Raw genomic sequence first — 43,192 nt, forward strand, 5'->3', positions numbered from 1 at the left:
AATGGTGGAAGAAGCCAATGCGGCGGGCGCCACCCTCGCCAACGAGGCAAGCCGCCTGCGCGGGCTGATCGGCCAGTTCCAGCTTGGGGCGTCGGCATCCTACCAGCCGGCACCGCAGCGAAGCTCCGCACCGGTCACCAAGGCGGTCGCCAAGGCGGGCGCCAGGTCCGCTCCGGTCGCCTCGCCGGCCCGCAGCATGATGGGCAAGATCGCCAACGCCTTCTCCGCCAAGGGATCGGCAGCGGTCGCACTCAGCAACGACAGCTGGGAAGAGTTCTGAGCCAAGCCTCCCGAAGCTAAACGAGAACAAGGGCGGGTGGCGCGAGCCATCCGCCCTCTTCGTTCGAGGTTACGGCTGCGGCGTATTCGCCTCGATCATCGCCGTCAGCGTCGCCAGCCGGTCCGCGTCGCGGGGCAGCTTGTCCCGGCGAAGGCGCGAAATGCGGGGAAAGCGCATGGCGACGCCGGACTTGTGGCGCGTCGAACGCTGGATGCCTTCGAAGGCGACTTCGAGCACGAAGCCAAAATCCGGTTCGGCACGCACCGCGCGCACCGGACCGAAGCGGTCGACCGTGTTGTCGCGCACGAACTTGTCCAGCACTTCCAGCTCCGCGTCGGTGAAGCCGAAATAGGCCTTGCCCACCGGAACCAACTGCTCGCCGTCCGGGGTTTCCGCCCAGACGCCGAAGGTGAAGTCGGAATAATAGCTCGACCGCTTGCCGTGGCCGCGCTGGGCGTAGAGCATCACCGCATCGATATTGTAGGGATCACGCTTCCATTTGAACCATGGGCCCTTGAGGCGGCCGGCCTGGTAGGCGCTGTCCTTGCGCTTGATCATCACTCCCTCGATGACGGGATCGGGCGGCGAGAGGCGCAGGCGGTCGAGCTCCTGCCAGTCCGAGAAGGCGACAAGATCCGAAAGGTCGAAGCGGTCGTGCGGGGCCTTGTCGATCACCTCGCCCAGACGCTCGCGGCGCTCCAGGAAGGTGCGAGCGCGGATGTCCCTGTCGCCCTGAAACAGCAGGTCGTAGGCGCGCACGAAGGCGGGATAATCGTCCAGCATGCGCGGGGTCACCGTCTTGCGGTTCAGCCGCTGCTGTAGGTCGGAGAAGGTGCGGGTCGGGCTGTTGGAGCGAATGGTGCCGCCGACCAGCAGTTCGCCATCCACGACCCCCTCGAAATCGATGGATTCCACGACATCCGGGAAGGCCCCAGTGATGTCGTCGCCGGAGCGGGAATAGAGCTTCTTCGTACCGCCATAGCTCGACATCTGCACCCGAATGCCGTCCCATTTCCATTCGGCGGCATAATCCTCCGGGTCGAGCTTTTCGAGATCGCCCTCCTCCACCGGGTTAGCCAGCATGACCGAGTGGAAGATCGCCGGCGTCGCCAGCACCGGCTTCTCCGCCCTGCCTTCCAACCAGGCGAAGAGCGGCTCGTAGGGCGGGCCGAGACCGTGCCACAGGGTTTCGATCTCCGTCACGTCCTTCTGGTTCTCTCCGGGACCGCTCATGTCCGACAGCGCCTGCTTGGCGAGCCTGGCGGAAACGCCGATGCGGAGCGCGCCGGTGGCGAGCTTCAGGAAGGCGAAGCGGCTGGAGGGATCGAGATGGTCAAGGAGGTCGCGGACAGCGGCGCGGACCTCGGTGCGGCCGAGCGAATTCATCATCGTCACCACCTGGCCCAGCCGCGGCTGCTCCTCGTCCGTGGTGTCGTCCTTCTCGCCGCCGTCCCAGACGAGCGCGATGGTTTCCGCCAGATCTCCGACATAGTCGTAGGAATACTGGAAGAGCACCGGGTCCAGCCGTTCCAGCACGAGATCGCGGAGCAAGGCGGGTTTGATGTTCCTGAGGTCAAGCGTGCCGGCGAGTGCGGCGAGACCATAGCCGCGATCCGGATCGGGCGTATCGCGGAAGTAATCGGCGAGCAGCTTCAGCTTGCCGTTGCGCGACGGCGTCAGGACGAGGCGGTCGAGGAGGGTCGCGAAGGCTTTCATCAGTCCCCCTCGTCCTCATAGCCGACGAGATGCAGCGGGCGAGCCGGGATGCCCTGCAGCTCGCACCAGCGGACCAGGGCTTCCTCGCGGCCGTGCGTCACCCAGACTTCCGAAGGCTCGATCTCCCTGATGGTCGAGAGAAGTTCCGGCCAGTCGCAATGGTCGGAGATCACCAGCGGCAGTTCCACCCCGCCCTGCTTGGCGCGCTGGCGCACCATCATCCAGCCGGAGGCGAAGGCGATCAGCGGCTCGTTGAAGCGGCGCGCCCAGCGGTCCTGGAAGGCAGACGGCGGACTGACCACGACGGCGCCCTTAAAGGCATCGGGATCCTTCTTCTCCAGCGTCGCGGGACGAATCTCGCCGAGGTCTATGCCCTGTTCGCGATAGTAGTCGCAGAGCCTCGCCAGCGCCCCGTGGATGAAGATGGGCTCATGATAGCCGCAGTCGCGGATGAGCCGGATGACGCGCTGCGCCTTGCCCAGCGCATAGGCACCGATCAGGTGGCTGCGCTCGGGAAACTGCTTGAGCGAAGTGAGCAGCTTGCCGATCTCCTCCTTCGGGTCGGGATGGTGGAAGACCGGCAGGCCGAAGGTCGCCTCGGTGATGAAGACGTCGCAGGCAACGGGTTCGAAGGAGGCACAGGTCGGATCGGTGCCGCGCTTGTAGTCGCCGGAGACGTTGATCCTGAGCCCGTCCTTCTGGATGAGGATCTGCGCCGAGCCCAGGACGTGCCCGGCCGGATGGAAGCAGACGGTGACGCCGTTTACGTCGACGCGCTCTCCGAACTCCACAGCCTGTTCGGAACCGCAGAAATCGTCGCCGTAGCGGATGCGCATGATGTCGAGCGTCTGGCGCGTCGCGAGCACCTTGCCGTGGCCGGAGCGGGCGTGGTCGGAATGGCCATGGGTGATGAGCGCCCGCTCGACGGGCCGCACCGGATCGACATGGAAGCGGCCGACGGGGCAGAAGAGACCGGCGGGGGTGGGATGAAGCAGCGCCTCTGGTTTCATGCCCTCAAGATAGGGCGCGCCGCGGGAGATGAAAGACAGCGGTACCGGGCATCATTCCGGCTGGGGAGGAGAGCCATGCCAGACCTGCAGGCGGTCCCGGCCGTCGTGCTTGGCGCCATACATGGCTCGGTCCGCCCGGGCCAGCAGCTCCTCGGGCGTATGTCCGTCCTCGGGATAGAAGGCGACGCCCATGCTGCAGGTCACCTGGACGGGTTCCCCCTCGAAGACGATGGGCGTGGAGATGACCGTGCGCAATTCCTCCATGCGCCGAACGACGCCGCCCTCATCCTGCTTCAGGCTGGCGAAGACGATCGCGAATTCGTCGCCGCCGAGGCGGACAAGCAGGTCGTTCGCGCGGATGCAGCGCGGCAGCCGCGCCGCAATCGTCTTCAGAACCTCGTCGCCGGCAGCATGGCCCAGCCGGTCGTTGATCTCCTTGAAATTGTCCAGGTCGATGTAGGCGACGGCGACGCTGCGCCCTTCCCGCCGCGCCTCGGCAAGCGTACGGTTCAACTGGCTCCAGAACAGGGTGCGGTTCGGCAGGCCGGTCAGCGCGTCATGATGCGCCATGTAGCGGATACGCTCTTCGGCCCGCGCCCGCTCGATGGCGATCCCGGCGATATCGGTCGCCATGGCTGACAGCTCGCGTTCCAGCGGCGTCGGCTCCCGTACCGTTCCCGAATAGAGCGCAAAAGTGCCGAGGACCCTCTCCTCCGCGCCCATGATCGGCGTGGACCAGCAGGAGCGGAAGCCGAAATGAACGGCCAATTCCCGGTAATCCTCCCAGAGCGGATCCTGCAGCACATCGCTGACGACGACGGGTTCTCGACGCCAGGCGGCGGTTCCGCAGGATCCCGCCCGCGGACCAATCCGGATGCCGTCGATCATCCTGACATAGGATTCCGGAAGACCTGGCGCTGCGCCATGCCGCAGGCGGTCGCTCCCCTCCTCCAGAAGCAGGAGGGAGGCGACCACATCGTCCAGTTCCTCCTCCACGAGATCGACGAGGGCGAACAGCACGCGGTCGAGCGGCTGCCCGCGGGCCACCATGTCCAGGAGACGGGCGTGGCCCCGCCGCAGATCCTCCTGCCGCTTGCGTTCGGTGATGTCGCGGGAGATGCCGATCAGGCCGACGATCCGCCCCTCCGCATCCCTCAGCGGTGTCTTGGTGGACTGGAGCCAGCGGGGCCTGCCACCAAAGACGAGGCGATGCTCCATGCCGGCGATCGGCTCGCCGGTCGACATCATCCGCTGCTCCGCCAGGAAGAGCTCTTCGGCCGGGCTGCTCTCGAAGAGATCGAAATCGGTCTTTCCAAGAAGGTCCAGGGGATGAACGCATCCGTTCGCGCTGGCGGTCGCAGCATTGGCGAGGACGAAGCGGCTGCGGCGGTCCTTCACGTAAATGAGTTCCGGGAACTGATCCACAAGCGAACAGGCATCCAGCCGGTCGAGGATCGCGAACGCGCCGGACAGCTCGGCATCAGTCGCGGCGGCGACCAGCCGAAGGCGAAGATCCTCGAGCGTCAGCGAGGAATTCTGTGCATGCACGTCATCCGACACGGGATTGTTCATCCTATGTCTCTCCCCAACCGCTTCTCGCTAAAGAAGATGCCCTTCCGTCGAAGGATATTGCGCGGCAAATCCTTAATCTTCTTTAATATAAACGTAAAAATTGTGTCGTTGCATGATGCATCCAACCTACATTGCGTATCATCGTCAGCTTCTTGGGAGAGAAACGGAATGATCTCCAGACGAAGGGTCCTGCTCGGGCTCTCATCGGCGGCCGGCGGCGGCTTCCTCGCCAGGGGCTCGGCACAGGCTCAGCCCGTCCTGTCGCCGACCAATCTCCGCGGAGCGATCGATGCCCGGACCGCCGGCGTGAGCGGCGTCGGCGGTCTGGACCAGACACGGAGGCTGCAGGACCTGATCCATCAGGCGGCCGCGGGAAATCAGTGGGTTTTCCTGCCGCCGGGGCGCTACGAGGTGACGGGGCTCAGGCTGCCGGACCGGACGCGGCTGACCGGGATCGCCGGCGCCACCACACTTGCTCTCGCCGGCAGCGGCCCCTTCATCGCCAGCGCGACCGGCGCCCGCCGGATTGAACTTGCCGGCATCGATTTCGACGGGGCCGGCCTGACCCTGCCCGACGACGTGCCGGCCCTGCTCCATCTGCGCGACGTCCCGGAGCTCACGATCGAGAACTGCGCATTCACCGGCTGCGGGAAAACGGCGCTGCAACTGGAACGCTGCAGCGGCGCCGTGGGGGGGAACCGGATGTCGGGGATCGGCGAATACGGCCTCTATGCGATCGACAGCACCGGCCTCTCCGTAACCGGCAACAGCCTTGCCGACTGCGGTAACGGCGGCATCCTGATCCATCGACGGGAAAAAGGAGAGGACGGCTCCATCATCTCCGGCAACCGCATCGCCCGCACGGGGGCAAGCTATGGCGGCACCGGCCAGTTCGGCAACGCCATCAATCTCTACCGGGCAGACGAGGTGAGTGTCTCGGGGAACCACATCACCGACAGCGCCTTCACCGCCATCCGCGCCAACGGCTCTTCCAACGTCAGGATTGCCGACAATCACTGCCTGCGCTCCGGCGAGACCGCGATCTATTCCGAATTCGGTTTCGAGGGTGCGGTGGTCACCGGTAATCTCGTGGATGGCGCGGCCAACGGCATCAGCATCGCCAACTTCAACGAGGGTGGCCGGCTTGCGGTCGTCGCCAACAACATCGTCCGGAACATCTCGCCTGCCGGCCCCTATGAGCACGACAGCGTCGGCTTCGGGATCGGCATCGGCGTCGAGGCGGATACGGTGGTGTCGGGCAATGTCATCGAGAACGTGCCGCGCTTCGCGATGCTGCTCGGCTGGGGACCTTATCTGCGCAACGTCGCAGCGACCGGCAACATCGTCCGCGAGGCCAGGATCGGCTGCGCGGTGTCGGTCGTGGAGGAGGCCGGCAGCGCGCTCATCAGCGGCAACATCTTCGAGGCGATGCAGGATGGCGCCATCCTGGGCTTCCGCTGGCACGACCGGGCGACGAGGGACCTTGTCGACGGAGAAGGCGGAGGCTTCCCCCACCTGACCATCCAGGGCAACCGGCACGCCTGAACCATCGAAACAATTGATGGCCTCACAACGCGGAATGCCCTTCCACCGGAACCCTCGACCCCGTAGCGTGGGCGGGCTTTTCAGGAGGACATGAATGCTGACGATCTACGGTGTCTACCGCTCCCGCGCCACCCGGCCGCTCTGGCTGATCGAGGAACTGGGCCTGCCCCACAGGCACGAGCCGGTGATCCAGGCCTACCGGCTGCCCGAGCCTTCCGCGGCCGACGCCCCCTTCAACACCCGCTCGCCGGAATTCCTCGCGATCAATCCGATGGGGTCCATCCCATCGATGGACGACGACGGCTTCGTGCTGCACGAGTCGCTCGCCATCACGCTCTACCTCGCGAAGAAGTACGGCGGCGATCTCGGCCCGAAGGACCTCGCGGAAGATGCCCAGATGGTGCAATGGGCGCTGTTTTCCGCCACCAGCATCGAGACGCCGGCGCTCGACATCCAGAAGGCGATCGGCGACGGCCTGTCGGAAACGACGGAGGGCAAGGCGAAGATCACCGCATCGGCAGGCGATCTGGAGCGCCCCTTCGATGTGCTGGAGGCCCACCTGACGGCGCACTCGCACATCCTCGGCGACCGTTTCACGGCTGCAGACATCATCGTGGCGGAGATCGTCCGCTACGCGCAGGGCCATGCGCCGCTGTTCGCAAGCCGGCCGGCGCTGAAGGCCTGGCTCGAAGCCTGCCAGGCAAGGCCGGCCTTCAAGGTGATGTGGGAGAAACGCCTTCGGGAACCGGCCTGACGACGGCGCGGTCGAGCGTCTGCATCTCCGACCGCAGCCAGTCGCGGAACATGCGCACCTTGACCGGTGCGGGGCGCCCGGCGCGGGTCACGAGGTAGTGGCCCATGCCCGTCCTCGCCTCGATGGCGAAGGGTTTCACCAGCCGTCCCTGCTCCAGCGCGAACCCGGCCAGGGTCTGCCAGGCGAGCATCACTCCCTGTCCGGCCATCGTCGCGTCCAGGCACAGCGATGCGTCGTTAAAGACGTGCCGGGCGGTCATCTTCCCACCCGCCAATCCCGCTTCTCCCAGCCACACATCCCAGGAGAACATCGAAGGGCCGTCGATGATCGCCGGAAGCTTCAGGATGTCGGCGGGGTCCTTCAGCTCCGCCGCAAGGGCCGGCGCGCAGACGGGAAAGACCCGCTGCTCCATCAGCAGTTCCGCATCGACCCCCGGCCATGTGCCGCGCCCGACGCGAATGCCGAGGTCGATGTCGCTGCCGTCGAAATCCGCAAGCGCGGTCGTGGCTTCGATCCGCAGCCGTATCTGCGGATGCAGGCGCGAGAAGGCTTCGAGCCGATGGACGAGGAAACGGGCCGCAAACACCGGAGCAACCGAGATCGTCAGCAGGTTCTCGTCATGCGGGCGACCGAGCGCCACCGCCTGCGACAGGGCCCGGAAACCCTCCGTCAGCCGCGCCAGCATCGGGCGCGCGGCGTCGAGGGGGATCATGCCCTTGGGGAGGCGCTGGAAGACCGGCCGCCCCAGTTGCGCCTCGGCCTTGATGACCTGCTGACTGACGGCACCGACGGTGACGCCCATCTCGTCCGCCGCCGCCTGCAGCGAGCCGAGACGCGCCACCGCCTCCAACGCCCGCAGGCCGTTCAGATGCAGCACGTTCAGGTTTTTCATATAGATTTTCTACAGCATCGCGCTGAAGAACTCCATTGAGTTGTCCGAGCTGGAAGCGGCATTCTTGCCAAAGATGGTACGACAACTGGCGAGGTTCGCCCATGGCGCTGCTTCAGACAATCTTGAATGGCCTGGCCTGGCTGGGCTCGCCCGACGGCTGCTCCTGGCAGGAGGATATGCTTCGCCATCCCGATCTCGCGAGGATGGCGGAAAGGGAACTGGCCGATCTGCCATTCCCGCGCCCGCCGCGCGCACTGCCGGAGAGCGGCGGGAGGGAGATCTTCCTGAAACGCTGCGCCTGAGGTCAGGCCGCAGGCCTCTCCGTCGCGAGGGCGCGCCGTACCGCCGGCCGCTCCATCATCCTGCGGTAGTGGGCGGCCACCGTCGGAAACTCGTTCAGGTCGATTGCGAGGCCCTCCAGCCAGTCCGCCATCGTGAACAGGTAGGGATCCGCAACCGAATAGCTGTCGCCCAGCACCCACGGGCCGGTCAGGAAGTCGTTTTCCACCATGCCGAAATACATCCGCATGTTCGGCACGACCTTCCGCTTCATGGCGTCGAGGGCCTCCGGCTCGTCGGCCCAGCGATAGCCGCGCTTGTTGTGGGCATAGGCGACATGCAGGGAGGAGGCGATGAAGCTGTTGAAGCCCTGCATGCGGGCGAATTCGAAGGGATCCTCGAGCGGCGCCAGCTTCGCCTCCGGCGCCACCTGCGCGATGAAGGCGAGGATCGCCGGGCTTTCGATCAGCGTGCCCCGGTCGGTCACCAGCGCCGGCACGCGGCCGTTCGGATTGTGCTTCAGATATTCCGGCGAGCGCTGCTCGTTCCCCGCGAAATTCACCCGCCGCACCTCATAGGGAAGCCCGGATTCCGCCAGCGCGATATGGCTGGCGAGCGAGCAGGCATTGGGCGAGTAGAACAGCGTGTACATCGGGCTCCTCCGTTATTTGTTACCGATGATTTGGCGCCGTGCGCAGCAGCATCAAGCCCCGTTGGCGCCTTCTGACGAAGGCAGGCCGCGATCAGGCAAACAGCGCGTCGGTGACGCGGATGTCGCCGACATGGATGCCGTTCCAGTTCTTCATGGACTTGTTGGCCATGGCCATCAGGGACTGGTGGACCTCTCCATCCCTTTCAAACCAGCGGGCGATCAGGGCGAAGATCATTGCCTCCGCTGCGCGGGTCGTGCCGTCCTCGCATTTCACCGCCATGGCCAGGCCCTGGTCCGGGAGCGCCGCCACGAACACGCCTTCGGCACCGGTCTTGGCGAAGATCTTGCCGGGTGCGACCTGCATCAGCTTCGTGCAGGCGCGCCTGGTGCCGGCGACATAGAAGGGCTCGGCCATGCAGGCTTCCATGAGCCGGCGCGATGCCTTGGCACGCAGGGGCTCCAGTCCCGCCCCGGTGAGCATTCTGGCGAAACCGTGCGCCAGCCCCTTGAGAGGCGCGGCATAGGTGGGGATGGAGCAGCCGTCGATGCCGCAGGTCTCGTAGCCGAGCGCGGCACCCGTCAGGGCCTCCATGGTGCCGCGGATTTCCGCCTGCAGCGGATGGTCGTAGTTGACGTAGCCCTCCACCTCATAGCCGGCATGGCAGCAGGTGCAGACGAAGCCGGAATGCTTGCCGGAGCAGTTGTTGTGAAGGGCGGTCGGCTTTTCGAGCGTGCGGGCCTGGTGGATCAGCGTGTTCTGGTCCGACGACCAGTGCGCTCCACATTCCAGCGCCGACACATCACGGCCGGCGCGCGCCAGCATGGAGGCGGCGAGCGCGGCATGCCCGTCCTCGCCGGAATGGGAGGCGCAGGCCAGCGCCAGTTCCCTGTTGCCGAAGCCGTAGGCATCCGCCGCGCCGCTCTCGACCAGCGGCAGAGCCTGCATCGCCTTGCAGGCGGAGCGGGGGAAGACGCCGCTCTCCACGTCGCCGAAGGAGAACACGGTCCTGCCATCGCCATCGACCACGATCCCCATGCCGCGGTGGCGGCTTTCGACGATACGGCCGCGGGTCACTTCGACGGTAACGGGGTTTTGCATTGGTCGGCCCTTCGATTGCTGGTTTCAATCGCTCTTAGCCGACCGGTACACGAGTTGCACGAGGTCTTGAATGAAATACTTGAAGCGGCTGCTTCTCATCATCTTCATCGTCTATCTGCTGCCGACCTTCGCGTCCGCGGGCTGGTGGGCGATCCAGGAGCGGCCGGGCCGCTGGAGCGAGGCGCGCTGGTCGTCCGCCCGGATCCTGCCCGAGGCGAGCGAGAGCGAGGAGGCGGCGGTCTACATCTTTTCGGCGACCACCGGTGGGCTGAAGGGAGCCGTCGCCAGCCATGCCTGGATCGTCACCAAGGAGAAGGGCGCCGACAGCTACACGCGCTACGACAAGGTGGGCTGGGGATCGCCGATCCGGCGCAACCACCGGCCGCCAGACGCCTACTGGTATTCCAACCCGCCACAGCTCGTGAAGGCGGTGACCGGCGTGGAGGCGGAACTGCTGATCCCGAAAGTGGAGGGCGCAATCGCGGCCTATCCCTACGCGGAACCCGGCGGCTACAGGATCTTCCCCGGCCCAAATTCCAACACCTTCGTTGCCTTCGTGCTCAGAAGCGTGCCGGAGCTCGGCGCGGTGCTGCCACCCCATGCGGTGGGGCGCGACTACCTGCCGGATGGCGACTTCGTGCATGTGGATGCGGACTGGCGCGACGTGCACGTGACACTCGGTGGGCTTCTCGGCTTTTCCGCCGGCGTCCGCAGCGGCATCGAACTGCATTTCCTGGGGCTCGTGGCGGGACTGGATCTCGCCACTCCCGGCATCAAGGTGCCCGCTGTCGGAAGGATCGGCTTCTAGCGACAGGCCGGGAAATGCAAAACGCCCGCGGCATGCGGGCGTTCACAGGTACCAGGCGATGATCGGTTAATCAGAAGCCGGAAGCCTGACGGGCAACGCGGTGGATATCGCACTGGGAAATGCCGAGATCGTTGAGGTCACGCGAGCTCATGCGGCTCAGTTCGGCAACGGTGCGGCGGTATTGGCGCCAGTTGTTGAAGGTACGGACGACGTTCATGACAAACCCCCTTTCGTGGGCGTTCCGAAGCATGGCGGCCAGGCATTGGCGCTCTCTTCTGCTTCGATAGCCTCCATATAGTCCCTGCCCGCGCACACCAAAAGCGCACAAATATCAGCTCACCCATGCATTGCTTGCATGGATCCTACGGCCTATCCAAAGGGTGGGCCGGAAACGGAAAAGGGCCGCGTCGGCGGCCCTTCCATGAGTTTGGTCCGGTTGACGAACCCGGACGCCGAAATGGCGCCCGCAGGAAGATGCGTTCAGGCCGAGGGCTGCCCCGTCAAGACCATCACCTTTCCAAAGTCCGAAACGCAGACCGAAATCTCACTCGACATTGGATCACCTTCCTTTCATTACGTTGACGATGAACAGAAGGTAGGCATGGCGTCGCATGTATGCAAGGCACGTTATGTGACAATGTTCGGATATAATTGAGTTGAAGTCTCCCTGGCTTCGCCTAGCATTCGCGAGCCTGCTGATTCACCCTACCGCAGATCGAGGATGATCTTACCGATATGGCTGCTCGTCTCCATCAGCCGGTGCGCCTCGACGACCTTGTCGAAGGGCATGACGGCGTGGATCACCGGCGCCACCTTGCCCGTATCGAGGAACGGCCAGACCTCGGATCTCAACTCGTCGCGGATCGCCCGCTTCTCCTCCGCCGTGCGGGGCCGCATCGTTGAGCCGGTGACCGTAAGGCGCTTCACCATGATCGGGGAGAGGTTCGCATTCTCGGCGACGGCGCCACCGAGAAAGGCGATGATCGACAGGCAGCCGTCCCTGGCCAGCGCGCTCAGGTTGCGGTTGAAATAGTCGGCGCCGATCATGTCGAGGACGACGTCGACGCCCCTGCCTGCGGTCTCGGCCTTGACCACCTCGACGAAATCCTCATCGCGGTAGTTGATGCCTCGGCGGGCGCCGAGCTTTTCGCAGGCGCGGCACTTTTCGGCAGAGCCCGCCGTCGCATAGGCCTCCGCTCCGAAGGCTCTGGCGAGCTGGATCGCCGTCGTGCCGATACCGCTGGTGCCGCCGTGGATCAGCACCGTCTCGCCTTCCGTCAGGCCCGCCATCTGGAAGAGGTTCGCCCAGACGGTGAAGAAGGTCTCGGGCAGCGCGGCGGCCTTCACCGCATCATAGCCCCGCGGGAACGGCAGCGTCTGGCCCGCGGGCAGCGCGCAGTATTCGGCATAGCCGCCGCCGTTCGCCAGTCCGCAGACCCGCTCGCCGATGGTGATGTCCGTGACGCCCTCGCCCAGCGCGACGACCGTGCCGGCCACTTCGAGGCCGAGGATCGGGCTCGCGTCCTTCGGCGGCGGATAGCTGCCGCTGCGCTGCGCCACGTCCGGCCGGTTGACGCCGGCGGCCTCGACCCGGACGATCACCTCGCCGGCCCGCGGTTGCGGCACGGGACCGGTCGCAAGCTTCATCACCTCCGGCCCTCCGAAGGCGGGTAGATCGACATAGCGCATCTGGCTGGGGAGCGGCATGGCAGGTCTCCTGGTTTGGAAAAGGAGACTTAGGACGCGCCGGCGGCATCGGAAAGACGGTTGCCCGTCACGGTGTCAATTTGTCTCGCCGAAGGCGACGAAGACGAGGCCGGCGGGCGCCTCCTTCGACTGCGCCTTCACCGCCGCGATGCTGCTCGCGATCTGGCCGACATCGTCGAGCAGCAGCCCCTTCGGCAATTCCAGAACGCCGATCGAACAGCGAAGCAGTGGGAAGAAGCGCTCGTCGCCGTTGCGGTCGTGACCCTTGATGCATCCCACCGCCTGCTCTTCCGCCGAATAGAGCCCGACCACGTCGTCGTGAAAATCGCTGAGGAGCCGTTCGAGTATCTCGGCCAGTTCCTCGCGCGTCCAGTCGCGCACGCCGATGAAGAAGTCGTCGCCGCCGACATGACCGAGGAAAAGATCGTCGGAGAAGAAGTACCGGCGCAACAGGGCGGAGAAGAGCGAGATGGCATGGTCGCCCATGTGGAAGCCGTAGAGATCGTTGAACGGCTTGAAGTGGTCGAAGTCGCAGTAGCAGAAGAAGCGGCTGTCCTCGTCGTCGCGGCCGGCCTCCTGCATGAAGTCGCCGATCGCCCGGTTGCCCGGCAGCCCCGTCAGCGGGTTCTGATCCTGGGCGATCTTCAACTGCTTCTCGCTGATCACCTTGACGAGGGAGGCCGCCGAAACCACGCCCGCATAGCGCATGTTCTCCGTCAGGATGACACAGGCGGAATTGTCCATGCTGGCGAAGAGGCTCATCAGTTCTTCCGCATCGGCATCCAGCCCGATGATCGGCGCCATGTCGACGAAATGGGAGATCGTCCGCTCATAGACCTTGTTCTTGAGAAGGTCGCGGCCGAAGGGCTGATAGATGAATTCCTTCAGATGGTATTCGTTGATGACGCCGCGCGGCTCGCCATTGGCGTTGAGGACCGGAAAGAACGCCTGCCGCGGGTTGCGGCGGAAGAGCTCGAATACGCTGTCGATGCTCTCATGCTCGTAGACCGCCGGAAGGCGCTCGATCTGCTTGCGGATGAGGATTTCGTCCAGGGATTGGCTGGAGCGGCGGCTCCTGCCGATTTCCGCCAGATGCGGGAAGGACGACTGCAGCTCGTTCTGGAAGGTCGTCGGGCGAGCGATGAAATAGCCCTGCACGAGATCCACGCCATACTCGCGGCACGTCAGCAATTCCGCTTCGGTCTCGATGCCTTCGGCGATCACCCGCACCCCGAGGACATGGGCGATGTGGACGATGTTCTTGAAGAGATGGCGCTTGCGCGCGCTCTGGTCGATCCCGTCGATGAAGTGGCGGTCGATCTTGAGATAGTCCACCTGGTAGTCGCACAGGAGCTTAATTTCCCCATGGCCGACGCCGAAATCGTCGATGGCGAGCTTGAACCCGGCCTTGCGGAGCTTGTCCACCAGCGCTGCGAATTCCGGCACGCTCGTGTTGTCGAAACGCTCGGACAGCTCGAAGCAGACGGAGGACGGCGGGATGCTCGCCTTCCTCAGGTGCTGGACAAGCCTTTCGATGATGTAGTCGCCGTCTTTGATGAGGCGGACGTCCAGATTGAGGAAGAGCGTCGCCGAGGCAAAATCCGGCAGCGTCGCGAACTTGGCGAGCGACCGGCCCGCCATCATCTGCTCCAGCGCCAGCAACTGGCCTGCTTCCGCGGCCTGATCGAGGAGTTCCAGCGGCGAGGAGAAGCCGATGCGGTCAAAACCGCGCATCAAGGTCTCATAACCGAACACCGTTCCGGTCGCGACCTCGACGATCGGCTGGAAAGCGCTTTCCAGAACCAGCTTTGAGAGCGTGAGAAGCTGGTCTCCAGCATATCGCCTGAAAAGGCCGGGTTCGATAGCGGCCGCCGAGTTCATGACTTACTCCATGCGCGCAATAGTCTTGAGCACGCGGAGCATCCTTCCCCACTCGTCAACAAAGCCTTTCGCGTATGTGAATGTTACATGAAGGTTAAGGTGCTTTTGATTCAATAGGTCGCGATCCGGGATTCCCCTGCCGGCCGTGACGGGACCGAAGGCTTTCAGCGGCGGGCGGCAAGCGCCACCGCAATCAGCGCCCAGCCCTGCATCGTCAGGTCGATCGCAAGGAAGAGGCCGAGAACCCAGAGGCTGTTCACCGGCCAGCCGGTCGCTATGGCGATGCCTGCGAGCGCAGTTACGAGGCCGCCGACAATGATCCAGCCCGACCCCTTCATCGGCCGCATCTTGTAGCCGACCCATATCCGGGCTGCCCCGGCCACCAGGAGAGCTCCCGACATGAAGAGCGTGAAGAGAGCCGCGGTCAACGCCGGGTTCCAGAAGGCCAGGAAGCCGGCGAGCATGTAGAGCAGGCCACTCGCACCCCAGTAGATCGCCTGGCTCCAGCCTTTGGCCTGAAAGGCATGCGCGAACTGGACGGCGCCGCCGACGAGCATCATCGCGCCGATGTAGAGGACGGAGGCCACGGTGGCCAGGAAGACGTTGAGAAAGGCGAGGAGCCCCAAGACCAGAAGCAGGACGCCGAGGGCAAGAAACCAGCCCCACTTGTCCCTCACCTGCGCCGCATGGGGCCTTTCCATTCCGAAAGCCATGGCAATTTCTCCGATCGAGCAAGGACACATGCGCACCTGCTGGGAATGTGGATGAGCATCGCGCTTCGTCAATATGAGGCTGATGAATTGGTGGCTATTATTGATTGATCAGTCAATCAATAATACACTGCCGGAAATCGGAGATCAGCCATGCCCCGTATCGGAATGGAGCCGTTGCGCCGCAAGGCGCTGATGGATGCCACGCTACGAGCAATCGGACAGCACGGATCGCTGGACGTGACGATGTCCGACATCGCGCGGGAGGCTGGAGTCTCGCCGGCGCTTGCGCACCACTATTTCGGCAGCAAGCAGCAGTTGCTGGTGGCGACGATCCGCAGCCTCCTGGGCCGCCTGCGGGCGGATGCCGTCGCGGCGATGGAGCATCTAGACACGCCGCGCGAACGGCTTTCCGCCATCATCCGCGTGTCCTTCCAGGCCGATCAGTTCGCCCCGGAGACGGTTGCGGCCTGGCTCGCCTTCTATGTGGAGGCGCAGCGTTCGGAGGAGGTTCGCCGGCTGCTGGTGATCTATGCCAGGCGCCTGCGCTCCAACCTCCTCCACGGCCTCGAGCGGCTTTGCCCGCCGGACGACGCGGCGCGGATCGCCGAAGGCGTCGCGGCCATGATCGACGGCCTCTACATCCGCCAGAGCCTGCGCTCGGCCCCGATCGGCAGCACCGCCTCCGTCGCGCTGACGGAGGACTACCTCGACCTGCAGCTTCGCCCCTTCCTCAAGGATGCGGCGGCATCCGTCCACCCTTCGAGCCGGCCAGGAGAATGATCATGCGCGCACAACCGAAGGCCAGCCATTTCATCGACGGCGCGTATGTGGAAGACACGGCCGGTGCGGTGATCGAGAGCATCTATCCGGCCACCGGCGAGGTGATTGCCCGGCTGCATGCGGCGACGCCGGCCATCGTCGAGCGCGCGGTCGCCTCCGCTAAGCGGGCCCAGGCGGAATGGGCGGCGATGAGCCCCACGGCGCGCGGCCGTATCCTGAAGCGGGCGGCGGAGATCATGCGGGAGCGCAACCGCGAGCTTTCGGAACTGGAGACGCTGGATACGGGCAAACCGATCCAGGAGACGACCGTCGCCGACCCGACCTCCGGCGCCGACAGCCTCGAATTCTTCGGCGGCATCGCGGCGACGGCACTCAACGGCGCGCACATCCCGCTCGGCGGCGACTGGGCCTATACGAAGCGGGTGCCGCTCGGGGTCTGCGTCGGCATCGGCGCCTGGAACTATCCGCAGCAGATCTGCTGCTGGAAGGCAGCACCCGCACTCGCCGCCGGCAATGCGATGGTGTTCAAGCCCTCGGAGACGACGCCGCTCGGCGCGCTGAAGATCGCCGAAATCCTGCTCGAGGCGGGGCTGCCGAGGGGCGTGTTCAATGTCGTCCAAGGCGACCGGGAGACGGGGCCGCTCCTCGTCAACCACCCGGACGTGGCGAAGATCTCACTCACCGGCTCCGTACCGACCGGCCGGAAGGTAGCGGCGGCAGCAGCGGGGCAGTTGAAGCACGTGACCATGGAACTGGGTGGCAAGTCGCCGTTGATCGTCTTCGACGATGCCGATCTCGACAGTGCCATTGGCGGCGCCATGCTCGGCAATTTCTACTCCACGGGGCAGGTCTGCTCCAACGGCACGCGCGTCTTCGTGCAGAAGCGGATCAAGGAGAAGTTCCTGTCACGCCTGAAGGAGCGCACGGAGAAGATCGCCATCGGCGACCCGATGAACGAGACAACCCAGATGGGGCCGCTCGTTTCGCGGGCACAGCGCGAGAAAGTGCTCGGCTACATCGAGAAGGGCAAGGCGGAAGGCGCGCGGCTGGTCACGGGCGGGGGCATTCCCAACGACGTACCGGGCGAAGGTTTCTACGTGCAGCCGGCCGTGTTCGCCGACGTGACGGACGACATGACGATCGCACGCGAGGAGATTTTCGGCCCGGTGATGTGCGTGCTCGATTTCGAGGACGAGGCGGAGGTGGTCACCCGCGCCAACGCCACCGAATTCGGCCTTTCCGGCGGCGTCTTCACCGCCGACCTGAAACGAGCGCACGGGGTGGTGGACCGGCTGCAGGCCGGAACGCTGTGGATCAACACCTACAATCTCTGCCCGGTGGAAATCCCCTTCGGCGGCTCGAAACAGTCCGGCTTCGGGCGGGAGAACTCCGCCGCCGCGCTGGAGCACTACACGGAACTGAAGACGGTCTACGTGGCCATGGGTCCGGTCGAGGCGCCGTATTGAGGAGATCGGCATGACCAGCGCGGACTTCGTTATCGTGGGTTCAGGGTCGGCAGGTTCGGCCATGGCCTACCGGCTGTCGGAGGATGGCAAGCACTCAGTCATCGTGATCGAGGCGGGCGGGTCCGACATCGGGCCGTTCATCCAGATGCCGGCGGCGCTCGCCTGGCCGATGAGCATGAAGCGCTACAACTGGGGCTATCTTTCGGAGCCCGAGCCCAACCTCAACAACCGCCGCATCACCGCGCCGCGCGGCAAGGTGATCGGCGGGTCCTCCTCCATAAACGGGCTCGTCTACGTGCGCGGGCATTCGGAAGACTTCAACCGCTGGGAGGAACTCGGCGCGCGCGGCTGGGCCTATGCGGACGTGCTGCCCTATTTCAAGCGGATGGAAACGAGCCATGGCGGCGAAGAGGGCTGGCGGGGCACGGACGGGCCGCTGCATGTGCGGCGCGGCCCCTTCGTCAACCCGCTGTTCCACGCCTTTATCGAGGCGGGCAAGGAGGCGGGGTTCGAACTGACGGACGATTACAACGGCTCGAAGCAGGAAGGCTTCGGGCTGATGGAGCAGACCATCCACATGGGCCGGCGCTGGTCAGCGGCCAATGCCTATCTCAAGCCGGCCTTGCGGCGGCAGAACGTGCGCCTGGTGTACGGATTCGCGCAGCGGGTTGTCATCGAGAACGGCCGGGCGGTCGGCGTGGAGATCGAGCGGCGGGGCGCGACGGAAGTGATCCGCGCCAATCGCGAGGTGATCGTCGCCGCCTCCTCCTTCAATTCGCCGAAGCTCCTGATGCTCTCCGGCATCGGGCCTGCCGCGCACCTGAAGGAACTGGGAGTCGAGGTCAAGGCGGACCGGCCGGGGGTCGGCGCCAACCTGCAGGACCACATGGAATTCTACTTCCAGCAGGTCTCGAAGAAGCCGGTCTCGCTCTATTCCTGGCTGCCGTGGTTCTGGCAGGGCGTCGCCGGCGCGCAGTGGCTGCTGTCAAAGGGCGGCCTCGGCGCCTCCAACCAGTTCGAGGCCTGCGCCTTCGTGCGTTCGGCCGCCGGCCTGAAGCAGCCGGACATCCAGTATCATTTCCTGCCCGTGGCGATCTCCTACGACGGAAGGGCCGCCGCCAGGAGCCACGGCTTCCAAGTGCATGTCGGCTACAACCTATCCAAGTCGCGCGGCAGCGTGACCTTGCGCTCGCCGGACCCGCAGGCCGATCCGGTGATCCGCTTCAACTACATGAGCCATCCGGAGGACTGGGAGAAGTTCCGCCACTGCGTTCGGCTGACCCGCGAGATCTTCGGCCAGCAGGCCTTCGATCCCTATCGCGGCCCCGAAATCCAGCCGGGGGAGCGGGTGCAGACGGACGAGCAGATCGACGCCTTCCTGCGGGACCATCTGGAAAGCGCCTATCACCCCTGCGGCACCTGCCGGATGGGCGACCCGGACGATCCCATGGCCGTCGTCGATCCGGAATGCCGGGTGATCGGCGTCGAGGGGCTGCGGGTGGCGGACAGCTCGATCTTCCCGCATATCACCTACGGCAACCTCAACGGCCCGTCGATCATGACCGGCGAGAAGGCCGCCGACCATATCCTCGGCAGGCAGCCGCTGCCCCGCTCGAACCAGGAGCCGTGGGTAAACCCGCGGGCGGAAGCGAGCGACCGGTAAGATCAGTGGTAGTCGTCTTCCCGCTGGTGGCGGACGGCAAGAATGGTGACCGTCTTGGCATCTTCGATCGCGAAGAGGGCGACATAGCCGCCGGAACCAAAAGGAATGACCAGTTCGCGGAGAAAGCTGTCGTCCCCCGGTGCCCTGCGTGCTGTGAAGGGGAATTCTCGCAGGTTGTTTATCGCTCGGATTATGATCTCCACCGCCTTGTCTGCAGCCGCTACGTCCCGCTGCAACAGGAAATCGTAGAGTCGCGTGAGGTCTTCGCGAGCTTCGGCGCTATACCGGAGCCTATAGCTCATCGTCCAAGTTCGACTTTCTTTGCCTGAAGCATCGCCCGAAGCTCGGCATGAACATCATCGGCGTCGTAGTATATACCTGTTTGCTTGGCTTTCTCTCTCGACGCCAGCCCTCGGGCAATGAACTCGGCCTGCGTCTTGCGGTAGTGGATCTGTGCCTTCACCGAATTTTCGACGAAGGCCGACAGCGTCTCGCCCTCTTTCAGTACGCTTTCGGCAGCGGCGCGCAGTTCGGGTTCGACGCGGAGCGACGGAAGGGTGGCGGATTTCATGGCAGACCTCGCGCATTGCATTTGCGATGCAGACTATAGCACATGCCAGTTCTGTGCAATGTCGGGCGCCGCGTCTCAGAGGAAGCCGATCCAGCGGCCGGCGATGATCGCGCCGGTCCAGATCAGGATGGAGATCGTCGCACCAATCCGCGTCGCCGCTTGCGGTGTGCCACCGGCGAGCAACTGCCGCCACCCGGCCGAAAGATGCACCGCCAGGATGTTGAGGAGGCCCAATGCCACCAGTGCGAGCTTCGCGAGAAAGGCGGGGTTGCCTGCATATTCGAGCGGGCGGACGCAGAAGAGGCAGAAGCCGGTCAGGACCGCCAGCAGCAGCCCGATGCCGGCGATGCGGGAGAGATAGCGTGCAGCGGCCGGAAGCGGCACGGCGGACCCCAGGCCGAGCATCCTCATGTCGAGGGCTATGATCCCGCCGAACAGAAGGCCGATCGCCATGATATGCGCGGCGCTTACCAGCGGGTAGAGCACCGGCGACGTAACGAGGGCGCGGGCAAACCATGTCTGCGCAAGCGGTGCCAGCCACTCCAAGGCCCAAGCCTCAGTTGGACTGGATGCGGTCGGGATAGATGTCGTAGGTCTTGTCGCCGACGGTGATGCGGACTGCCTTCATGCGCTTCTCGTCCGGCTCCATGGAGCGGTTCCCGAGAGCCCTGATCGTATCACCGACCTCCGCTTCGCCTTCCACGAATCCGGAACGCTGGGTCTGGTTGGGGTTGCCGAGCTCGACCCGCCAGAGGCCGTCCTCCGCCTCCACCTCGAGCGTCGGATGCGGGGGCGCAAACGAGATCGACCTGATGGTGCCGGTAAGTTCGATCTGATCGGCCTCCGCCCAGGACCAGCCGTGATGCGCCGTCGCGGTGGTTGCCGCGGCAGCGAAGAGAGCGGCGGCGGCGAGCAGTTTCGGGAAGATCATATGTGGCATGGGGGCCTCCTCTGCCTGAACTCCGTCAGAAGATGTGAGGCATCATCCCCGGCGCCAGAGGCATCACCGCGAAGTGATGGCAATGCGGCCCACTCGTCGAGAAGCGACGGCCGAACCGCTGCCGCATCACCGTACAGGCATGGGAAATCCACGTACCGTACTTGCCGGATAGCTTAAACACCATATTGTTCCGATGGAATCGGCACCGGCCAAAGAAGACAGGCCGGTCAAAGCCGCAGGGGGAAAACCATGCCGCACCGTCGCGCCCGGACGGAGAGAGTGACGCTGCAGGACGTCGCGGATGCGCTGGGCGTCAGCGCGATTACCGTTTCACGGGCGCTGCGGGAGCCCGAGAAGGTATCCGAGGACCTGCGGCAGCGGATCCTGAACAAGATCGACGAGATGGGCTATGTGCCCGACCTGGCGGCACGCGCGCTCGCCAGCCGGCACAGCGGCGTGATCGGCGTACTGGCGCCGGCGCTGACCAGCCATGCGCATCTCGGCATCATGCGCGGGATCGAGGAGCGGGTACGAACCTCCGACCTGCGCATCCAGTATGCCAGTTCCCGCCATGATCCGGAGGAGGAAATCCGGCAGATCCGCCTCTTCCTGTCGCAGCACCCGGCCGGCATCCTCCTGTCGGGCCTGCAGGAGCGCGACGGGACGCTGGACCTGCTTCGTACGGCGCCCTGTCCCGTCGTGCAGATCGTCGATCTGCACCTGACGCCGGTCGGCATGGCCATCGGCACCAACCACTGCCATGCCGCCGCTTCGGCCGTCCGTCATCTCATCGCCTGCGGCTATCGCCGGATCGGCCTGCTCGGGGGAACACGCGACGTCCGGTCGGAGCGGCGCCAGGAGGGCTATTGCCTTGCCATGCAGGAGGCGGGGCTGACCGATTCAGCACTCGTGGTTTCGGAAGATGCGCCGACCAGCGTCCAGCTCGGCTGCCAGTTGCTGCAGCGGCTTCGCCGGCAGGCACCGGATGTCGATTGCGTTTTCTGCCAGAACGACGACCTTGCGCTCGGCGTCCTGTTCGAAGCGCAGCGCCTTGGCCTGGCGGTGCCGGAACTCGGCATCTGCGGCTATAACGACCTCGGCTTTGCGGCCTACAGCCAGCCGCCCCTGACGACCGTCAGGGTGCCGCGCTTCGAGATGGGGTATCGCGCGATCGATCTGCTGATCCGCGTGGTCAACGGCGAAACGCCGCCGTCCATGCCGGTCGATCTCGGCTACGAAGTCATTCAACGAGGCACGACGCGCCCGCCCGCAGGAACCGGCGCGCCGTAAAGCTCAAATATCGCTGCCCGCGTTCGCGAACAGATCCGCCGCCTGCGTGGCGCTCATGCGGCGCACCTCTGTCTCGTCGCGCCGGCTGGCGAAGAGTTCGCTCGCCATGATCTGGTCCGCCAGATCGGCCGGCAGGGACAGCAGGACCCGCTCGCCTTCGTAGCGGATACCGATCTCGCCGTGGCGCTTGGCGGTGATCATGCCGCCGGCGATCGTGTTGTGCGTGTCGGGATCGATCAGGATGAAGGCACCGGTAGAGCGGTTCTGCTCGTAGGCGTCGAAGATCGCCTGCTCGTCGAAGGAAAGGCGAACCTTGCCGATGGCGTTCATCGGCAGGCGCTCGCCGTGCGCTCGCCAGGACGCCGTGGAGACATCGAGCTGCGACGTCGGGGCGACGGAAACGCGCTGCCGGCGCGCGCCGCTCTTCAGCCAGTAGCGCTTGCCGGGCTCGATGCCGTCGGGCTGAAGCGCCACGATCTGCGCCTCGAACTCCAGCCCCGTCATCGGCTGGGCGTCCAGCGAAACGATCATGTCGCCGCGCGAGACGTCGACCTGGCGGTCGAGCACAAGGGTGATCGCATCGCCGGCGACGGCGGCATTGCGCACGAGGTCGAAGGTGACGATCTGCTTGACGTTGGCGACCATTCCGGAGGGCAGGATGACAACGGAATCGCCGGGTTTGACCGAGCCGCCGGCGACGGTGCCCTGATAGCCGCGGAAACTTTCGCCGGGACGGGAGACGCGCTGCACCGGCAGCCGGAAGCCGCCCGCCTGGGCGGAACGGACCGTCGCCAGTTCCAGCGTCTCGACCAGCGTTGGCCCGTCATACCAGGGCATGACGGTTCCCGCCGGATAGACGACGTTCTCGCCCTTGAGCGCCGACATCGGGATCGCGGTGATCTGCCGGACGCCGAGCGACAGCGCCAGTTCCTTGAAGTCGTGCGAGATCTTGTCGAACACGGCCCTGTCATAGCCGACGAGGTCGAACTTGTTGACGGCCAGCACGAACTGCCGGATGCCCATCAGCGAGGCGATGGTCGCATGGCGGCGGGTCTGCTCCAGCAGGCCGGCACGCGCATCCACCAGGAGCACGGCGAGATCGGCCGTCGAGGCGCCGGTCGCCATGTTGCGGGTGTACTGCTCGTGGCCGGGCGTATCGGCGACGATGAAGGAGCGACGGTCGGTCGCGAAATAGCGGTAGGCGACGTCGATGGTGATGCCCTGCTCGCGCTCGGCCTGCAGGCCGTCCAGCAGCAGCGCGAAGTCGGGCAGGCCGAGATCGTTCTGCTGGCCGGAATCGCGCTGGAGCGTCGCGGCCTGGTCTTCCTTGACCGCCTTGGTGTCCCAGAGCAGCCGGCCGATCAACGTGGACTTGCCGTCGTCGACCGAGCCGCAGGTGATGAGCCGAAGGGGACGCGCATCGCGCGACAGCGGCAGCGCCTCCGCTGCAGGATGAGCGACGGCCGAAGTGGCAGTGGCGGATGCGGTCATCTCAGAAATATCCTTCGCGTTTCTTCTTTTCCATCGAGCCGGACTGGTCGCGGTCGATGGCGCGTCCCTGGCGTTCGGAGACGGTGGCGATCTCGAGCTCGGCGATCACCTCGTCGAGGGTCGTGGCGCGCGAGCGGATCGCGCCGGTGAGCGGGAAGCAGCCGAGCGTGCGGAAGCGGATGAAACCGCGCTGGACGGTCTCGCCGGGCAGGAGTTCAAGCCTCGGATCCTCGCCGAGGATCATCATGCCGTCGCGCTCGACATAGGGGCGCTCGGCGGCGAAATAGAGCGGCACGAGCGGGATGTCCTCGGCCTGGATGTAGCGCCAGATGTCGACCTCGGTCCAGTTGGACAGCGGGAAGGCCCGCACGCTCTCGCCCTTGCGGATCATGCCGTTGTAGACGTTCCACAATTCGGGCCGCTGATTGCGCGGATCCCATCGATGGTCGGGCGTGCGAAAGGAGTAGATCCGCTCCTTGGCGCGGCTCGCCTCCTCGTCGCGGCGCGCGCCGCCGAAGGCCGCGTCATAGCCGCCGGCGTCGAGCGCCTGGCGCAGCGCCTCGGTCTTCATGATGTCGGTATAGCGGGCCGAACCGTGCGAGAAGGGCGTGATGTTCTCCGCCTTGCCGCGCGGGTTTGTGTGAATGACGAGGTCCAGGTCGTATTCCCGTGCGATCCGGTCGCGGAACTCGATCATTTCCCTGAACTTCCAGGTGGTATCCACGTGCAGCAGCGGGAACGGCACCCGGCCGGGATAGAAAGCCTTGCGCGCCAGGTGCAGCAGCACGGAAGAATCCTTGCCGATCGAATAGAGCATCACCGGACGCTCGAACTCGGCCGCAACCTCGCGGAAGATGTGGATAGCCTCATTCTCCAGCGCCTTCAGGTGCGGGTCGAGCGGCGGCTTGGTGGAGGAAGCAGGCTTCGGCTCTGCTGCATGAAGGATTTCGGACATCAACAACTCCAGACGGCCTTGGGAACCGCCGATCAAAGGGAACTCGAACTGAGGGAAGGAACGGCAGCATCGGGGACGTGGAGGCCGCATTCACGCTTCTCGTCATTCTCCCACCACCAGCGGCCGGCCCGCTCGGGCTCGCCGGGCTTGATGGCACGCGTGCAGGGCTCGCAGCCGATGGATGGATAGCCGCGCCGGTGGAGCGGATTTGTCGGCACCGCCTGCTCCTCGACATAGGCCTCGATCCGCTCCAGCGACCAGTCGGCCAGCGGATTGACCTTGAGGAGAGCGCGCTCGGCGTCGTACTCGACGAAGGGAGTGGCCGCGCGGTTGCCCGACTGGCTGCGGCGCAGGCCCGTGACCCAGACGGCCGCACCGTCGAGCGCCCGAGCCAACGGCTTCAGTTTGCGCACATGACAGCAGGCGTGGCGCGCTTCGACGCTCTCGTAGAAGCCGTTGAGCCCGTACTGCACCGCATAGGCATCCACATCCGCCCGATCGGGATGAAAACGGCGGATGGCGATGCCGAAGCGGGCCTCCGTCCCGTCGATCAGCGCCAGCGTTTCGGCAAAGAGCCGCCCCGTGTCCAGCGTCACGACCTCAATGTCCAGCCGCCCCAGGCCGATGGCAGCGGCGATGACCTGATCCTCCATCCCGAGACTGGTTGTGAAGACGGCGCGGCCGAGGCCGGACGCAAGCGACAGGCGGCCGGCGAGATCGAGCTTTTCAAACTGCGCATCGAGAGTGGCGGCGAGTTCGGCCAGGCGGGGACCGGAGGCGTCGTGGATCGTCATAAGGGTCTTCCATGCTCTTTGGCCGATTATGAGGCTTCGGCCCGACGCAGGACAGAAACAGCGATTTCATGACATGGCGATGATGAGCAAATCTCTCTCCAAAGCCGATATCCCGCAGAAAACCTGAGGCGGGGAAGATACGGTCGCATCGACAACCGCCGTGCTTTGCCGAACGTAAGCGGCAGGAGGAAACGCCTTCCGTTCCCCGCCGGACGGCACGGGGATCAAGCGCGTCATCACACTCTTCGTCCGATGTGACATTCCCGTGAATAGGGCCGGAACAAAACCGGCGCCCAGGGATTCGGAGGCTATTCCCTCGCAATGGAGAGCAACATGGCAATGTCGGCGCATATCCACGTCAAACCCGAGGATCATATTCTGACAATCCAGGAGGCCATCGAGCCGGTCTACAACCGGCTGGCGCTCGAATGCGAGGCAAGGATCATCGATGCGGCGGTGCGTGCCGGATGGTCGGCCGACGAGGCCGTGGCCGCCATTGAGGACCTGCGCAAACGGGACGTGCTTGAAAGCACCCATTGACGCTTGCACGGCCACCAGGCCATCGGCGCCCGCCTTACCGGCTGGCGTCCGGTCTCAGTTCGACGTGACCCCGCTCGCCGAAGTCTGCGGCATGCCTGAAGGCGGCCGATGCCGAAGCAAGCTCAGATCGTCTTCGCCGAGCGTTCCGCATCGAACAGGCGCATGGCGCCGGTTCGGCATGTCGCACCCGCCAGGGGCGCCATGCCGGCAGGAGTCAGGCGAAGTTGACGGTCTTCACCTCGACATAGTTGTCCAGTCCCTTGATGCCGCCTTCCCGCCCGAGGCCGGATTGCTTGTAGCCGCCGAAGGGCATGGTGATGTCGACGACGTTGCCGTTGACCGTCAGGTGGCCCGAGCGGATCTGCCGCGCCACCTGGTAGGCCCGCTCCGGAGCGGCGGAATAGATCGCGCGTTGAGGCCGTAGATCGTGTCGTTGGCCTTGGCGATCGCGTCGGCCTCGTCGCCGTAGGCGATCACGGAGACAACGGGACCGAAGCGACCGCCCGCCGGTCTCGGTGTATACATTATGGACGATGGAGAAGGGAGGCAATTCACGGCTCCGCGACCCTGCGAGGGAGCGTGCAGAGCATCAAGCCGATAGCCAGAGCGGGATACCGCAGCGTTTGCGGGATCCGGCATACGATCAACAGCCATGTCGGGGATCAGCTGGTCGGAGTGGCAAGATTCGAACTTGCGACCCCCACGTCCCGAACGTGGTGCGCTACCAGACTGCGCTACACTCCGTGACCAGCGGCGCCTCTATAGACCACGCTTCCGGCTTCGACAAGCGGTTCCTTGGGAAAAATTGCGGCCCCGCCGCACGTGATCCGTCCCGTGCGGCGGCGTGGCAAAAAGGCGGCGGTGACGGAATTTTTGGATCACGCCGGAAGCAGCGCTGCGACGGCGGACGGAAATCTGCTAGGGCGACGCCGAACGCCCGTCGGACGGGTACAGAAGAGGTTTCCAGGACATGAGCCGCCGCATCATCGCATCCGCCGCCCTATTCGCCATCGCGCTATCCGCCTGCACGACCACCGGCGCACCCGCCAATCCGATCGAGGCGCGCTGGGTGGGACAATCGGCCGGCAAGTTCTTCGCGAAGTACAGCCCGCCTCTCAGCGACACGCCATCCGGCTCCACGACGCTCTACAACTGGCGGGGCGGCTACAAGCGGATCAAGCAGCAGAACGGCCGGACCGCAAACGTGAGCTGCGCGGCGCAGTTGACGGTCGATGCCAATTACAACATCCGCGACATCCGCATCACCGCCGACCGCGCCGGCGCCAACGGCCCGAGCTATTGCGAGGAACTGCTGACCGAGGAATAGATCTCGGGAACGCGCGAGGGATATCGGCGCCTTGAGGACAGGCCTCTACGCCTTCCGGCCAATGGCGGGACCTCCGCCGCCCGGCTAGAGTGCAGGCGGGAGGTGGACATGCGTATCGCATTCCTGTCGGACATCCACGCCAACCGGGAAGCGTTCGAAGCGGTGCTTGCGGATTGCGAGGGGCGCCGCGTCGACCGCTTCGTGATCCTCGGCGACATCGTTGGCTACGGGCCCGATCCCGGCTGGTGCGTGGAGCGGAGCATGGCTCTCGCCCGTGCCGGCGCGATGGTCGTGCGCGGCAACCACGAGCAGGCACTGGGGACCCCCGCATCTTCCATGAACTCCGCCGCCCGCGCCGCGATCGACTGGACGGCACAGGTGCTCGACCAGCGGCAGAAGGCGTTTCTGGCGGAGCTTCCGCTCGCGGAGCGGGAAGACGACCGGCTCTACGTGCATTCGGAGGCCTCGGCGCCCGCCCGCTTCCGTTACGTCCGCGACGCCGACGCCGCCGCCCGGCATTTTGCCGGCTGTGAAACACGCCTCGGCTTCTGCGGCCATGTCCACCGGCCCGCCCTCTATGCGCTGGGCAGCGGCGGCAAGGTGACGCCGTTCACGCCGATAGCGGGCGTCGCCGTTCCCCTGCTCGCGCAGCGGCGCTGGCTGGCAGTCATCGGCTCCGTCGGCCAGCCGCGCGACCGCAATGCAGCCGCCAGCTACGCGGTCTTCGACACCGAAACCTGCGAACTGACGTTTCTGAAGGTGCCCTACGACCTCGATGCGACCGCCGCGAAGATCCGGGCGGCGGGCCTGCCCGAAAGCCTGGCGGCCCGGCTCCACGGAGGGGTTTGAGCGTGCCGAGGGAGAGGCTCCAGCCCGGATCGGTGGTCGACGGCTTCACCGTTCTCGAGCTCGCGCATCGCGGGGGGATGGCCCGCCTTTTCGCCGTCAGCCATCCGGATCACGACGAGCCGCTGCTGATGAAGGTCCCGGAGATCGGCGGAGGCGCCGATCCGGCCCTCATCGTCGGCTTCGAGATGGAGCAGATGATCCTGCCGCGGCTTTCCGGCCCGCATGTGCCGCGCTTCGTCGCCAACGGCGACTTTTCCCGCCAGCCCTACATCGTCTTCGAACGGCTGCCGGGCAAGTCGCTCTACCACCGGCTCGACGACCTGCCGCTCGATCCTGCGGAGGTGGCGCAGCTCGGGGCACGGATTTCCACCGGGCTTGCCGACCTCCACCGCCAGCACATCGTGCATCTCGACCTCAAGCCGTCGAACATCATGTTCCGCGAGAGCGGTCAGGCGGTGCTCATCGACTACGGGCTGGCGCGCCACCTGCAACTGCCGGACCTGATGGACGAGGAGTTCCGCCTTCCCTACGGCACCGCACCCTACATGGCGCCCGAACAGGTGCTCGGCGTGCGCAGCGATTGCCGCAGCGATCTTTTCGCGCTCGGCGTGCTGATGTACTTCTTCGCCACGGGCAAGCGCCCATTCGGGGATCCGCGGCGGCTGAACGGGCTGAAGAGACGGCTCTGGCGCGACCCACCGCCGCCGCGGGCGCTGCGGCCGGAGATTTCGCCCGCCTTCCAGGAGGTGATCCTGCGCTGCCTGGAGGTCAATCCCGCACGACGCTATCCGACCGCCGCCCAACTCGCGATGGACCTGCAGGACCTTGCCCGCGTGCCGCTGACCGCGCGGGCGGAGAAGCAGCGACGCGACGGCTGGGCCGAGGTGCTCAAACGCCGATTCAATCCGGACCCGATCGAACTCCTGAAGCCGCAGGCGGCACAGGGCGCGCAGGACGCCGCCCCCATCATCATGGCGGCGATCGACCTTTCGGCGCAGGCCGAGCTCGGCGAGGAATTGCGGCTGACGCTGCAGCGGGTGCTGGAAAACACGCCGAATGCGCGGATTGCCTGCTTCAACGTCCTGAAGATCAACCGGCTGCGCCTGGACGAGGAGGAGGACGAGTCCGGCACCAACCTCCACGTCGCACGTCTCGTGCAGCTCAAGCACTGGGCCGGGCCCCTACGCTCGCGGGAAGGCGCCCTCACCTTCCATGTCATTGAGGCGGTATCCGCCGCCGATGCCATCCTGGAATTCGCACGCGAAAACTTCGTCAACCACATCGTCATGGGAGCACGCGCCAATTCCGCGATGCGCAGCCTCCTCGGCAGCGTCTCGGGGGCGGTGGCGGCCAAGGCGCCCTGTACCGTGACGGTGGTGCGGCCGGGCCGGGCTATCAGCAAGATCGCAGCCCAAGGCGAGACGGACGAGCGGCCGGCGGTCTAGAAGACCTTGCGGGTCGGCTTTCGTGCTGGCACCTTTCCTTCGACCATGGCCACGCGGAAGGAGGCAGGCGATGAAGGCCGGAGCGGTATGGCTGGCACTTCTTTTCTTCCTTCTTTCCTCCGCTGCGGCGCCGGGCGAAGCCGCGTCGGAGGCCGCGTCGTCCGAATGCCTCTCCTCCTGGTCGGACGCTTCGGGCGGCAGCCTGTGCATCCGCAGGGAGACCTTCAACCGCGACCTCTGCGCCGGAATCGAATATTTCGCCCTCAGGCAGGGGATCCCGGCGGACTTCTTCGCGCGGCTGATCTGGCGTGAAAGCCTGTTCCGGCCGGACGCCGTAAGCCCGAAGGGGGCGCAGGGCATTGCCCAGTTCATGCCGGCGACCGCTCGGCGCCGAGGACTTTCCGACAGCTTCGATATCCTGGCGGCGCTCGACGCCTCCTCGGCCTATCTCAAAGAACTGCACGACCGGTTCGGCGGCTACGGGTACGCGGCCGCCGCCTACAATGCCGGAGAGGCCGGGCTGCAGACCTTCCTGGACAAGGGCACCCTTCCCTTCGAGACGCGCGCCTATGTAACCGCCATCACCGGCCGATCCATCGAGGGGTGGGCGAGCGACCCGCCTCCGGCTGCGGCCGCTCCGCTCGATCCGGACAAGCCCTTCTCCGAAGGCTGCGTCGCGCTGGCGGAGAGCAGGCGGCTGCCCCCGGGAGCCACGGTCGGTGAAGGCAAGTGGGCGCCATGGGGCGTGCAGGTCGCATCCCACGTGAACCCGGAAATGGCGCGTTCGCTTTTTGCCGGGCGGATCGCCTCCCTACCCTCGCCGCTCAACGAAGAACTGCCGGTCATCGTTCATCAGACGCGGGGCAATTTCGGCTATCGAGGCCGCTATGCCGCCAGGATCGGCCGCGAAACCCGCGCCGAGGCGAACGATGTCTGCGCCAGGATCAGGGCTGCCGGCGGCACCTGCACGGTTCTGCGAAACTGACTGGCGCAGCTCCGGCGGCATCGAGCTGCGAACCGTTCAAGTCGTCGCGCAGGCCGTGCGGAGCACCGGGTCGTCGGCGCCCACACCGATCCAGCGCGCGCCGACGATGGAGCCGTCGGGCGCGATCTCGATCGGCTGATCGAGGACATCGGCGCGGCGATGGCCGTTGCAGTCATAGACGACCTTTACGCGGGCCAAGGGCTGCCATCTTGCCGCGAAGACAAGATCAACCATCACCTGGCCGGGTTGGGCTGGATGACGCTGGACGCTGCTGCGATCGACGCCCGTGAAACGCAGCGAAAGCGGCTTGACGTAGGACCAGGGACGCCACGGCGCCCGATCCTCGCTCTGCCAGGCGACGGCGACGGACGGCATGGAATTGACGGTGCGATCCAGCCAGCTGTATTCGCTCCAGACGGAGTAGAGAAGCATGCCCGATCCCGCCGCCACCGGCACGATCCACTTCGGCAGGCGCTGGCGGCTGATCCAGCGGAGCGACATCGCGATCCCGGCAAGGGCAAGACCGGCGAAGACCGCAGCGAGAAGTTCGAACAGCATCGGCCCGTCCTTCAAAAGAGGGCACTGCGGCCGTGGGCCAGCGCCGATTGCATGGTGCGGACGACGACGAAGGCGTCCCGCAGGTGAGAGCGCTCGAAGTCGCCGAGTTCGTACGGGGCCAGGAAATTGTCCGGCCGCTGCCCCGCCTTGACCTGAGCTGCCTGGTTCTTCAACCGGCACTCCGAGATCAGGTCGTAGGCGGCCAGGAGATCGCGCCCGCCGGAGCTGGATATCACTCCCTGTTCCTCCGCCGCAAGCAGGCGGGCACGCGTATTTACCGGCGCCAACTGCCCGATCAGCGCGTAAACCCGCGCGAGATCGATGATCGGCACGACGCCGTTGAGCTTCAGGTCGATCTGGTTCCGGTGCTCGCCGGCAGAGACCGTGGCAAAGCCCCGCAGCAGGCCGAGCGGGGGCGCATGGCTCAGCGAATTGCGGATCATATGGGCGACGAAGATCGAATTCTCGCTGGCCTTCCGCAGGGTGCGGACATTCAGGTCCTCGAAGAGCGTGGCAAGGCCGTAAATCGGGCGCAGGTCGAACATGACGCTGGCCAGCATCTGCGCCATGGGCTGCGGCGCCGCGATCCAGCTTTCGAAATAGCCGCTCCAGACGCGGACCGGCTGGCACCAGCGCAGATTCGTCGCCATCATGTCGCCGGGGCAATAGACATAGCCGCAGGCATGGAGGTTATCGCTGACGAAGCGCGCCAATTCCGTGTACCAGGGCCGGTCGTCTTCGCGGAAGTCGTCGGACAAGATGATGCAGTTGTCCTGGTCGGTCTTTCCCGTCTGCTCCTGGCGTCCCTGGCTACCGCAGGCAAGCCACACATAGGGTACGGGCGGAGGCCCGAGGCGCTCCTCGGCCGCCGACAGAAGCCGCCGGGTCACCGCATCGGTGATATCGGTGATGAGCCGGCTTACCGTCTCGGGGGGATTGCCCGCCCCGACCAACTGGACGAGAAGCTGAGGGATCTGTGCCGTGATCTCCGGCAGCTTCTCGACGTCGGCTTCCGCGATATCGGTTATCATGCGGGTAGCGGACACGGCCTCGAAGCGCGTGAGGTCGGTCTGGGTAATCATGCCAAGGACGCGATCCGCGTCCACAACGGGCACGTGCCCGATGGAACGAGCGAACATGAGGCTCAACACGTCGGATCCCAAGGCGTCAGGCCCCAGCGCAACGGGATCCTTCGTCATGACGGCGGAAACGGCCGTTGCGGCCGGATCGAGCGCCGCGGCGATCACGCGGTTGACGAGGTCGCGGGTGGTGACGATGCCGACAAGTCTCTCGTTCTCCACCACGGCAAGGCAGGAAACATGCCGTTCGGCCATGGCACGTGCCACGTCGCGTATGCTTTCCTCCGGACCGCAGGTTGCCGCAGGCCGCGACATCAGATCCCCGACCTTCTGGGTGGCCAGTTCGGCTCGCCTGCTTTCCCCCTGCCGTCCACGGTTGAAGAACCGGGCGAAAACGGGCTGTTGCGCCATCAGGCGCCTGAATTCCGGGGCGGGCAGGATCAGCAATCCGGCCTCGGTTGCCGCACGCGCCGTCGTGGGCGCGAAACCATCCGCCAGCAGACCGCGTTCGCCCAGGGAGTTTCTCGGAAAGAGTTGCGAGATGACGGTGCCCGAGGCGTCAGCCACCTCGACGCTGCCGCGCTGGATCAGATAGAGCCCCGACAGCCATTCGCCGCGGGCATAGATCTGTTCGCCGGCAGCAAATTCCCGGTAGTTGAACCGGGCGACGACCCGTTCGAGTTCTTCCCGGGGGAGACTGTCATAGGGGTGAACGGAGCGAACGAAATCCGCGAAATCCATGTGATGACCGCCGCGGCGCCGACCGTGCCGGTAGAACCGGCACTATTGAGAAGAAGAAGCGGGCGGCAATGCCGCCCGCCTTGATGGCGTGGTCTCAGTGGTGGGTTGCCGCGCCTGCCCCACGCGGAACCCGGATGGATTCCACCAGGTCCTGCACGTGCTGTGGCGGAGCCTGCGTCATCATGGATACGACATAGGCGGTGCCGAAGTTCAAGAGCGCACCGATCGGGCCGAATGCTGCCGGCGAAATGCCGAACAGGTGGTTGGCAGGGACGTTTTCCAGCATGTTCGTACCCGGAATGAAGAACCATCCGAGATAGGTGAACAGGTAGACGCAGGTGGCGATGAGGCCGACCAGCATGCCGAGGGTTGCGCCGGTTGAATTGATGCGCTTCGAGAAGATGCCCATCATCAGGACCGGGAAGATACTTGCCGCTGCAAGACCGAAGGCGAGAGCCACCGTCTGGGCTGCAAATCCTGGCGGGTTGAGGCCCAGCAGGGTCGCCACCAGGATGGCGCCGGCCATGGCGATACGGGCTGCCATCAGTTCTCCCTTTTCGGAAATATCCGGCTTCAGGTAGTCCTTGATCAGGTCGTGGCTGATCGCCGACGAGATGGCAAGAAGCAGGCCGGCAGCGGTCGACAGGGCCGCAGCGAGACCACCGGCCGCGATGAGGCCGATGACCCAGCCCGGAAGCTGAGCGATTTCCGGATTGGCGAGAACTAGGATATCGTTGTTGATTTCCAGCTCGTTGCCGCTCCAGCCACGCTGGGTAGCGGTTTCGGTGAAGCCGGCAGCCTTGTCATTGTAGTACTGGATGCGGCCGTCGCCGTTCTTGTCCTCGAACTTCAGAAGACCGGTGGTCTCCCAGTTGCGCATCCAGTCAGGCCGCTGCTCGTACTCGACCGCCTGCTCCTGCGGGCCGTTCGGGAAGATGGTGTCGATGATGTTGAGGCGCGCCATTGCACCGACGGCCGGGGCAACGAGGTAGAGAAGCGCGATGAACACCAGCGCCCAGCCGGCCGACCAGCGGGCATCGGCAACCTTAGGCACCGTGAAGAAGCGGATGATGACGTGCGGCAGACCAGCCGTACCGATCATCAGCGACAGGGTGAACAGCGTCATGTTCAGCATATCGCCTTGCGCGGTATAGGCGGTGAAACCGAGATCGGTCACGACCTGATCGAGCTTCTGCAAGAGGGGCAGGCTCGATTCCGTGTGGGTCGAGAACAGGCCCAACGGCGGGATTGCGTTGCCTGTCAGTTGCAGGGAGATGAAGACCGCCGGGATCGTATAGGCGATGATCAGAACGATGTACTGGGCAACCTGGGTATAGGTGATGCCCTTCATGCCACCGAGAACCGCATAGACGAAGACCACAGCCGATGCGATCCAGAGGCCCGTCGAAACATTCACTTCCAGGAAGCGGGAGAAGGCAACGCCCGCACCCGTCATCTGGCCGATAACGTAGGTGACCGAGATGATGATGAGGCAGACCACCGCCACGAGGCGGGCCGTCTGGCTATAAAAGCGGTCGCCGATGAACTGCGGCACCGTGTACTTGCCGAACTTGCGCAGGTACGGCGCGAGCAGGAGCGCGAGCAGAACGTATCCACCGGTCCAGCCCATGAGATAGGTGGAGTTGGCGTAGCCAACGCCAGCGATGAGGCCGGCCATCGAGATGAAGGAGGCGGCCGACATCCAGTCTGCGGCGGTAGCCATGCCGTTCATGACAGGATTGACGCCGCGATTGGCGGCGTAGAATTCAGCAGTGGTCCCCGCGCGGGCCCAAATCGCTATGCCGACATAGAGCGCGAAGGACGCGCCTACGATCAGCAGGTTGAGTGTATACTGATCCATTGTTCCCCCAGTCCTTACTGCTCGTCCACGCCGTGCTCACGATCGAGCCGGTTCATGTAGACCGCGTAGTAGAAAATCAGTGCGATGAAGACGATGATCGAACCCTGCTGCGCGAACCAGAAGCCCAGGTCGGTACCACCGATCGGAATCCCCGACAGTATCGGGCGCAACAGTATTCCGAAGCCATAGGAAACTACCGCCCAGATCACCAAACAAATGGTGATCACGCGAATATTGGCTGACCAATAATCATTAGGTTTGTCTGACACTCTCTATCCTCCCATTTCGCCGGAATAACCGGCAGAATACCCTTCGTCATGACGGTCAGGGCGACGGAACCCGGCGGACTTGCCACCGGCTGCCCGAAGAACACCTCCACCTCCGAGCCGAAATCCATGCACTCTCACGCACCATCGACCGTAACCTTGACTAACATCACTTCCACCCCCCGATTGGTCTTACGACCAAAGTATAAATCCGTCCGTTTCCGCCTACGGAGCAAGCTTACTGGAGGAGAACCAGCTTTCCTCCGCATCCGATGGGACACCTGACGGAGGCGTGATCGGAGGGACCTAAACAGCAGAAAACTTGCTGCCTGCGCGCAATAACCTTCGTTTGCGTGCTGCGTCGCTCTGCATCACAATGGAGGGGTCACAGGGAAAACGAAGGCGAACACCATGTCGCGCAGGGACCGAAGCCTGTATCTCTGGCAGGAATTTTACGCCTGGTTTCCAGTGCATCCGAGCGACGAGAGCGACGTGTTCTGGCTCGAGACGGTATGGCGGAGACTATCGCCCGTTTCCGGCCAATGGGAATATCGCTCGTTTCGCGATGACACCGCCAAGCAGTTGGAGATGATGACGAGAGTCCTCTGATTCGGGTCTCTGCCCGCAGGCGTTGGATTCCTGCGGCAATTCCTCCGCGTGGAGCCTCCATGCCCTCTGCGAAGGTGGTTTTCACCGCTGATTGCCACGGAATGAAGCTGCCGGAGCGTCTTCCCTCCTCGCCTTCCACCGCTCTCTGCGCCCTCGGCCGCAGTACGGTGAATCAGGTCGCCCCTCGATGAGATTGCAGGCATCCGTGCACGAGGCCGGACCGGAACACGGTCTAGGAGACAGAACGTTTTCACCTGAACGGAAGCCGATGATCGTCCGGCCCGGCCTCGTGCCATGCAACTTGCCGCAGGCGGACGGGCCTTTCCAGCGAAAGAATCTGCAGAGTTCCTGCAGAATTTCCGCAGCGTGATGCACCCTGAGGCTCAGCCGGGCTGAGCCGTCGCCGCAACCAGCAGCCGGGCCGCGATCTCCCGCAGGCCGGCGAGTGCGGTCCCTACGACGGCCTCGTCCACATTCCCGGCCTGCACCGTATAGACGGGGTAGGAGAACTGGGGCTGGCTCGGCACCACGTGCAGCCGGCCCGAGCGGATGTGCGGCTCAACGACACTCATGCGGAAGTAGCCGGATCCGCCGTTCCTCACCACGTGGTTCAGGGCAAGCGGGCCGAAATCCATGAAGAAGTCCGGGGCGATATCGGGGAAGTTCATCCCGTGATGCAGCGCGAAATCGGGCCCCCAGTCGATATGGACGTAGCCTGTCCCCTCGCCGATCGGATTATCCGGGTCCGTCGTGACAAGCACCAGTTTCTCCTCCATCAGGAGATCGACGGTCAGACCGGGGCGATGATGCGGCGCGTACATGATCGCCACGTCGACCATGCCCAGCGCCACCTGCTCGATCAGATCCTGCGGCACGTTGACGTGAACCCTCAGCGCCACCTCCGGCATCGAATTCCGTATCCAGCCTACCCAGTCGAGAAGCAGCGGCTGCCACAGGGTTATCTCCGCGGCGATCGTGAGCACGGCGTTGCGGCCCGGCGGCACAGCCACCTGATGGCGCGTCCGCTGCCACAGCTGCACGAACATCGGAGCATGCCGCAGGAACTGCTCGCCTGCATGGGTCAGGGTCGCGCCGTTCTTGTGCCGGTTGAACAACGGCCGGCCGAGTTGCTGCTCCAGGGTCCGGACCCGCGCGCTCACCGTGGTCTGGGCGACGTTCAGCCGCTCCGACGCGCGAACGAAGCTGCCGGTCGAGACGATTTCCAGGAAGGTGCGGGCGAGTTCGATATCCATGCGGGAAGCACACGAAACTTGCAGTATGTTGTCAATGGCAGCAATGGCGATACATTGTCGCCGTTCCCGATGCCAGCGCAGGCCCCGGAAGCGGGGCAAGGCCGGCAGATGCAACATTGACGACGGCAGGCCGGACCGGTACGTGGCGGACGAGAGGGGTTGGAGTGCGACTTGCCCATGTGAGTATCGAAGGGCGCGGCGAGACCGACCGCTTTCTGGCCGCCGTCGCCGCGACGCTCGAAGCGTCGGGGCTTCGCCTTTCGGGCACGGTGCAGGCCAATACCGAACGTCTCGACCGCCCGAAATGTGACATGGACCTTCGCGTGCTGCCCGATGGACCAACCCTGCGCATCAGCGAGGACCGCGGCGCGCTCAGCCGCGGCTGCATTCTCGACCGCGGTGCCCTGGAGCAGGCCGTGGCCGAGGTTTCGCGGCGGCTGCATGGCGCCGACGTGCTGATCGTCAACAAGTTCGGCAAGCGCGAGGCCGAGGGCCATGGCATGATCACCGTCATCGCCGAGGCGCTGGAGGCAGGAATTCCCGTCCTGGTCGGGGTGAACAAGCTCAACATGGAACACTTTCTCGCCTTCGCCGGCGAGATGTCCGTCACGCTTCCCGAGGATGTGGGGCAAGTGGTCGACTGGTGTCGAAGGAAAGAGGTCGCAGATGTCGCTTGAAGACCCGCTGCTTGCCGTACTCGTCGTCTCGGACCGGGCGGCGCGGGGCGAATATGAAGACCGCGGCGGCCCCGCGGCCGAAGACTGGCTCCGGCGCGTCGTCCGGCCGCCGGTGCGCATCCTGCGCCGCATCGTTCCCGACGGTTGCGAGACGGTGGCCGCGGCCCTTCGCGACCTCGCCGACGATCAGGGCGCCGATCTCGTCCTCGTCACCGGCGGCACTGGGCCGGCGCCCCGCGACCAGACGCCGGAAGCGTTGGAAGCGGTGATCGACAAGGCCCTTCCCGGCTTCGGCGAGGCAATGCGGCTGGCGAGCCTTGCCGAAGTACCGACGGCAATCCTGTCGCGGCAGGGCGCGGGCATCCGCGGCCGGACGCTGATCATCACGCTGCCCGGCAAGCCCTCGGCGATCGCCACCTGCCTCGATGCCGTCTTCCAGGCCGTTCCCTACTGCCTCGACCTGATCGGAGCCGCGCGGATCGAGACCGACCCCGACCACTGCGTCGCCTTCCGTCCCCAAAGCCCGAAGACATGACGGCGGCCGCCGACCGGGCGGAAGCCGAAGCGCCCCATTGACGCCAGTGGCTCACGCAATATTTCCCCGGCAGTACGATCCTGGCGAGCGTGAGATTGTTCGGACTTTTCAAGCGGTGGAGCCAGCAGTCCCTGGCGCGACAATTTCTCCTGGCCGGCGGAGTGGTGTCTGTCTCGGCAGCCTTGGTCGTGGGCGCCTTCGTCACGACCCTGATCGAGGCAGCGGTTACCCGCAACTCTGCTGCGACGACCGCAATGTACGTGGACAGCATCATCGCGCCGCTCCTGCCGGATCTCCAGTCGGCCGAAGTTCTGGACGATATCACCAGCCGCACGCTCGACGAGACCTTCGGCCAGGGGGCGCTGGGTAACAGGGTGCTCTCGTTCCGTCTGTGGCGGGGCGACGGCACCGTCCTTTATGCGACCGACCGCGGCATGGTCGGCAAACAATTCCCTCCCAGCGAGAAACTGCAGCGCGCCTTCTCCGGCACGATGCTGGCTCAGTTCGAGCGCTCAGATGACGAGGTCGGGGGAAGCCCCGTCGGTACGCCGCTTCTGGAGATCTACAATCCGATCCTGCAACCATGGTCGGGTGAAGTGGTCGCCGTCTCCGAGTTCTATGAGGTTGCGCAGGGGTTCGAGCGAAGTCTGTCAGAGGCGAGATTGCTCAGTTGGCTTGCTGTTGCCGCGGCCGTCGCCCTGTTCTTCCTCTCGCTCTCCGCGATCGTGATGCGCGGCAGCCGCATGATCGAGGACCAGAAGGTCGCTCTTACGCAGCAGGTCGCTGAACTCTCGCACCTCCTGCAACAGAACCGGGCGCTGCATGCGCGGGCACAACGGGCTTCCCAGAGGGCAACCGCCCTCAACGAGAGCTATCTGCGCCGCCTGGGCGCCGACCTTCACGACGGACCTGCGCAGTTGGTCGCCTATGCCGCTCTGCGGATCGACAGCAAGCTCCTCGTGGCGGAAGATACGCCACGGCGCCTGCGTCAGGACGAGCTTTCGGCGATCAAGGCTCGGCTGCATGAGGCGATGGAGGAGATCCGCAGCATCTGCAGGGGGTTGATCTTGCCGGACATCGAGAACGCGGCGCTCCACGACGTCATCACCCGCGCGGTGCAGGCCCATAGCCAAAGAACGAACACGCCGGTGACGCTTCACCTGTCCGAAACATCTGCGGAGCTTTCGCCGTCGGCCAAGATCTGCGTCTACAGATTTGTTCAGGAGGCCCTAAATAACGGCTTTCGTCACGCAGGCGGCATCGGCCAGAAGGTGCGCCAGACCGTTGACGGGGACCATATCGTTGTGGAGGTCGAGGATGAAGGCCCCGGCTTTGATCCGGAGCGGGCAAGGCCAGGCGGATTGGGCCTTGCGGGGTTGCGGGAGCGGATCGAGAGCCTCGGGGGCCACTTCAGCGTGAAGAGCTCGGATAAAGGGACGACCGTTCGCATGATGGTCGCTGCAGGAGGAGTAGAACAGGCACAATGACGAATATCCGTATCGCGGTCGTAGATGACCACCCGCTTTTTCGGGAAGGTGTCGTTCGCAGCTTGAGCGAATGTCCCGGCCTGGACGTCGTTGCAGAGGGCGGATCCGCGGATGATGCGATCCATATTGCCCAGAAGCACGCGCCCGATGTCCTGCTGATGGATATTTCCATGCCGGGAAACGGATTGAAGGCGATCGAAGCCGTGCTGGAGCGGCAATCCGACGCGAAGGTCGTGATGCTGACCGTTTCGGAGGCGAGCGATGATCTTGCCCGGGCGATCAGACTGGGGGCGAAGGGATATGTATTGAAGGGTATCGGCGCGCAGGAATTGGCGGAAGTGGTCAAGGCTGTAGCCACCGGAAAGAGCTACATAGCCCCTCATCTCTCCGCACGCCTCGTCGAAAGCCTCGTTCGCCCATCGGAGCAGTCAGCCGATCCGTTCGCGGAGCTTACCCGGCGCGAACTGGAGGTGCTGAAGCTGGTCGCGTCCGGCTTAAGCAACAAGCGCATCGCAATCGCGCTTGACCTTCATGAAAAGACGATCAAGCACCACATGACCCGCATATTCTCCAAGCTCAACGTCTCCAACAGAACGGAAGCGGCGCTTGCGCTGCGTGATGCCTCCGGACGCGCCTCAACGGAAGGACCGCAGGCGAGCGCGGTCTGACGCGGTAGCGCGGCGATTGACGATCTGTCTGTTTCGCGCGTCGCGCATTTCGTAGCGGTTTCGGACGATCCTCTCCACCGTCCCGTTCGGGTGGCGGACCGTTATCGACGATCCGCTGCTGCGAACTTCTACATCTCCCTTCGCCGAACCTCGCCTTCCGGCGCTTTGCCCACGCTGATCGCTGCGGCCCCCGCTGTTATCGCGACCGTTGCCTCCGCCGTTACCGCCGCCATTGCCTCCTCCGTTGCCTCCGCCGTTGCCGCCGCCGTTGCCGCCGTTACCGCCGCCATTACCCCCGCCATTGCCCCCGCCATTGCCACCGCCGTTACCGCCACCATTACCCCCGCCATTGCCGCCTCCATTGCCGCTTCCGTTGCCATTGCCTTGCGCTGCGACTTCTTCGGTTTTGAGCGTCAACGAGGTACCGATTATTTCTGGCCGAAAAGGCGAAAGCAGCGCGATGGACGTCAGCGCAGCAGACTTCAGTAGCTTCCTCCGCGTCGTCATGGCCTGTTCCTCGCACGGTCCTCTAGCTGGCAGGGTCTTCAGCATCTAGGCAGCGTCTGCGGCAAAAGAAAGCCCCGTCCGTGTTGAGAACGGACGGGGCAGAAGCCTGCGCCGGAAGGGACTGGGCGGCGCAGGAATTCGTCCGTGGCTTCTATGCGGCAGCCATTCCCAGGAGCACGAAGCACAGAGCGAGGACCACGACCGGAATAAGAAGCCATCGAGCCTGGAAGACGCTGTTCTCCATGATTTTTCTCCGCATGAGACATTCCGTGGTTCCGCAACACGCTTCGTCTCGCGGTCGTTCCCGGTCAGCCCGGCATCAGGACCTTTGCGGCAGGGCTCGGGGACCAAGGTCTGATCGCCGTGCAGGACCAAGGCCGCAGGCGCCATAGCCTGAAGTCCGCAACGCGGAACGCCTGGTTACCGCTCTCGTTTGCCAACCGCAGTTCACGGGCTGGGCGACGCAAATGAAGGAGTACCTCGAATGCTTACGATGAAGATAAGGGCGGTGGCTCTGGCACTTCTGGCCGGCTCGGCCCTGTCAGGTGCGGCACTGGCGCAGGAGCAGAACCCTTCAGCAGGATCTTCCGCTCAGCCGGGCACAACGGTCCTTCCACCGAACGCTTCGTCCGGTGAGGTGCAGGCGGGCGCCGGCGTCGAAAGTCGAAGCACGCCCGACCAAGGCAAGGATACAGGCACCGCCACCGCGACCGGTGCGGAAGATCAGACTGCGCCGTCGGATGCCGCCGCCCCCGCCGATGCCAATCAACAGGAAGCGGACACCACCGGGCAATCACAGGTTCAGCAGGGCGCGGAAGATGCCGGCACGGAGACTTCCGGCGGCACCACCGACGCATCCAGCGAAGCCGAGACCTCCGTGGATGCCGGCTCCTCCAACGGGACGACAACCGGCGTCGACATCACGGCCGAGCAGAAGACCGAGATCCACAGCATCATCGTGGAGCAAAAGGTGGAGCCGGCCGAGATCGACGTGGAGGTCAGCATCGGAACCACGGTCCCGAAGACGGTTACGCTTCATCCGCTTCCAGCACGGATCGTCGAGATCGTCCCGGCCTATGAGGGATACGAATACTTCGTTCTGGCCGACGGCCGCGTCGTCATCGTGAAACCCGCGACCTACGAAGTCGTCTACATCCTGGTCATCTGACGCAGCAAAGGAAGAAGGAGATCGCCGTGTCAGATCGAGACCCGACCATCATCAACACAGGAAGCAATGGCAGCGGCGGGTGGGCGCTTGCCGTGATCCTTCTCGTCGCCGTTATCGGCCTTGGCCTTTACCTCTTTGGCGGCGGCCTGTTCGGCGACCAGGAGGTCGACGTTGATGTGAGCCTGCCGAGGGCGGAAGCGCCTGCGGATCCAAGCGACTGATCATCCAGGTCATCGAACGCAAACCAGCCTGAAAGGAAAACATCATGCGAACCCATATCATGCTTGCTTCAGCGGCAATCTTCCCTCTGCTCGCAGTGCCCGTATCGGCGCAGGAGAGCACCGTGAGCGGCGCAGCCGGTGGTGCGGTCACCGGAGCGATCGTGGGTGGGCCGGTCGGCGCTGCCGTCGGCGGAATTGTCGGTGCCGTTGCGGGCACCGCTATCGATCCGCCGCCGCGTGAAGTCGTCACCTATGTCCAGCAACAGCCCGTTCCCGCGACGCCGGTGGTCGTCGAGCAGGAGATCGTCGTGGGCAAGCCGGTGCCGGAAACGGTCGTGCTGACGACGGTGCCGGAAGCACCGCAATACGCCTATGCGGTCGTGAACGAGCAGCGTGTGATCGTCGATCCACATACGAGGGTCGTTGTCGAGGTCGTCAACTAAGCTGCCGAGCGGCTGGAATGCGGGCGCCTGAACGACTCCACGGGCGCCCGCATTCGCGCCGACCGTCACTGCCGCCCTCGCGGCACGATCTGCAGCGGCAGTACGTCCAGCAACTTCCCCGGATCGGGCATCCGACCGGCAGTCTGCCGCGCCGCAATATCGCACTTCACTAAACTCTTATTTAAACAATCGAAGTTACGAGGAGCGCATCTTCGAGAGCCAAGCAGCGAAGCCATCGGTTGTCCTCCGGCCATGCGAAGGGCGTTGTTTCAGATCTAGGAGAATATGGTGCTCGGGCTGGTTGCAAATCTTCGGACAATGACGAAACTCGTCATCGCGTTCGGTCTCGTCGTCTTTGTCGGAATCGCCGTCAACCTTCTCAGCCTCAGTTCCTCCAGAACACAACAGGAGGCAACGCGCTGGACCGAGCATACATACCAGGTTCTTCGGGCAGTCGACGACATGATTGCCGGGATGGTCAACCAGGAAACCGGCCTTCGCGGTTATCTTCTTGCCGGAGACGAGGCTTTTCTGGAACCCCAGAAGGCAGGAGAGCTGCAGTTCAGGAAGGCTTTCGAGCTCGGCAAGAGCCTCACGTCGGACAACGCCGTGCAGCAGCAACGGTTTTCCGATCTTGAAGCCCTGGTCAAGGGATGGAGCGCAGAGGTCCTCGGCAAGGAGATCGCCTTGATGCGCGATCCCGCTACAGTCGGTCAGGCCCGCGCAATGGAAATCGCCGGCGCAGGCAAGACGTACATGGATTCCATTCGTGCGATCGCCAAGGAGATTTCTGACGAAGAGGCATCGCTGCTTGACGACCGTGCCGCCGCATCGGCCGACGCTGCCGATCGCACCTTCTGGAGCATCGTCATCGGCTTGGCGGCTACCTTCGTCATCATAGCGGCCTCCGTCGCCCTGTTGTCGGCGACCATGATCCGCCCGATCCAGGCGATCACGGCTTCCATGAACAAGCTTGCCGGCGGCGACGCCGACACGGCGATCCCCTATGCCGGCCGCGCCGACGAGATTGGCGAGATGGCGGCGGCCGTGGAGGTGTTCCGCGCGAACGCGCTGGAGAACCGGCGTCTGGAGCAGGAGGCGGACGCCCAGCGCAG

45 protein-coding genes, 1 tRNA gene and 2 pseudogenes are annotated in these 43,192 nt (G+C 64.8%); 23 read left to right on the forward strand and 25 right to left on the reverse strand.

Going from position 1 to position 43,192, the window contains the following annotated elements; all coding sequences use genetic code 11:
* Positions 1–280, forward strand: a pseudogene (locus tag RTCK_RS04200) (methyl-accepting chemotaxis protein); the annotation flags it as partial.
* Between the two features lie 69 nt (positions 281–349).
* On the opposite strand, the gene RTCK_RS04205 reads toward RTCK_RS04200, so the two are convergent.
* The 3 genes from RTCK_RS04205 to RTCK_RS04215 are packed head-to-tail and all read right to left on the reverse strand — an operon-like array spanning position 350 to position 4,578.
* Positions 350–1,996 (reverse strand): cisplatin damage response ATP-dependent DNA ligase, encoded by a 1,647-nt coding sequence (locus RTCK_RS04205; RefSeq protein WP_142521438.1) that lies wholly within the window; start codon positions 1,994–1,996, stop codon positions 350–352.
* Positions 1,996–3,006: a ligase-associated DNA damage response exonuclease gene (locus tag RTCK_RS04210; protein ID WP_185927903.1), complete on the reverse strand. Its 1,011-nt coding sequence runs from the start codon at positions 3,004–3,006 to the stop codon at positions 1,996–1,998. Before RTCK_RS04210 ends, RTCK_RS04205 begins: the two co-directional genes overlap by 1 nt.
* 51 nt (positions 3,007–3,057) lie before the next feature.
* On the reverse strand, positions 3,058–4,578 hold the full coding sequence (locus RTCK_RS04215) for a diguanylate cyclase domain-containing protein (protein WP_142521439.1): 1,521 nt from the start codon (positions 4,576–4,578) through the stop codon (positions 3,058–3,060).
* A 168-nt stretch (positions 4,579–4,746) separates the two neighbouring features.
* On the opposite strand from RTCK_RS04215, the gene RTCK_RS04220 reads away from it, so the two are divergent.
* Both RTCK_RS04220 and RTCK_RS04225 read left to right on the forward strand, forming a co-directional pair.
* Positions 4,747–6,123: a TIGR03808 family TAT-translocated repetitive protein gene (locus tag RTCK_RS04220; RefSeq protein ID WP_142521440.1), complete on the forward strand. Its 1,377-nt coding sequence runs from the start codon at positions 4,747–4,749 to the stop codon at positions 6,121–6,123.
* 94 nt (positions 6,124–6,217) lie between these two features.
* Positions 6,218–6,877: a glutathione S-transferase family protein gene (locus RTCK_RS04225; protein ID WP_142521441.1), complete on the forward strand. Its 660-nt coding sequence runs from the start codon at positions 6,218–6,220 to the stop codon at positions 6,875–6,877.
* Here RTCK_RS04225 and RTCK_RS04230 read toward each other — a convergent pair.
* Positions 6,837–7,769: a LysR substrate-binding domain-containing protein gene (locus RTCK_RS04230; RefSeq protein WP_142591832.1), complete on the reverse strand. Its 933-nt coding sequence runs from the start codon at positions 7,767–7,769 to the stop codon at positions 6,837–6,839. The two genes, RTCK_RS04225 and RTCK_RS04230, sit on opposite strands and share 41 nt — an antisense overlap.
* Positions 7,770–7,870: 101 nt before the next feature.
* Between RTCK_RS04230 and RTCK_RS04235 the strand changes: the two genes are divergently transcribed.
* The gene (locus RTCK_RS04235) at positions 7,871–8,071 is read left to right on the forward strand and encodes a hypothetical protein (RefSeq protein ID WP_142591834.1); all 201 of its coding nucleotides are present in this window, start codon (positions 7,871–7,873) and stop codon (positions 8,069–8,071) included.
* 2 nt (positions 8,072–8,073) lie between these two features.
* On the opposite strand, the gene RTCK_RS04240 is transcribed toward RTCK_RS04235, so the two are convergent.
* Both RTCK_RS04240 and RTCK_RS04245 read right to left on the reverse strand, forming a co-directional pair.
* Complete coding sequence (locus tag RTCK_RS04240) at positions 8,074–8,700, reverse strand: glutathione S-transferase family protein (protein ID WP_142591836.1); 627 nt, start codon at positions 8,698–8,700, stop codon at positions 8,074–8,076.
* A gap of 91 nt (positions 8,701–8,791) precedes the next feature.
* The gene (locus RTCK_RS04245) at positions 8,792–9,799 is read right to left on the reverse strand and encodes an asparaginase (RefSeq protein WP_142591838.1); all 1,008 of its coding nucleotides are present in this window, start codon (positions 9,797–9,799) and stop codon (positions 8,792–8,794) included.
* Between the two features lie 70 nt (positions 9,800–9,869).
* Here RTCK_RS04245 and RTCK_RS04250 point away from each other — a divergent pair, with 70 nt between their 5' ends.
* A complete protein-coding gene (locus tag RTCK_RS04250; RefSeq protein WP_142591840.1) occupies positions 9,870–10,607 on the forward strand; it encodes a DUF3750 domain-containing protein in 738 nt (245 codons plus the stop codon).
* Between the two features lie 70 nt (positions 10,608–10,677).
* Here RTCK_RS04250 and RTCK_RS04255 read toward each other — a convergent pair whose 3' ends face one another.
* From RTCK_RS04255 to RTCK_RS04270, 4 genes are all read right to left on the reverse strand, one after another.
* Entirely contained in the window at positions 10,678–10,824 is a 147-nt protein-coding gene (locus tag RTCK_RS04255; RefSeq protein ID WP_142521447.1) for a DUF1127 domain-containing protein, read from the reverse strand.
* A gap of 488 nt (positions 10,825–11,312) precedes the next feature.
* Entirely contained in the window at positions 11,313–12,314 is a 1,002-nt protein-coding gene (locus RTCK_RS04260; RefSeq protein WP_142591841.1) for an NAD(P)H-quinone oxidoreductase, read from the reverse strand.
* Between the two features lie 75 nt (positions 12,315–12,389).
* A complete protein-coding gene (locus RTCK_RS04265) occupies positions 12,390–14,195 on the reverse strand; it encodes a bifunctional diguanylate cyclase/phosphodiesterase (protein WP_142591843.1) in 1,806 nt (601 codons plus the stop codon).
* Between the two features lie 164 nt (positions 14,196–14,359).
* Complete coding sequence (locus RTCK_RS04270; RefSeq protein WP_142591845.1) at positions 14,360–14,908, reverse strand: HdeD family acid-resistance protein; 549 nt, start codon at positions 14,906–14,908, stop codon at positions 14,360–14,362.
* Between the two features lie 150 nt (positions 14,909–15,058).
* On the opposite strand from RTCK_RS04270, the gene betI reads away from it, so the two are divergent.
* From betI to betA, 3 genes are read left to right on the forward strand one after another with little or no spacing between them, the layout of a single operon-like run.
* Complete coding sequence (gene betI, locus RTCK_RS04275) at positions 15,059–15,688, forward strand: transcriptional regulator BetI (RefSeq protein ID WP_142591847.1); 630 nt, start codon at positions 15,059–15,061, stop codon at positions 15,686–15,688.
* Between the two features lie 2 nt (positions 15,689–15,690).
* Entirely contained in the window at positions 15,691–17,154 is a 1,464-nt protein-coding gene (betB, locus tag RTCK_RS04280) for a betaine-aldehyde dehydrogenase (protein WP_142591849.1), read from the forward strand.
* Between the two features lie 10 nt (positions 17,155–17,164).
* A complete protein-coding gene (betA, locus tag RTCK_RS04285) occupies positions 17,165–18,817 on the forward strand; it encodes a choline dehydrogenase (protein WP_142591851.1) in 1,653 nt (550 codons plus the stop codon).
* A gap of 2 nt (positions 18,818–18,819) precedes the next feature.
* Here the strand turns inward: betA and RTCK_RS04290 are convergent, their stop codons facing one another.
* The 4 genes from RTCK_RS04290 to RTCK_RS04305 form a co-directional block, all read right to left on the reverse strand.
* Positions 18,820–19,119: a type II toxin-antitoxin system RelE/ParE family toxin gene (locus RTCK_RS04290; RefSeq protein ID WP_142591853.1), complete on the reverse strand. Its 300-nt coding sequence runs from the start codon at positions 19,117–19,119 to the stop codon at positions 18,820–18,822.
* Positions 19,116–19,388, reverse strand: coding sequence for a YlcI/YnfO family protein (locus tag RTCK_RS04295; RefSeq protein ID WP_142521454.1), 273 nt, complete (start codon positions 19,386–19,388; stop codon positions 19,116–19,118). Before RTCK_RS04295 ends, RTCK_RS04290 begins: the two co-directional genes overlap by 4 nt.
* A gap of 75 nt (positions 19,389–19,463) precedes the next feature.
* Positions 19,464–19,934, reverse strand: a complete 471-nt coding sequence (locus RTCK_RS04300) for a DUF2214 domain-containing protein (RefSeq protein WP_142591855.1) — start codon at positions 19,932–19,934, stop codon at positions 19,464–19,466.
* Between the two features lie 10 nt (positions 19,935–19,944).
* Entirely contained in the window at positions 19,945–20,319 is a 375-nt protein-coding gene (locus RTCK_RS04305) for a DUF6152 family protein (RefSeq protein WP_185927909.1), read from the reverse strand.
* A 258-nt stretch (positions 20,320–20,577) separates the two neighbouring features.
* Here RTCK_RS04305 and RTCK_RS04310 point away from each other — a divergent pair, with 258 nt between their 5' ends.
* The gene (locus RTCK_RS04310) at positions 20,578–21,618 is read left to right on the forward strand and encodes a LacI family DNA-binding transcriptional regulator (protein ID WP_142591859.1); all 1,041 of its coding nucleotides are present in this window, start codon (positions 20,578–20,580) and stop codon (positions 21,616–21,618) included.
* 3 nt (positions 21,619–21,621) lie between these two features.
* On the opposite strand, the gene cysN is transcribed toward RTCK_RS04310, so the two are convergent.
* From cysN to RTCK_RS04325, 3 genes are read right to left on the reverse strand one after another with little or no spacing between them, the layout of a single operon-like run.
* Complete coding sequence (gene cysN / locus RTCK_RS04315) at positions 21,622–23,109, reverse strand: sulfate adenylyltransferase subunit CysN (protein WP_142591861.1); 1,488 nt, start codon at positions 23,107–23,109, stop codon at positions 21,622–21,624.
* 1 nt (position 23,110) lies between these two features.
* On the reverse strand, positions 23,111–24,064 hold the full coding sequence (gene cysD, locus RTCK_RS04320; RefSeq protein ID WP_142591863.1) for a sulfate adenylyltransferase subunit CysD: 954 nt from the start codon (positions 24,062–24,064) through the stop codon (positions 23,111–23,113).
* Positions 24,065–24,096: 32 nt separating this feature from the next.
* Positions 24,097–24,858 carry a phosphoadenylyl-sulfate reductase gene (locus tag RTCK_RS04325; RefSeq protein ID WP_142591865.1) on the reverse strand — a complete coding sequence of 254 codons (762 nt, stop codon included), beginning with the start codon at positions 24,856–24,858 and terminating at the stop codon, positions 24,097–24,099.
* Between the two features lie 333 nt (positions 24,859–25,191).
* On the opposite strand from RTCK_RS04325, the gene RTCK_RS04330 reads away from it, so the two are divergent.
* Complete coding sequence (locus RTCK_RS04330) at positions 25,192–25,398, forward strand: hypothetical protein (protein WP_142521461.1); 207 nt, start codon at positions 25,192–25,194, stop codon at positions 25,396–25,398.
* Between the two features lie 214 nt (positions 25,399–25,612).
* Here RTCK_RS04330 and RTCK_RS21095 read toward each other — a convergent pair.
* Together RTCK_RS21095 and RTCK_RS04340 are read right to left on the reverse strand one after the other, a co-directional pair.
* Positions 25,613–26,052 (reverse strand): annotated as a pseudogene (locus tag RTCK_RS21095) (aldehyde dehydrogenase family protein).
* A 13-nt stretch (positions 26,053–26,065) separates the two neighbouring features.
* Positions 26,066–26,142 (reverse strand) — tRNA-Pro (locus RTCK_RS04340).
* 226 nt (positions 26,143–26,368) lie between these two features.
* On the opposite strand from RTCK_RS04340, the gene RTCK_RS04345 reads away from it, so the two are divergent.
* The 4 genes from RTCK_RS04345 to RTCK_RS04360 all read left to right on the forward strand — a co-directional run bounded on the left by RTCK_RS04345 (position 26,369) and on the right by RTCK_RS04360 (position 30,004).
* Positions 26,369–26,725, forward strand: coding sequence for a hypothetical protein (locus RTCK_RS04345; RefSeq protein ID WP_142591867.1), 357 nt, complete (start codon positions 26,369–26,371; stop codon positions 26,723–26,725).
* Between the two features lie 108 nt (positions 26,726–26,833).
* Positions 26,834–27,574: a metallophosphoesterase family protein gene (locus RTCK_RS04350; RefSeq protein ID WP_142521463.1), complete on the forward strand. Its 741-nt coding sequence runs from the start codon at positions 26,834–26,836 to the stop codon at positions 27,572–27,574.
* 2 nt (positions 27,575–27,576) lie between these two features.
* Complete coding sequence (locus RTCK_RS04355; RefSeq protein WP_142591869.1) at positions 27,577–29,019, forward strand: serine/threonine protein kinase; 1,443 nt, start codon at positions 27,577–27,579, stop codon at positions 29,017–29,019.
* Between the two features lie 70 nt (positions 29,020–29,089).
* Entirely contained in the window at positions 29,090–30,004 is a 915-nt protein-coding gene (locus RTCK_RS04360; protein ID WP_142521465.1) for a transglycosylase SLT domain-containing protein, read from the forward strand.
* A gap of 36 nt (positions 30,005–30,040) precedes the next feature.
* Here the strand turns inward: RTCK_RS04360 and RTCK_RS04365 are convergent, their stop codons facing one another.
* The 4 genes from RTCK_RS04365 to RTCK_RS04380 form a co-directional block, all read right to left on the reverse strand.
* Positions 30,041–30,562, reverse strand: coding sequence for a hypothetical protein (locus RTCK_RS04365; RefSeq protein ID WP_142521466.1), 522 nt, complete (start codon positions 30,560–30,562; stop codon positions 30,041–30,043).
* 11 nt (positions 30,563–30,573) lie between these two features.
* Positions 30,574–32,382, reverse strand: a complete 1,809-nt coding sequence (locus tag RTCK_RS04370) for a DUF294 nucleotidyltransferase-like domain-containing protein (protein ID WP_142591871.1) — start codon at positions 32,380–32,382, stop codon at positions 30,574–30,576.
* 94 nt (positions 32,383–32,476) lie between these two features.
* Positions 32,477–34,243, reverse strand: a complete 1,767-nt coding sequence (locus RTCK_RS04375) for a sodium:solute symporter family protein (RefSeq protein WP_142521468.1) — start codon at positions 34,241–34,243, stop codon at positions 32,477–32,479.
* A 14-nt stretch (positions 34,244–34,257) separates the two neighbouring features.
* The gene (locus RTCK_RS04380; RefSeq protein WP_142521469.1) at positions 34,258–34,512 is read right to left on the reverse strand and encodes a DUF4212 domain-containing protein; all 255 of its coding nucleotides are present in this window, start codon (positions 34,510–34,512) and stop codon (positions 34,258–34,260) included.
* A 408-nt stretch (positions 34,513–34,920) separates the two neighbouring features.
* Between RTCK_RS04380 and RTCK_RS04385 the strand changes: the two genes are divergently transcribed.
* Positions 34,921–35,118 (forward strand): hypothetical protein, encoded by a 198-nt coding sequence (locus tag RTCK_RS04385; protein ID WP_142521470.1) that lies wholly within the window; start codon positions 34,921–34,923, stop codon positions 35,116–35,118.
* Between the two features lie 383 nt (positions 35,119–35,501).
* Here the strand turns inward: RTCK_RS04385 and RTCK_RS04390 are convergent, their stop codons facing one another.
* On the reverse strand, positions 35,502–36,371 hold the full coding sequence (locus RTCK_RS04390) for a LysR family transcriptional regulator (RefSeq protein ID WP_142591873.1): 870 nt from the start codon (positions 36,369–36,371) through the stop codon (positions 35,502–35,504).
* 164 nt (positions 36,372–36,535) lie between these two features.
* Here RTCK_RS04390 and RTCK_RS04395 point away from each other — a divergent pair, with 164 nt between their 5' ends.
* The 4 genes from RTCK_RS04395 (at position 36,536) to RTCK_RS04410 (ending at position 39,738) form a co-directional block, all read left to right on the forward strand.
* The gene (locus tag RTCK_RS04395) at positions 36,536–37,048 is read left to right on the forward strand and encodes a DUF2478 domain-containing protein (RefSeq protein ID WP_142591875.1); all 513 of its coding nucleotides are present in this window, start codon (positions 36,536–36,538) and stop codon (positions 37,046–37,048) included.
* Positions 37,038–37,583, forward strand: coding sequence for a molybdopterin adenylyltransferase (mog, locus tag RTCK_RS04400; RefSeq protein WP_142591877.1), 546 nt, complete (start codon positions 37,038–37,040; stop codon positions 37,581–37,583). Before RTCK_RS04395 ends, mog begins: the two co-directional genes overlap by 11 nt.
* Before the next feature lie 89 nt (positions 37,584–37,672).
* Positions 37,673–39,070 carry a sensor histidine kinase gene (locus tag RTCK_RS04405; RefSeq protein WP_142591879.1) on the forward strand — a complete coding sequence of 466 codons (1,398 nt, stop codon included), beginning with the start codon at positions 37,673–37,675 and terminating at the stop codon, positions 39,068–39,070.
* Positions 39,067–39,738 (forward strand): response regulator, encoded by a 672-nt coding sequence (locus RTCK_RS04410; RefSeq protein WP_142591881.1) that lies wholly within the window; start codon positions 39,067–39,069, stop codon positions 39,736–39,738. Before RTCK_RS04405 ends, RTCK_RS04410 begins: the two co-directional genes overlap by 4 nt.
* A 128-nt stretch (positions 39,739–39,866) precedes the next feature.
* Here the strand turns inward: RTCK_RS04410 and RTCK_RS21100 are convergent, their stop codons facing one another.
* Positions 39,867–40,118 (reverse strand): hypothetical protein, encoded by a 252-nt coding sequence (locus tag RTCK_RS21100; RefSeq protein ID WP_185927904.1) that lies wholly within the window; start codon positions 40,116–40,118, stop codon positions 39,867–39,869.
* A 611-nt stretch (positions 40,119–40,729) separates the two neighbouring features.
* On the opposite strand from RTCK_RS21100, the gene RTCK_RS04420 reads away from it, so the two are divergent.
* The 4 genes from RTCK_RS04420 to RTCK_RS04435 form a co-directional block, all read left to right on the forward strand.
* A complete protein-coding gene (locus RTCK_RS04420; protein ID WP_142591884.1) occupies positions 40,730–41,413 on the forward strand; it encodes a DUF1236 domain-containing protein in 684 nt (227 codons plus the stop codon).
* Positions 41,414–41,439: 26 nt separating this feature from the next.
* Positions 41,440–41,634, forward strand: coding sequence for a hypothetical protein (locus RTCK_RS04425; RefSeq protein WP_142521477.1), 195 nt, complete (start codon positions 41,440–41,442; stop codon positions 41,632–41,634).
* A 44-nt stretch (positions 41,635–41,678) separates the two neighbouring features.
* Complete coding sequence (locus RTCK_RS04430) at positions 41,679–42,077, forward strand: DUF1236 domain-containing protein (protein ID WP_142591886.1); 399 nt, start codon at positions 41,679–41,681, stop codon at positions 42,075–42,077.
* A gap of 288 nt (positions 42,078–42,365) precedes the next feature.
* Positions 42,366–43,192: CHASE3 domain-containing protein (locus RTCK_RS04435; protein WP_211181429.1), on the forward strand; the 827-nt coding region annotated here is incomplete at its 3' end.

The sequence above is a fragment of the Pseudorhizobium endolithicum genome (assembly GCF_902153245.2).
Lineage (GTDB): Bacteria > Pseudomonadota > Alphaproteobacteria > Rhizobiales > Rhizobiaceae > Neorhizobium > Neorhizobium endolithicum.

Excerpts from the sequence above, each read along its gene's own strand:
- RTCK_RS04205 (WP_142521438.1), bottom strand. The coding sequence starts at position 1,996 with ATGAAAGCCTTCGCGACCCTCCTCGACCGCCTCGTCCTGACGCCGTCG.
- RTCK_RS04210 (WP_185927903.1), bottom strand. The coding sequence starts at position 3,006 with ATGAAACCAGAGGCGCTGCTTCATCCCACCCCCGCCGGTCTCTTCTGC.
- RTCK_RS04215 (WP_142521439.1), bottom strand. The coding sequence starts at position 4,578 with ATGAACAATCCCGTGTCGGATGACGTGCATGCACAGAATTCCTCGCTG.
- RTCK_RS04220 (WP_142521440.1), top strand. The coding sequence starts at position 4,747 with ATGATCTCCAGACGAAGGGTCCTGCTCGGGCTCTCATCGGCGGCCGGC.
- RTCK_RS04225 (WP_142521441.1), top strand. The coding sequence starts at position 6,218 with ATGCTGACGATCTACGGTGTCTACCGCTCCCGCGCCACCCGGCCGCTC.
- RTCK_RS04230 (WP_142591832.1), bottom strand. The coding sequence starts at position 7,769 with ATGAAAAACCTGAACGTGCTGCATCTGAACGGCCTGCGGGCGTTGGAG.
- RTCK_RS04235 (WP_142591834.1), top strand. The coding sequence starts at position 7,871 with ATGGCGCTGCTTCAGACAATCTTGAATGGCCTGGCCTGGCTGGGCTCG.
- RTCK_RS04240 (WP_142591836.1), bottom strand. The coding sequence starts at position 8,700 with ATGTACACGCTGTTCTACTCGCCCAATGCCTGCTCGCTCGCCAGCCAT.
- RTCK_RS04245 (WP_142591838.1), bottom strand. The coding sequence starts at position 9,799 with ATGCAAAACCCCGTTACCGTCGAAGTGACCCGCGGCCGTATCGTCGAA.
- RTCK_RS04250 (WP_142591840.1), top strand. The coding sequence starts at position 9,870 with ATGAAATACTTGAAGCGGCTGCTTCTCATCATCTTCATCGTCTATCTG.
- RTCK_RS04255 (WP_142521447.1), bottom strand. The coding sequence starts at position 10,824 with ATGAACGTCGTCCGTACCTTCAACAACTGGCGCCAATACCGCCGCACC.
- RTCK_RS04260 (WP_142591841.1), bottom strand. The coding sequence starts at position 12,314 with ATGCCGCTCCCCAGCCAGATGCGCTATGTCGATCTACCCGCCTTCGGA.
- RTCK_RS04265 (WP_142591843.1), bottom strand. The coding sequence starts at position 14,195 with ATGAACTCGGCGGCCGCTATCGAACCCGGCCTTTTCAGGCGATATGCT.
- RTCK_RS04270 (WP_142591845.1), bottom strand. The coding sequence starts at position 14,908 with ATGGCTTTCGGAATGGAAAGGCCCCATGCGGCGCAGGTGAGGGACAAG.
- betI (WP_142591847.1), top strand. The coding sequence starts at position 15,059 with ATGCCCCGTATCGGAATGGAGCCGTTGCGCCGCAAGGCGCTGATGGAT.
- betB (WP_142591849.1), top strand. The coding sequence starts at position 15,691 with ATGCGCGCACAACCGAAGGCCAGCCATTTCATCGACGGCGCGTATGTG.
- betA (WP_142591851.1), top strand. The coding sequence starts at position 17,165 with ATGACCAGCGCGGACTTCGTTATCGTGGGTTCAGGGTCGGCAGGTTCG.
- RTCK_RS04290 (WP_142591853.1), bottom strand. The coding sequence starts at position 19,119 with ATGAGCTATAGGCTCCGGTATAGCGCCGAAGCTCGCGAAGACCTCACG.
- RTCK_RS04295 (WP_142521454.1), bottom strand. The coding sequence starts at position 19,388 with ATGAAATCCGCCACCCTTCCGTCGCTCCGCGTCGAACCCGAACTGCGC.
- RTCK_RS04305 (WP_185927909.1), bottom strand. The coding sequence starts at position 20,319 with ATGATCTTCCCGAAACTGCTCGCCGCCGCCGCTCTCTTCGCTGCCGCG.
- RTCK_RS04310 (WP_142591859.1), top strand. The coding sequence starts at position 20,578 with ATGCCGCACCGTCGCGCCCGGACGGAGAGAGTGACGCTGCAGGACGTC.
- cysN (WP_142591861.1), bottom strand. The coding sequence starts at position 23,109 with ATGACCGCATCCGCCACTGCCACTTCGGCCGTCGCTCATCCTGCAGCG.
- cysD (WP_142591863.1), bottom strand. The coding sequence starts at position 24,064 with ATGTCCGAAATCCTTCATGCAGCAGAGCCGAAGCCTGCTTCCTCCACC.
- RTCK_RS04325 (WP_142591865.1), bottom strand. The coding sequence starts at position 24,858 with ATGACGATCCACGACGCCTCCGGTCCCCGCCTGGCCGAACTCGCCGCC.
- RTCK_RS04330 (WP_142521461.1), top strand. The coding sequence starts at position 25,192 with ATGGCAATGTCGGCGCATATCCACGTCAAACCCGAGGATCATATTCTG.
- RTCK_RS04345 (WP_142591867.1), top strand. The coding sequence starts at position 26,369 with ATGAGCCGCCGCATCATCGCATCCGCCGCCCTATTCGCCATCGCGCTA.
- RTCK_RS04350 (WP_142521463.1), top strand. The coding sequence starts at position 26,834 with ATGCGTATCGCATTCCTGTCGGACATCCACGCCAACCGGGAAGCGTTC.
- RTCK_RS04360 (WP_142521465.1), top strand. The coding sequence starts at position 29,090 with ATGAAGGCCGGAGCGGTATGGCTGGCACTTCTTTTCTTCCTTCTTTCC.
- RTCK_RS04365 (WP_142521466.1), bottom strand. The coding sequence starts at position 30,562 with ATGCTGTTCGAACTTCTCGCTGCGGTCTTCGCCGGTCTTGCCCTTGCC.
- RTCK_RS04370 (WP_142591871.1), bottom strand. The coding sequence starts at position 32,382 with ATGGATTTCGCGGATTTCGTTCGCTCCGTTCACCCCTATGACAGTCTC.
- RTCK_RS04375 (WP_142521468.1), bottom strand. The coding sequence starts at position 34,243 with ATGGATCAGTATACACTCAACCTGCTGATCGTAGGCGCGTCCTTCGCG.
- RTCK_RS04385 (WP_142521470.1), top strand. The coding sequence starts at position 34,921 with ATGTCGCGCAGGGACCGAAGCCTGTATCTCTGGCAGGAATTTTACGCC.
- RTCK_RS04390 (WP_142591873.1), bottom strand. The coding sequence starts at position 36,371 with ATGGATATCGAACTCGCCCGCACCTTCCTGGAAATCGTCTCGACCGGC.
- mog (WP_142591877.1), top strand. The coding sequence starts at position 37,038 with ATGTCGCTTGAAGACCCGCTGCTTGCCGTACTCGTCGTCTCGGACCGG.
- RTCK_RS04410 (WP_142591881.1), top strand. The coding sequence starts at position 39,067 with ATGACGAATATCCGTATCGCGGTCGTAGATGACCACCCGCTTTTTCGG.
- RTCK_RS21100 (WP_185927904.1), bottom strand. The coding sequence starts at position 40,118 with ATGGCAACGGAAGCGGCAATGGAGGCGGCAATGGCGGGGGTAATGGTG.
- RTCK_RS04420 (WP_142591884.1), top strand. The coding sequence starts at position 40,730 with ATGCTTACGATGAAGATAAGGGCGGTGGCTCTGGCACTTCTGGCCGGC.
- RTCK_RS04430 (WP_142591886.1), top strand. The coding sequence starts at position 41,679 with ATGCGAACCCATATCATGCTTGCTTCAGCGGCAATCTTCCCTCTGCTC.